49 protein-coding genes and 1 pseudogene are annotated in these 49326 nt (G+C 36.8%); 47 read left to right on the top strand and 3 right to left on the bottom strand.

From position 1 onward, the window contains the following. The 6 genes from DVW83_RS15530 to DVW83_RS09425 all read left to right on the top strand — a co-directional run. On the top strand, positions 1-225 hold a 225-nt coding region (locus tag DVW83_RS15530; RefSeq protein WP_238699399.1), incomplete at its 5' end, for a hypothetical protein. A gap of 271 nt (positions 226-496) precedes the next feature. Next, positions 497-1609 carry a DUF1430 domain-containing protein gene (locus DVW83_RS09445; protein ID WP_224784361.1) on the top strand — a complete coding sequence of 371 codons (1113 nt, stop codon included), beginning with the start codon at positions 497-499 and terminating at the stop codon, positions 1607-1609. A 7-nt stretch (positions 1610-1616) separates the two neighbouring features. Then, a complete protein-coding gene (locus DVW83_RS09440) occupies positions 1617-1865 on the top strand; it encodes a hypothetical protein (protein ID WP_224784362.1) in 249 nt (82 codons plus the stop codon). A gap of 26 nt (positions 1866-1891) precedes the next feature. Beyond that, on the top strand, positions 1892-2107 hold the full coding sequence (locus DVW83_RS09435) for a hypothetical protein (protein ID WP_224784363.1): 216 nt from the start codon (positions 1892-1894) through the stop codon (positions 2105-2107). Between the two features lie 294 nt (positions 2108-2401). Further along, the gene (gene licT / locus DVW83_RS09430) at positions 2402-3256 is read left to right on the top strand and encodes a BglG family transcription antiterminator LicT (RefSeq protein ID WP_104661753.1); all 855 of its coding nucleotides are present in this window, start codon (positions 2402-2404) and stop codon (positions 3254-3256) included. A gap of 78 nt (positions 3257-3334) precedes the next feature. Beyond that, a complete protein-coding gene (locus tag DVW83_RS09425) occupies positions 3335-5227 on the top strand; it encodes a beta-glucoside-specific PTS transporter subunit IIABC (protein WP_104661754.1) in 1893 nt (630 codons plus the stop codon). Positions 5228-5291: 64 nt separating this feature from the next. Here the strand turns inward: DVW83_RS09425 and DVW83_RS09420 are convergent, their stop codons facing one another. Next, positions 5292-6188 (bottom strand): MurR/RpiR family transcriptional regulator, encoded by an 897-nt coding sequence (locus tag DVW83_RS09420; protein ID WP_005880364.1) that lies wholly within the window; start codon positions 6186-6188, stop codon positions 5292-5294. Between the two features lie 220 nt (positions 6189-6408). On the opposite strand from DVW83_RS09420, the gene DVW83_RS09415 reads away from it, so the two are divergent. The 16 genes and pseudogenes from DVW83_RS09415 (at position 6409) to DVW83_RS09340 (ending at position 20236) form a co-directional block, all read left to right on the top strand. Further along, complete coding sequence (locus DVW83_RS09415) at positions 6409-7803, top strand: 6-phospho-beta-glucosidase (protein WP_104661755.1); 1395 nt, start codon at positions 6409-6411, stop codon at positions 7801-7803. Beyond that, the gene (locus DVW83_RS09410) at positions 7803-9233 is read left to right on the top strand and encodes a 6-phospho-beta-glucosidase (RefSeq protein WP_104661756.1); all 1431 of its coding nucleotides are present in this window, start codon (positions 7803-7805) and stop codon (positions 9231-9233) included. The genes DVW83_RS09415 and DVW83_RS09410 overlap by 1 nt, the downstream gene beginning before the upstream one ends. A 118-nt stretch (positions 9234-9351) precedes the next feature. After that, on the top strand, positions 9352-10305 hold the full coding sequence (gene trxB, locus DVW83_RS09405; RefSeq protein WP_258079036.1) for a thioredoxin-disulfide reductase: 954 nt from the start codon (positions 9352-9354) through the stop codon (positions 10303-10305). A 198-nt stretch (positions 10306-10503) separates the two neighbouring features. Next, complete coding sequence (locus DVW83_RS15525) at positions 10504-10794, top strand: hypothetical protein (RefSeq protein WP_224784365.1); 291 nt, start codon at positions 10504-10506, stop codon at positions 10792-10794. 151 nt (positions 10795-10945) lie between these two features. After that, positions 10946-11179: a nitroreductase family protein gene (locus tag DVW83_RS15520; protein ID WP_224784366.1), complete on the top strand. Its 234-nt coding sequence runs from the start codon at positions 10946-10948 to the stop codon at positions 11177-11179. Positions 11180-11744: 565 nt separating this feature from the next. Beyond that, entirely contained in the window at positions 11745-13472 is a 1728-nt protein-coding gene (locus tag DVW83_RS09395) for a phospho-sugar mutase (RefSeq protein ID WP_104661757.1), read from the top strand. Between the two features lie 69 nt (positions 13473-13541). After that, entirely contained in the window at positions 13542-13835 is a 294-nt protein-coding gene (locus DVW83_RS09390; RefSeq protein WP_005880349.1) for an ArsR/SmtB family transcription factor, read from the top strand. A gap of 288 nt (positions 13836-14123) precedes the next feature. Next, positions 14124-14465 (top strand): ArsR/SmtB family transcription factor, encoded by a 342-nt coding sequence (locus tag DVW83_RS09380; protein WP_104661759.1) that lies wholly within the window; start codon positions 14124-14126, stop codon positions 14463-14465. Then, a pseudogene (locus DVW83_RS15515) lies at positions 14462-14623 on the top strand (type 1 glutamine amidotransferase domain-containing protein); the annotation flags it as partial. The gene DVW83_RS09380 and the pseudogene DVW83_RS15515, both read left to right, overlap by 4 nt. Before the next feature lie 838 nt (positions 14624-15461). Next, positions 15462-15587 carry a hypothetical protein gene (locus DVW83_RS15830; protein ID WP_258079035.1) on the top strand — a complete coding sequence of 42 codons (126 nt, stop codon included), beginning with the start codon at positions 15462-15464 and terminating at the stop codon, positions 15585-15587. Positions 15588-15717: 130 nt separating this feature from the next. Continuing rightward, entirely contained in the window at positions 15718-15951 is a 234-nt protein-coding gene (locus DVW83_RS15510) for a hypothetical protein (protein WP_224784367.1), read from the top strand. Between the two features lie 180 nt (positions 15952-16131). After that, on the top strand, positions 16132-16629 hold the full coding sequence (locus tag DVW83_RS09360; RefSeq protein WP_161569453.1) for a helix-turn-helix transcriptional regulator: 498 nt from the start codon (positions 16132-16134) through the stop codon (positions 16627-16629). 12 nt (positions 16630-16641) lie between these two features. After that, on the top strand, positions 16642-17316 hold the full coding sequence (locus DVW83_RS09355; protein WP_137239314.1) for a hypothetical protein: 675 nt from the start codon (positions 16642-16644) through the stop codon (positions 17314-17316). 629 nt (positions 17317-17945) lie between these two features. Then, positions 17946-18335, top strand: a complete 390-nt coding sequence (locus tag DVW83_RS09350; protein WP_104661763.1) for a YbgA family protein — start codon at positions 17946-17948, stop codon at positions 18333-18335. Positions 18336-18371: 36 nt separating this feature from the next. Continuing rightward, complete coding sequence (locus DVW83_RS09345; RefSeq protein ID WP_104661764.1) at positions 18372-19310, top strand: NADP-dependent oxidoreductase; 939 nt, start codon at positions 18372-18374, stop codon at positions 19308-19310. A gap of 449 nt (positions 19311-19759) precedes the next feature. Further along, positions 19760-20236 (top strand): hypothetical protein, encoded by a 477-nt coding sequence (locus tag DVW83_RS09340; RefSeq protein WP_104661765.1) that lies wholly within the window; start codon positions 19760-19762, stop codon positions 20234-20236. 89 nt (positions 20237-20325) lie between these two features. On the opposite strand, the gene DVW83_RS09335 is transcribed toward DVW83_RS09340, so the two are convergent. Next, positions 20326-21183 (bottom strand): pyruvate, water dikinase regulatory protein, encoded by an 858-nt coding sequence (locus tag DVW83_RS09335; protein WP_104661766.1) that lies wholly within the window; start codon positions 21181-21183, stop codon positions 20326-20328. Between the two features lie 92 nt (positions 21184-21275). On the opposite strand from DVW83_RS09335, the gene DVW83_RS09330 reads away from it, so the two are divergent. The 3 genes from DVW83_RS09330 to DVW83_RS09320 all read left to right on the top strand — a co-directional run bounded on the left by DVW83_RS09330 (position 21276) and on the right by DVW83_RS09320 (position 22518). Beyond that, positions 21276-21704: a Fur family transcriptional regulator gene (locus DVW83_RS09330; protein WP_005880331.1), complete on the top strand. Its 429-nt coding sequence runs from the start codon at positions 21276-21278 to the stop codon at positions 21702-21704. 164 nt (positions 21705-21868) lie between these two features. Further along, on the top strand, positions 21869-22045 hold the full coding sequence (gene rpsU / locus DVW83_RS09325) for a 30S ribosomal protein S21 (RefSeq protein ID WP_002356740.1): 177 nt from the start codon (positions 21869-21871) through the stop codon (positions 22043-22045). Positions 22046-22071: 26 nt separating this feature from the next. Beyond that, positions 22072-22518: a GatB/YqeY domain-containing protein gene (locus DVW83_RS09320; RefSeq protein WP_005880329.1), complete on the top strand. Its 447-nt coding sequence runs from the start codon at positions 22072-22074 to the stop codon at positions 22516-22518. A gap of 380 nt (positions 22519-22898) precedes the next feature. On the opposite strand, the gene brnQ is transcribed toward DVW83_RS09320, so the two are convergent. Continuing rightward, complete coding sequence (brnQ, locus tag DVW83_RS09315; protein ID WP_104662093.1) at positions 22899-24278, bottom strand: branched-chain amino acid transport system II carrier protein; 1380 nt, start codon at positions 24276-24278, stop codon at positions 22899-22901. Between the two features lie 842 nt (positions 24279-25120). On the opposite strand from brnQ, the gene DVW83_RS09310 reads away from it, so the two are divergent. From DVW83_RS09310 to DVW83_RS09205, 22 genes are all read left to right on the top strand, one after another. Continuing rightward, on the top strand, positions 25121-26092 hold the full coding sequence (locus DVW83_RS09310) for a PhoH family protein (protein ID WP_104660117.1): 972 nt from the start codon (positions 25121-25123) through the stop codon (positions 26090-26092). Between the two features lie 19 nt (positions 26093-26111). After that, entirely contained in the window at positions 26112-28313 is a 2202-nt protein-coding gene (locus DVW83_RS09305; protein WP_104660118.1) for an HD family phosphohydrolase, read from the top strand. A gap of 21 nt (positions 28314-28334) precedes the next feature. Continuing rightward, the gene (ybeY, locus tag DVW83_RS09300; protein ID WP_104660119.1) at positions 28335-28811 is read left to right on the top strand and encodes an rRNA maturation RNase YbeY; all 477 of its coding nucleotides are present in this window, start codon (positions 28335-28337) and stop codon (positions 28809-28811) included. Then, a complete protein-coding gene (locus DVW83_RS09295; protein ID WP_005880320.1) occupies positions 28795-29202 on the top strand; it encodes a diacylglycerol kinase family protein in 408 nt (135 codons plus the stop codon). Before ybeY ends, DVW83_RS09295 begins: the two co-directional genes overlap by 17 nt. Positions 29203-29213: 11 nt before the next feature. Continuing rightward, positions 29214-30113 carry a GTPase Era gene (gene era, locus DVW83_RS09290; protein ID WP_104660120.1) on the top strand — a complete coding sequence of 300 codons (900 nt, stop codon included), beginning with the start codon at positions 29214-29216 and terminating at the stop codon, positions 30111-30113. 291 nt (positions 30114-30404) lie between these two features. Then, positions 30405-31217: a DNA repair protein RecO gene (recO, locus tag DVW83_RS09285; protein ID WP_104660121.1), complete on the top strand. Its 813-nt coding sequence runs from the start codon at positions 30405-30407 to the stop codon at positions 31215-31217. Between the two features lie 360 nt (positions 31218-31577). After that, positions 31578-32495 (top strand): glycine--tRNA ligase subunit alpha, encoded by a 918-nt coding sequence (gene glyQ / locus DVW83_RS09280; protein WP_104660122.1) that lies wholly within the window; start codon positions 31578-31580, stop codon positions 32493-32495. A gap of 1 nt (position 32496) precedes the next feature. Next, positions 32497-34572, top strand: a complete 2076-nt coding sequence (gene glyS / locus DVW83_RS09275) for a glycine--tRNA ligase subunit beta (protein WP_104660123.1) — start codon at positions 32497-32499, stop codon at positions 34570-34572. Positions 34573-35299: 727 nt separating this feature from the next. Then, the gene (locus DVW83_RS09270; RefSeq protein ID WP_104660124.1) at positions 35300-36079 is read left to right on the top strand and encodes a hypothetical protein; all 780 of its coding nucleotides are present in this window, start codon (positions 35300-35302) and stop codon (positions 36077-36079) included. A 33-nt stretch (positions 36080-36112) separates the two neighbouring features. Next, complete coding sequence (locus DVW83_RS09265; protein WP_104660125.1) at positions 36113-37057, top strand: LCP family glycopolymer transferase; 945 nt, start codon at positions 36113-36115, stop codon at positions 37055-37057. A 15-nt stretch (positions 37058-37072) separates the two neighbouring features. After that, a complete protein-coding gene (locus tag DVW83_RS09260) occupies positions 37073-37861 on the top strand; it encodes a YveK family protein (RefSeq protein WP_104660126.1) in 789 nt (262 codons plus the stop codon). Between the two features lie 11 nt (positions 37862-37872). Continuing rightward, positions 37873-38571: a CpsD/CapB family tyrosine-protein kinase gene (locus tag DVW83_RS09255; RefSeq protein ID WP_104660127.1), complete on the top strand. Its 699-nt coding sequence runs from the start codon at positions 37873-37875 to the stop codon at positions 38569-38571. Positions 38572-38598: 27 nt separating this feature from the next. Continuing rightward, positions 38599-39363 (top strand): tyrosine-protein phosphatase, encoded by a 765-nt coding sequence (locus DVW83_RS09250; protein ID WP_104660128.1) that lies wholly within the window; start codon positions 38599-38601, stop codon positions 39361-39363. Between the two features lie 13 nt (positions 39364-39376). Next, positions 39377-41194: a polysaccharide biosynthesis protein gene (locus DVW83_RS09245; protein WP_104660129.1), complete on the top strand. Its 1818-nt coding sequence runs from the start codon at positions 39377-39379 to the stop codon at positions 41192-41194. A gap of 10 nt (positions 41195-41204) precedes the next feature. Continuing rightward, positions 41205-41837: an acetyltransferase gene (locus DVW83_RS09240; protein WP_104660130.1), complete on the top strand. Its 633-nt coding sequence runs from the start codon at positions 41205-41207 to the stop codon at positions 41835-41837. 1 nt (position 41838) lies between these two features. Then, a complete protein-coding gene (locus DVW83_RS09235; RefSeq protein ID WP_104660131.1) occupies positions 41839-42957 on the top strand; it encodes a DegT/DnrJ/EryC1/StrS family aminotransferase in 1119 nt (372 codons plus the stop codon). Beyond that, positions 42947-43567 (top strand): sugar transferase, encoded by a 621-nt coding sequence (locus tag DVW83_RS09230; RefSeq protein ID WP_174784275.1) that lies wholly within the window; start codon positions 42947-42949, stop codon positions 43565-43567. Before DVW83_RS09235 ends, DVW83_RS09230 begins: the two co-directional genes overlap by 11 nt. Positions 43568-43574: 7 nt before the next feature. Continuing rightward, entirely contained in the window at positions 43575-44789 is a 1215-nt protein-coding gene (locus tag DVW83_RS09225; protein ID WP_137239312.1) for a glycosyltransferase family 4 protein, read from the top strand. Positions 44790-44804: 15 nt separating this feature from the next. Continuing rightward, positions 44805-45827 carry a polysaccharide biosynthesis protein gene (locus tag DVW83_RS09220; RefSeq protein WP_104660134.1) on the top strand — a complete coding sequence of 341 codons (1023 nt, stop codon included), beginning with the start codon at positions 44805-44807 and terminating at the stop codon, positions 45825-45827. After that, entirely contained in the window at positions 45824-46933 is a 1110-nt protein-coding gene (locus DVW83_RS09215) for a capsular polysaccharide biosynthesis protein CapF (protein WP_104660135.1), read from the top strand. The genes DVW83_RS09220 and DVW83_RS09215 overlap by 4 nt, the downstream gene beginning before the upstream one ends. A 3-nt stretch (positions 46934-46936) precedes the next feature. Next, the gene (gene wecB, locus DVW83_RS09210; protein ID WP_104660136.1) at positions 46937-48061 is read left to right on the top strand and encodes a non-hydrolyzing UDP-N-acetylglucosamine 2-epimerase; all 1125 of its coding nucleotides are present in this window, start codon (positions 46937-46939) and stop codon (positions 48059-48061) included. After that, positions 48058-49194, top strand: coding sequence for a glycosyltransferase (locus DVW83_RS09205; protein WP_104660137.1), 1137 nt, complete (start codon positions 48058-48060; stop codon positions 49192-49194). The genes wecB and DVW83_RS09205 overlap by 4 nt, the downstream gene beginning before the upstream one ends. Positions 49195-49326: the final 132 nt, after the last annotated feature.

Raw genomic sequence — 49326 nt, 5'->3', positions numbered from 1 at the left:
TTGTGGTTAAAAACATTGTACCGTAAAAGGGCTGTTACATGGCCTTTTATCTTTTACACAATTATATGGACTTTATCGAAAAAAATATTACTTTTGTTATTGATTTATAATCAAATAAAATACAGTATTAAAAAAAATACATTGCTTTTCTATGACTATCTAAGTCAGCAACAAAACAATCATCGCGCAGGTCGGGAGGAGAAGCTAGTGGAGAAAATGTTTTAGGCTGTAGCTATATCTTGAGTTTCTTAAAGGATTGAAGGAAAATGACAAAAAATAGTGAAGGTATTTTTCTGTTTTCTTTTTTAGTTTGTTAATTATCGGTATTGCTTTTTCAACGATCAATAACCAAAATCTGAATAAAACAATAGATATTTTCAATCATACGAGTAGTTATTCGCCATTACGTATACCAAAAATTTTTGTTCAGGAATCAGAATGCCGTCAAATCCTTTCTTTATTTGAGGATATTTCTTTAAAGACGAATATCCCATATATGAAGAAAGTGACAAATGAATCGCATGAGATAAATGAAAGTTTCGACTTTAAACTCAACCCCAAGCTTGAAATTATTTTCTATTATCAAGATCAAGATCAAAAAGAACCATCAAACTTCAAGTTGCCATTCTCAAATACCAATTTTCGTATCGAAAATATACAGCAATCAATCCGGAAAAAGGATTTCGAAGGAGAATTTTTTATACTGACTTCTGACAAAGAAGAGTATGAAGGGTACATAAAGGAATTTAGCAAAAAATATAACGAAATCTTTCAATCCACTCATGGAATAGAGCGTTTTGATGATTTTAACAATGAACGGAACTATTCTCCAATAGGAAATACTGATCTGTATCAGTCTTCTTTTTATATTCAAGTTGGTCTACTCTTCTTTATCGCTGTATTAGGTTCCTATTACTTGATAGCAATCAGAGAAATTGGTCTATTATCTAATTATAGTTTTTCTGTCAAACATATTGTGCATATGCTGCTTGGTAATAAGATGCTCCTTTTTTTGTTAGGTGTAGTAGTATGTGAGCTAGTTATGATGTGGATTAAGGATTATCCCTTTATAGAAGTTTTAACACTCATGAATAGTACCTTTTGGGAAAGGAATATTATTGATGGGGACAGTACACCACCTTTGAAGGTAAAAACGAATCAAAAAAATAGAGAGAAAATTTTAAACTTAGTTGAAGCAAATCAGCTGAGTGACAATTTACAGCTATTGCATCCATATACTAGAGCAGAAGAAATCGTAGTGAAAATGACAAGTAGGTCCTTGGGGCAGGTAGTGAGTATTTTCCTTGTAACCGCTAGTTCGTTTTTTTCTTTGAATTTCTTCGTATTAAGTATTTTATTCATTTATAACAAAAGAATAATTGCATTACTAAGATTAAGTGGATATTCCATGTTTTCTACCTATCGAACATTGCTTATACTAACCTTCTTTAAATGGATTTTAACAACTATCGCGATGTTTGTCTTTTGGGAGAGTGATTTAAGGATCGTTATAAATATGTTCATGCTTCTAATGATCGATTTAGGTAAGACCATTGTCTTTTTACTCTATATCGAAAAGAAAAGTAACTTAGTTATACTTTCAGGATGATGATGGGATGACAGAAATTTTTTCTATAAAAAATTGTACGAAGATAGTCAATAAACAGCGAATTGCCTCGGCTAGGACATTTTTGAAGAACGGAAGGATCATTCTTGCAGATGATCCCACAGGTTCGTTAGATGATTCGAACAAGAAAATCATTTTCAGTATTCTGCAAGAGTTAGTTGCTGAGAAACGTTTAGTTATAGTAGTAACGCATGATACCGAGTTAGCAACCTTGGGAACAAAATGTATGATGCTTTGATTTTAAAGAGAGAAGGGAAGATTAAAATGAAAATAGTAATGCAGATCGTTGTCGTCGTTGCAGTAACTATAGGATGTTTGGCTGTATCTGAAAATAGTGTTGCAAATGACATAGGTGAATTGGATTATTCTTCCACAGAACCAGTCTACATTCATTTTGATGCTGCAGGTAATATCATTGATTCATCTATACCAAAAACGGTTCACTCACGCATATGTACAATCGTCATGGTGCAAAAGTAAAAATAGGAAGTGTAGTGAAGTCAGCAAATGCTACGAATGAAAAGTGGACTTATGCAAAATCATTTCAGGATAATCAGCTATTTGATTTTCGGTGAAATTTTATAGCACGTACAAAAGAAAGCGTTGACATTTTTTTCTGCTTTCGCTAAGATAAAGAAAACAAAATAACTTGGATAGTGATTGCATCACGCAAGCTAAACCTAATGAGTCACCTTGTATCTTGAGGGGAGACTTTTTAGGTTTTTCTTTTTGCTCTGAACCAGTATTGAGTATGTCTCATAGAAAGGAGAAGCCATGCGGATCGAGAAAATATTGAATAACAATGTCGTGATCACAAGAAATGAGTTGAATCAGGAAATGATCGTGATGGGGAAGGGATTAGCTTATAAGAAAAAGACGGGGGACAAAATTGCAGAAAAATGTATTGATAAGAAATTTCAGCTGGCAGACGATCGGGTAGCGAGATATTTCCAAAAATTAGTACAAGAAATTCCGTTGAAGTATATCGAATGGTCGTATGAAATCATCGAAGATACGAAAAAAATGTTACGCGTACCATTAAATGAATCGATTTATATTTCTTTGACAGACCATCTTTATACAGCGATCAAACGCAAACAAAAGGGAATCGAGCTCCCGAATGTTTTACTTTATGACATCAAGCAATTATTTCCAAAAGAGTTTCAAATCGGCAAACGGATGATCGAAAAAATGTTGGATGATCATGGGATTGAGTTATCTGAAAATGAAGCAGGTTTTATTGCCTTACATTTGGTGAATGCTCAGACAGATCGTAACCAATTGGAGAATATGTATCTTTTTACAAAAACACTTCAAGATATTTTGAACATTGTTCGTTACTATTATCAAATGACGTTCGATGAAGAATCAGTTGCTTTTTTTCGATTTGTCACACATTTACGTTTTTTTCTGACACGTATCATGAACACGTCTAAACCAGTGGATAGCGATGTGGAAGAAGAGTTACTGCAAGTGATCCAACGAAAATACCCAGTTGCGCTTCAATGCGTGAAAAAAATTGCATTTTTTTTAGATGAGAGTCTGGATTACCAAGTTTCTCAAGATGAAATCGTGTATTTAACGATTCATGTCGCACGATTGAGGCATGAGTATCGTTTGAAAAATTAAGAAAGGAGAAAGCAAGACAAATATAAAAAGGATGGTGACATTTAGTTGGCTAAACCTTCAAATCAATGGAGGGAAAAAATGGGGAAATATCAAACATTAGCAGAAGAAATCGTTCAAGCAATTGGAGGAAAAGAAAATATTCATGGTTTGACTCATTGTATTACACGGTTACGTTTTAAATTGAAAGATGAAAATAAAGCACTAGATGAAAAGCTGAAAAAGATGTCAGGTGTAGTGACAGTCATGAAAAGTGGGGGACAGTACCAAGTGGTGATAGGAAACCATGTCCCAGATGTGTATAGCGAAGTAGTGAACGTGGCAGGTATAGGAGAAGAGGGCGGCGAGCTAACGCAAGAGGGAAATCTATTTAATCGCCTGATCGATATTTTAAGTGGCTGTTTTCAACCGTTTCTTGGAGCGATGGCTGCTGCAGGGATGGTGAAAGGGTTAAATGCCTTGTTTCTATTTTTAGGGTTTTATGCAGATAATTCTGGGACGTATACGATGCTCAATGGAATCGGCGATGCAATTTTTTACTTTATGCCGGTAATCTTAGGGTATACAGCTGCCAAGAAATTCCATTTGAACCCAATGGTAGGGATCGTGATTGGCGCAGCGCTTTGTTACCCGACTGTTCAAGGTCCCGCTTTGCAAAGTGGATTTGAAGCGGCTACACCTGGAGTAGGAGCACCGTATCATTTACTAGGATTGCCCGCTTATGAAACCTTTTTGGGGATTCCCTGGGTAGGATCTAGTTACACGAGTAGTGTGGTACCAGTAATTTTTATCATTGCATTTGCCGGACAGATCCAAAAAATCGCTAAAAAATTGATTCCAGTTGTTGTCCAAACCTTTGTTGTACCTTTTTCGGTTCTGCTGATTGCTTTACCGATCGGATTTTTAGTCATTGGACCGATCGTTAGCTTATTGACGGAACTACTAAGTACTAGCTTTCAGTCTTTGATGGCTTTTTCTCCTGCTGTGTATGGTGCGGTTCTTGGTTTCTTTTGGCAAGTTCTGGTTATTTTCGGATTGCATTGGAGTGTTATCCCTCTTGCAATCATGCAGATGGCACAAAATGGATCTAGTCAAATATTGACGGCAGTTTTCGGTGCTAGTTTTGCACAAACAGCAGTAGTGCTTGCAATGTATTTCAAGTTTAAGGATAAAAAGATGAAGGCACTGTGTATGCCGGCAGTCATATCCGGTATTTTTGGTGTAACTGAACCAGCAATCTATGGGATTACACTTCCGAATAAAAAGCCATTTATTTTTTCAATGATCGGTGGCAGTATCTCAGGGATTTATCTGATGGTTTCAGGGGCAACTGGGTATACGATGGGCGGATTAGGTATCTTCGGCGTAGTAAACTATCTAACGGGAACGGATGCAAGTGGGATGTATCACGCATTTATCGGTATAGCGATCGCTTCTGTCATTGGCTTTTTCCTTACATTCTTTTTATGGATAGATCAAACACCAGAAACAACGAGTACTATTGAGGATAAAAGAAAAGAAATTGTGCTGACACCGATTGAAGGGCGCGTCACCCCGTTAGACCAAGCAATTGATCAAGCATTTGCTAAGGGAGTAATAGGAAAAGGTAGTTTGATTTATCCAGATAAAGGGGAAGTTTTAGCACCGTTTGACGGAACAGTCTTGACTTTATTTCCAACAAAACATGCGATTGGATTAGTGTCAGAGACAGGCCTTGAATTATTGATCCATGTGGGTGTAGATACCGTTCAATTGGAAGGAAAATATTTCCAATCATTTGTTGCACAAGGGGACAAAGTGACGAAAGGCCAAGTACTTCTCAAATTTGATAAGGTAGGTATTGAAAAAGCAGGTTATAGCATCGAGACACCAGTGATCATAACCAACGCAACGGATTATGAATCAATAGCTGAAAAAACAGGAATCACCGTCAATAATGGCGATGAGCTGCTTACTGCTGTGACAAGTCTATAAATGGAAGAAAGAGTGTGCTCCGTTTATTTATTGGCAAAAAAGAACAAACGGAGCACACTTACGATTAAGAGTTGCGTAAATAAGTGGAGGGTTCTTCCATGATCGATGAACTGATTGGTCGATTATCCACTTTTTGACCAATTTTAATCAGATGATCTAAATTTCTTTGATAATCTTCTGCAAACACACATCCGTATAACACATCTAGCAAATAACAGATCGATGTGTTGATGGTAAAATTACTGATTTTTGAATATAAGCGTTCCCTTGTAGTCATGCGTAATACAGCTGTACTGAGAGAAGAAAGTGTCGAATCTCCAATACTGGTTAGAGCTAAAATGGGAACGTGGATTTCCTGTAAAATGGCTGCTGTACGTAGGATCGTTTTATTTTCTCCAGTATAGGAGATCAAGATTGCACAGGTGTCGGGGGTACAGTTATAGGCTTCGTAGTATGTTTCCCCAAAAGTTGTGACGATTGTGACATCGTGTTTGATCCGTTTCATTTTTAGCATAAAGTCTTGAGAAATCAATGTGTTGGAGTTGCTGGAAAAAAGTACGATTTTTTTTGCTCTCAATAAAAGTTGTTTTGCTTTTTGTAGTTCATCGTGATGAAGGAGAGATAACGTATCTTCAATCGTCATCCGTTCCAGAGAAGCAATTTTGTTTGCAATCGTCATGATCCCTTCGTTTTCTAAAAAGGGAAGATTGGCATCGACTTCTTGAAAATTGCCTTCAAGATATTCTGTTTCTGTAACCAAAGCTTCTTTAAAAGTCACCCACCCACTAAAGCCGAGTTTCTTTGCTATACGTATCAATGTAGAAGGATGAACGTAACATGTTTTGGCAATTTGTTGGATCGTCAATTCATTTAGCTGATGTTCATGCGTTTGAATAAATTCGATAACAACAGTTTCAGATGGTGAAAAAGAGGTTTGTTTTATTTTCTCCTGTAATAACATGTTACATCTCCTTTGCATTTTTTTAGAATTTTGTGTAAATGAATTGTAAACGTTATACACGGTAGTGTCAATTGTTACTAGCCTTATACGCAGGATTTTTACAAATAAATCTGTATATAAACGAATATCTGTAAATCAGTATTCAAAAAAGCGACAAATTATTGAGATATTTTTTACAATAAACATAATATAGTTGTAAATAAAATGAAGGAGTGAGTCTATGAAGCAAGGAGTCAAGATTGCAACGATTGGCGGAGGAAGTAGCTATACCCCTGAATTGATGGAAGGTTTTATTAAGCGATATGAAGAATTACCTATTAGAGAAATATGGTTAGTCGATGTTGAAGAAGGAAGTGAAAAACTAAGGATCGTCCGTGAAATGTCACAGCGTATGTGGGATGCTTCGCCATATGACGTTCAGATCTATGCGACATTGAACAGAAAAGAAGCATTGAAAGACGCCGATTTTGTTACCACGCAGTTTAGAGTTGGCCAGCTTGATGCACGAGTGAAAGACGAACGTATCCCTGCTTACTACGGTATGTTGGGGCAAGAAACGAATGGTGCGGGAGGAATGTTCAAGGCGTTTCGCACGATCCCAGTCGTCTTGGCTATCGTAGAAGAAATGAAAGAGCTTTGTCCGAATGCTTGGTTGATCAATTTTGCTAATCCAAGTGGGATGGTCACAGAAGCAGTTGTGCGTTACGGACACTGGGAAAAAGTCATCGGTCTGTGCAATGTTCCTGTAATGGCTATGATGACGGAACCAGGAATGTTAGGAGAGGAGAAAGAAGATCTTATCTATAAATTTGCTGGTTTGAATCATTTCCATTGGCATAAAGTAGCGGATGCGAAAGGGAATGATCGTACAAATGAGTTGATTGATCGATTGTATGCGGATGATAATGGCTTACCGAAGAATATCTTTGATGTTCCTTTCTTTAAAGAACAATTAAAACAAATGCAAATGATTCCTTGTGGATACCATCGCTATTACTATCGGGAAGAAGAGATGCTCCATCATGCGTTAGAGGAGTATCGAACGATTGGAACAAGAGCACAACAAGTGAAAGAAACAGAGGCAGAATTATTTGAATTATACAAAGACCCTAAGTTAGACCATAAGCCAGAACAATTACAAAAACGTGGAGGCGCGTATTACTCAGATGCGGCTTGCGAAACGATTGCTTCTATATATGGGAATAAAGAAACACAAATCGTGGTTTCTACGAAAAATGATGGAGCGATCCCTGATCTGCCAGCGGATTGTGTAGTTGAAGTGACAGCTTACGTGGGTGCGAATGGGACCAGAAATGTTGCCTTCGGTTCTTTACCACCTGCAGAAAGAGGCTGGCTCCAATTGATGAAGAACATGGAGTTATTGACGATCGAAGCAGCTGTAACAGGCGATTATGGTACAGCACTCCAAGCCTTTACGATCAACCCGTTGGTCCGCTCTGGCGAGACTGCCAAGCGAATCATGGATGAATTGTTTATTGCCCATGAAGCGTATTTACCACAATTCAAGCAAACAATCGACCGTTTGAAAGAAGAAGGTATTGAAGTGAAAGATGAAGTTGCACGAAATTTAATCAAAGTGATGGAGGAGATATAATGGCATTTAGAAAAGATTTTTTATGGGGCGGAGCTACAGCTGCCAATCAATGTGAAGGTGGCTATGATGAAGGTGGTCGTGGTTTAGCGAATGTCGATGTCGTTCCTATCGGTGAGGATCGATTTTCTGTGATTACTGGTCAAAAAAAGATGTTTGATTTTGATGAGGAACATTTCTATCCTGCAAAAGAAGCAATCGATATGTACCACAACTACAAAGAAGATATCGCACTATTTGCAGAAATGGGTTTCAAAACCTATCGGATGTCCATCGCTTGGAGTCGTATTTTTCCAAAAGGAGATGAAAAGGAACCAAATGAAGAAGGAGTGAAATTCTACGAAGATGTATTCAAGGAATGCCAAAAATATGGCATTGAACCCTTGGTGACCATCACACATTTCGATTGCCCAATGCACTTGGTCGAAGAATATGGTGCTTGGCGATCACGGGAACTGATCGGTTTTTATGAAAACCTTTGTCAGGTGATCTTCAATCGTTATAAAGGTTTGGTCCATTATTGGTTAACCTTCAATGAAATCAATATGATCCTCCACGCTCCATTTATGGGTGCTGGACTCTACTTTGAAGAAGGCGACAATATTGAACAAATCAAATATCAAGCTGCCCACCATGAATTAGTAGCCAGTGCGATCGCTACGAAGATTGCTCATGAAGTTGATCCAGAAAATAAAGTTGGTTGTATGCTAGCAGCGGGGACCAACTATCCGTTCACTTGTAAACCAGAAGATGTTTGGGCATCAAGACAGGCAGATCATGAGAACTATTTCTTTATCGACGTTCAATCAAGAGGAGAATATTCGGCATACGCTCTTAAGAAAATGGAACGTGATGGGATCGTGATCGATATGACATCCGAAGATTTGGCACTTTTAAAAGAACATACTGTCGATTTTATTTCATTTTCTTATTACTCTTCACGAGTAGCTACCACTGATCCAGAATTATTGGAGCAAACCGCCGGAAACATCTTTGCGTCGGCGAAAAATCCTTATTTAAAAGAAAGTGAATGGGGATGGCAAATCGATCCTTTAGGCTTGCGCATAACGATGAACGATATCTATGATCGCTATCAAAAGCCACTATTCATTGTCGAAAACGGCTTAGGCGCAATCGATACTCCAGATGAAAATGGCTATGTTGAAGACGATTATCGTATCGATTATTTGGCACAGCATATCCAAACGATGAAAGATGCAGTGGAGTTAGATGGAATTGATTTGTTAGGCTATACGACTTGGGGATGTATCGATCTAGTTTCTGCAGGAACAGGAGAAATGAAAAAACGTTATGGATTCATTTACGTGGATCGTGATAATTACGGAAATGGAACACTGAAACGTTCAAAGAAAAAATCATTTGACTGGTATCAAAAAGTGATTGCAACAAATGGAGAAGATCTAAGTAATTAAAGATAGTCTAAAAAGTCTATTGTTTTTAAGCTGAATTTTCGAGTATAATAAGTCTATTCGAAATTGTAAGCAGAACAATAGACTTTTTTTTGTATAGGCTGTAAAGTAAGCTTACTTGATTTCTAAATGGAGGAATGTACATATGTATGATGTTATCGTAATTGGTGCGGGGCCTGCTGGTATGACTGCTGCATTGTATGCTTCACGTTCAAATCTATCAGTGGCTATGATCGAACAAGGTGCTCCTGGGGGACAAATGAACAATACAGCTGAAGTAGAAAATTATCCAGGCTTCGATTCGATCATGGGACCGGATTTAGCGTATAAAATGTATGAAGGTGTGTCAAGATTTGGCACTGAAAACGTGTATGGTATCGTTCAAGATATCAAAGACCATGGCGATTATAAAGAAGTCATCTGTGAAGACAAAAGCTATGAAGCAAAAACAGTGATCATTGCTACAGGATGTATCCACCGTAAATTAGGCGTTCCAGGCGAAGAAGAATATGCTGGACGTGGCGTTTCTTATTGTGCAGTTTGTGATGGGGCGTTTTTCCGCAACAAACGTTTAGTGGTCATCGGTGGAGGAGATTCAGCAGTAGAAGAAGCAATCTACCTTACTCAATTTGCTTCCGAAGTAGTGATCGTTCACCGTAGAGATGAGTTGCGCGCACAAAAAATCATTCAAGATCGAGCTTTTGCAAATGAAAAGATTTCTTTTGTCTGGGATACGGTCACTGATGAAATCATCGGGAATGATATGGTCGTCACAGGAGTCAAAGCTCACAATGTCAAAACAAATGAAACAGTCGAATTAGCGGCTGATGGTGTTTTCATCTACGTGGGACTTGATCCATTAACTGAACCATTCAAAAAAGCAGGGTTGACGAATGCAGCAGGTTGGATTCCAACGGATCAAGACATGCGTACAACGATGCCAGGTGTCTTTGCGATCGGCGATGTCCGTGAAAAAGACCTACGTCAAATCACAACAGCTGTTGGAGACGGCGGGATTGCTGGACAACAAGTGTATAAATATCTTGAATCATTAGGCGAACCAACTGAAGCCTAGGCAAAAAGTATAGAGTTAGTTGTTAAAGATGGGCGCTTAGGCGTCATTTCCTACTTCTGTTATTGATTTCAACAATCGATAAAAAGAATGAAAACTGGATATAATCGAGATTTTGGACTACTTTCTGGCTATTTGTCGGGGGGTGGTCCATTTTAGTGAGGATAAACAGATATATCTGCACAGGAAGTTTATCGATAAATGACTATCTTAAGAAGCGATGTTCCGGCATCGTTTTTCTCTCTAAATTCTCAAAGCGAAACGACTTTTGTCTCGACCTCTTTTGATATCTACATTTACACCGTAGAAATAGGTGGAATCGTTCGATCAAATGTTTTTTTGAGTGATCAGTACAAAAATGGTAATATAGGACGTAATTTAAAGGATGAAGGGAAATTTCACATGAATGAACCAACTGAATTATTAAAAAAACATGTTTCAGTTAGACAATTTTTGGATAAAAAAATCAATGAAGAACAAGTAAAGAATTGATACTGGCTACTCAGTCCGCATCTTCTGCAAGTTTTTTACAAGCATACACGATTATTGACGTAGAGGATGATAAATTAAAAGGAAATATTGCTGAATTAGCTATCAGCCTTTTATTTTCGAAGGTAGTCACTTCTTTGTCTTTTGTGCAGATATGCAAAGATTACATCGGTTATCACAAGAAAGGAATATTGATATCCAACCAATGCTCGAAGGAGTTGACGCTATTCTAGCAGGGGCGATTGATGCGAGTTTAGCCGCACAAAATATGACTGTTGCAGCAGAATCGATGGGATTAGGAGTTTGTTATATTGGTGGTATTCGCGATGCTATCGTGGAAATATCTGACCTGTTAGAATTACCAGAATATGTTTTTCCTGTATTTTGATTAGTTGTGGGTTATCCAAGAGCTAAAAATGAATTGAAACCTAGGATTCCAATGGCGGGAATCTACCATATAGACAAATAAAACAAGGATGCAGATGAAATCATCAATGAATATGAAGAAACAACAAGACGATATTATACTAACCGTATTGTTAATTTTAGTAATAAAACGTGGGCAGATGGCACGGTAAACAGTTTCCATCGATTGTCTAGAATGGGAATGAAAGACTATCTAAACAAGCAGGGTCTTGCAAAAAAATAGAATCAGATTGTAAAAAATTGGGAGTGTTTTAACTGACTCCTATGGGCTATGAACGTTCATAGAAACAATCATTTGATTCCACCATGGCATTTGCTGGTGGATAAAGGGAATTGGAGACAAAAATAATTACTACAAAAAATGCTTGAACACATCTTTTTGAGTGTTTTTCTTTTAATCGTATCAAAACAAAAAACGGTGGTTTTGTCTGAGTATAGGATGTTGTTTTCGTGTCATGCGCTTTTCTATATAAAAAGAGAATGCTATACTAAGGAAGGAACATATTTTAGAAAGAGGTGTTAGCTTCATGTCTTGGGAACAAGTATACGAGCAATGGGCAAATGAAGAAAATTTAGAAGAAAATTTAAAACAACAATTAAATGATCTGCGTCAAGATCCTGAAAAATTGGAAGATGCTTTTTATGCACCATTAGAATTCGGGACAGCTGGCATGCGAGGAATCTTAGGTCCTGGAATCAATCGAATGAACATCTATACGGTCAGACAAGCTACAGAAGGGCTTGCACGTTTCATGGATACACAAGGAACAGAAACAAAAAAACGCGGGGTAGCAATTGCGTATGATTCACGTCATCAATCACCAGAATTTGCAATGGAAGCTGCAAAAACGTTGGCACAACATGATATTCCATCTTTTGTTTTTGAAAGTTTACGACCAACACCTGAGTTGTCTTTTGCGGTCCGTCATTTGAATACGTTTGCGGGTATCATGGTAACAGCTTCACATAACCCTGCAGCTTATAATGGTTATAAAGTATATGGAGAAGATGGTGGGCAAATGCCGCCAGCTGACGCAGACGCATTGACAAAATATGTTCGTGAAGTAAGCAATCCATTGAAAGTAGAAGTACTGGAAGACGAAAAAGCAAAGGCAAGTGATTTGATCACGATTATCGGGGAAGAAGTGGACCGTGCTTATCTTGAAGAAATCAAAGCTGTAACGATCGATCAAGAGTTAGTCGAAACAATGGGGAAAGATTTGAAATTAGTGTACACCCCATTACATGGGACAGGTAAGATGCTTGGAGAAAGAGCATTGAAACAAGCTGGTTTTGAACAATTTGTATTAGTACCAGAGCAAGCAATCCCAGATCCAGACTTTACGACAGTCAAATCACCGAATCCAGAAGAACATTCTGCTTTTGAATATGCGATGCGTCTTGGTGAAAAAGAAAACGCAGATTTATTGATCGCTACCGATCCAGATGCCGACCGTTTAGGGGCGGCTGTACGTCAGCCAGACGGTACTTATAAGGTACTGACAGGAAACCAAATCGGTGCATTGTTGATTCAATACATTCTAGAAGCACATCAATCTCGCGGTACACTTCCTGAAAATGCTGCTGTTCTTAAATCGATTGTTTCTAGCGAATTACCTGCAGCCATTGCAGAAAGCTATGGCGCAAAGATGTTGAATGTTTTAACAGGCTTCAAATTTATCGCAGAAAAAATCCACCAATTTGAAGAAGATCATTCACAAACTTTCATGTTCGGTTTTGAGGAAAGCTATGGCTATTTAGTGAAACCATTTGTACGGGACAAAGATGCGATTCAAGCATTGCTACTATTAGCAGAAGTTGCTGCTTTCTATAAGAAACAAGGAAAAACATTGTATGATGGATTACAAACGATTTTCGAAAAATATGGGTACTATGCGGAAAAAACGATTTCTGTTACTATGAGTGGTCAAGAAGGGTCAGCTAAGATCGCTGCGCTAATGAAACAGTTCCGTGATAATGCACCAACTGAATTCGCCGGTGCTAAGGTCCTTCAAACAGAAGATTTCAAAGAATTGACAAAAACAGACACTGAGGGCAACGTTGAGAAATTGACGACACCACCTTCGGATGTATTGAAATACGTATTGGAGGAAGATGGCTGGATCGCTATTCGACCTTCAGGAACAGAGCCGAAAATCAAGTTTTATATCGGAGTCAAAGGCGAATCTGCCGAGGATGCTGAAAATAAAATCAATCGGTATGAAGCAACGATCAAAGAAATGACAGAAGAATAAAAAGACTTGAGACTGACAGAAAAAGTGGTAAACTTTAGAAGTCAGTCTTTTTCGATGGAGGTGAACCGATTGTCAGACAACCAGAAAAGCGAAGTAGAAAAGGTCAGTCAGTTGTTTAAAGTATTAAGTGATCCAACCAGATTAAAAATCTTGATCTATTTAAAAGATGGTGAACAAAACGTCACAGCAATCAGCCAAGCAGTTGAAATGGAGCAGTCAGCTGTTTCCCATCAGTTACGTTTGTTAAGAGAAAATCATGTCGTTAAATCACATCGTGAAGGGAAAGCAATCTTGTATAGCTTAGATGACTTCCACGTATTAGATATTTTGGAACAAACATTGAAACACGTTGAACATCAGTGAAAATCACTTGGAAGTGTGGGACAAAACTGATTTTTAGTTTTGTCCCACACTCTTTTTTTGTATGATCAAATAAATTCCCCAAGGTTTTGCTGAATCAGCATTTTCTTTCTATGGTGACGAAAAGTCCTAAAAATGAATTGGACTCTTTTTATGATCTTGATCAGGTTATTTTTCATTTCGTATTGTTGATTTAGCTTATTTCCAAGAGTTCGAGTGTGTTTTATTGAAATACTCTTTTTTATATGGTTTAATGGTTTAAACTTTAGAACCATCAAAGGAGAGATTATTTTGGCTGATTATTCGATGTTAAAACAAGAGTTAAATGATTTGAGCGATTTTTTAATTGCCCTTGGTGATAAAAAAAGGCAAGCAATCATTATTCGCTTGCTTGAAGAAAAAGATTGTGCGGGACTACAAGTGACTTCATTACAAGAAGAAATTAATTTATCTAGACCTGCAATTTCACATCATTTAAAAATTTTAAAAGATGCAAAGATTGTGAATTTCAAGCAAGAGGGAACAAAAAATTTTTACTATCTTGACTATGAGCAAACTGAAATCAAGAAACTTCAAAACTTTTTAAATAATATTGTTAGCATCATGAATGAGACTGAGAGGAAGAATTTATGAAAAAAGTATTGATTGTTGAAACCAACAGTTATAAATATGCTGGTACAAATGAGGCAACGGGGCTTTGGTTAGGTGAAAGTGCGGAATTTGTTGATGAACTCTATAAACATAATATTGAAGTTGATTTCGTAAGCCCTTTAGGTGGATTTGTTCCTCTATGGCAATTTAAAGTAGCTAAGCTTTTCAGTAAAAAGGTACGTGAATTAGATGAGTTACTGCCTAGGTATGAGGTCGATAATATTTTTGTATCCAACAAATTCAAAAAGACATTTCCTAATTTTAAAATTACCTCTTTTGAAACAGGAATCTCTCAAATACTCACTGAAAATAGTTCAAAATGATTATAAAGGAATGTGGGACAAATCTAGAAATCAGTTTTGTTACAGATTCTCGAATAAACGACTTTTGTCTCGACCTCTTTTATAAATTTAACTAGCAGTATTAGATACTGGTGGACATGTAGCGGAAAGGGAGGACTTAAAAATGATTGAGGACGTTTAAAATGTTTGGAATCCTATCTTTTTGTTCATACAGAAGTGATCGATGAGGAGAACGAGTAACGTGTCAATAAAAAATTGACTAAGTAACAATTGACGACTGAAGAAATCTTGAATTTAAAAAATAAATCTGTATGTATTCAAAAAGAAGAACGAGATTCGGAAGTATTATCCAGATGATATTAGTGGAAAGAGTTTAAGTAGTGACGAACAAGGAAACTATGTAAAAATAAAATTGATCATGATGAAGTACGCCTTATTGTAAAAAAGTTAAAAAGTTAAAAATTATAATATGATGATAAAATAATTAAAAAATGATGCGTAGAGCTTCTGTTGAGTAGCAATTTAGTGTGTAAGCAATAGCAATACAAATCAGCACAGTTTTTCAATCAACGTAAAGAATGTTGCTTTTCTATTTTGACTGACGTTTTGACAGAAAAAATGCATAAAAACGATTGCCATGAAACTATTTTTGTAACCAAGAAATGGAGATAATTCAATGACAACCTATAAGGAAGAAATGCAATATCTATCAGAGAAACTTGGAGATAAAGATAATCTAATTGCTCTTTCAACCATCGCGCTTGAGACAACGGAGGATGGCTTACCAAAATCAGTAGTATGATCAGTCAATGCAGTCTATCTTGACGGAGTCTTCTACGTTACATCCTATGCTACTACTGACAAAGTGCGACAGCTGACGGACAATCCAGCAGTGTCGATTGTATTGTGGTTGAAAGTTTCACGCAGAGGGCATGGCCGAAAATCTCGGTTGGGTCAATGACGAAAAAAATGTCCAAATAATGAAAACCATCCGCAATATTTTTTTCGAATGTTATGAGCAAGCCAACGACGATAATGATGAAAATACTTGTTTAATCAAGATTCAGCTAATCAAAGGAGTATGGAACTTCCCTCACGAAGGTATTCGACGAGATATTGATTTTATAAATAAAACCAGCAAATTTTCAAAGAATGAGGACAAATAAGAACCAGTTAAAAATAGGATAATTAATGGTGGACTCACTGATCGATGCAAGACTAAGATCAGTGATTTTTTTGAAAACTTGATTTAATAGGATGTCGGCTCACTTTGACATGGTTTTTGACAAGATTTCCTTCCCAAAAAAAGCTATTTTGCTACAATGAAAAAGAAGGGAAGTGGGAAAATGACATTTGGTGAAGGTCTAAAAAAATTACGGGTCTCACAAGATTTGACCCAAGCGCAATTGGCGGAACGAATTTTCGTCACCCGCCAGACGATTTCGAATTGGGAGAATGATAAAGGACAACCGGAATTAGAAAATTTGATTCTCCTCAGTGAACTCTTTCACGTTTCCTTGGATGAATTGATCCAAGCGCCTAACGAAAAAAATAAGCCAGTGGATAAAAGGAAAATTGGTCGGGATTTTTTAATCATCTTCTTGATTTGGTCAGTAATCATGTTAGCGGTTCAATTAGTGTTCCATCCTTTTTCTATGAAATATGTGCTGATTTATTCTCTAGGAGGTACGTTGATCGTCTCAGAATATTTGCGTCGAACAAAACGGTTGGCAAATGTTTATGCTCAAGGAGAAATTATGTATGACTTGGGAATTTATTTGTGGATTTTTTTTATCGTCATGGATCTGATCATTATTTTGATTCAAAGTGAATATGTGCTTTAGGAGGAGAAGAAAATGAAAGGTTTGATACCAGTTACAGCAACTCAAACTGCGGATGGGATCTTTTGGTCCAGTCAAGACCAAAATTATGTCCCTCGGTTATTAAATTATCTCAAAATAGACTATTCAGACTGTGAATGGGAAACCGTGCCGGGCTATGATTTGACACCTGAAAAGATCGCTGAATATGAGGCGGTGGCAGTCACTTCCATGTCCCAACGTTATTGTCCGTTGATCAAGCAAGCTAAGCCCTCCATCAAAATAATCAAAATTGGCGCGGAAGATTTCATGCGACAAATGGCACCAAAGGGAGCCGTCGTCGGTCGAACCACTGGCTATGTATTAGTAGATAATCAAAAGATGAGTCAAAAGAATCAACCGAAAAATCCCATGACCTTCAATTATGAGAATTTGCGGCAAGTGATGCGGGATTATCCGAAGATCTATTGGGAAGTCGTGACCTTCGATGAGTTGAAGGAACGTCTGCAAAAAAATACAAAAAACGTGACAGTCGGTCTCATCCCAAAAACCTACGCCTATGAAAAATACTTACAAACGGGATCTCCTGATGTCGTAATTGTGAAGCTAACACCTAAGCAGTTGGAAAAAACACCTGTCGCCTATGAAGCAGCGATGCTCATAACCGGTGCGATAACGATGGTTTTGATGACTTTGCGGGTTTTCTTTTGAATTGTATTAAATGAAACTGTTTTTTTAGTTTGATATCAAGTGGAATTTGTCAATTGGTGGATTATGTTAAGGTAATAGTTGGTTAAAATAATATATTCAAACATGCTAAATTAAGTGTGTAGCGATGAGATTTCTAGAAACCCTCTAAAAAATTTATTAAACCCTTCTAGAAATTGGACCTTGGAATAATGGGGATTCCAAGGTCTTTTTAGGATTTAAGAAAATAAATGAGAGTGTAAATACATATAGAGAAATAGTATTCCCCCATAGTATTATTGTTCTTAAACCATAGATGAGTAACAAGACGAGCGTGGAATAAAACTAAAAATCAGGTTTGCTATAGACTCGCGAATAAACGATGTCCAAAAGTCATGTTTTTCGGAAAATTCAAAAACAAGTGTGGGACAAAAGTAAGAAACATTTTTGTCTCGACTTTATTTGGACCTCTCATGGCTTCAGTAGAGGTTCAATTATGAAATTTATTTCTATCTTTAATTGGTATCTTTCAATTCCATCGTTATTTGTTAATCCCGACTGCTATGTCCAATCAAATGTTGCATGAACTAGTGAGCCTTTTTCTTCAATAGTCAACTGGTCAGGTGTTAAGATGAAAGAAAGAGGTGTGAAAGATGCGCGAGAGCCAAGAAGAATGGGCCCGATGGAAATACTTTGTCATGGCCCGATCACAAAAAGAATATTTAGCGTTGCGCCAGCTTTTTTCTGGTAATCAGTGGTCAGAGAAGAAAAACAAGCAATTTTATCAGCACTTGGATATTGTAAAAAGAATGCCGGTTGATCTAAAAGCGAAGAGAAATACATATGAACACGTTTGGGGATATTTTAAAAAGACGGCAACAGCAGAAGAAAAACAGCACTTTTTTGTTCTGCTGGATCAATTAACAGAACGTCAGGACGAGGTACTTCCGTATCTAAAAAAGCTGGCAGAAAAATACCAAATCATGTATCTTTTAGAATCTCATCTGTTTGATGAGTGCAAATCATTTCCGGATATTCACTAGGACTTTTATAATAAGACGATATGGAGGGATGTACAAATGGAAACACGCGCAATCGTTATAGAAGAATATGGTCATGCAGACCAATTGAAAGAAAGCAGAGTGACTTTACCTGAACTAGGGGCCCATCAAGTGTTGGTCAAAGTCAAAGCTACCTCAGTCAATCCGATTGACTGGAAACTTCGTGAAGGGTATCTAGCACAAATGATGCCTTGGAAATTTCCGATTATTCTAGGTTGGGATATTGCAGGGGAGATTACGGCAATTGGTTCAGAAGTACAAGATTGGCAAGTCGGCCAAGCAGTATTTGCACGACCAGAAACAACTCGTTTCGGTACCTATGCTGATTATACGATCGTAGACGATCATTTATTAGCCAGAAAACCTGATTCTGTTTCTTTTGAAGATGCAGCGGCTGTGCCATTAGCAGGATTGACTGCTTATCAAGCGCTATTCACGCATGGAAAATTAAAAGCTGGTGAAAGAGTCTTGATCCACGCGGGTGCTGGCGGAGTCGGTATTTATGCCATTCAATTAGCTAAAAATGCGGGTGCTTTTGTCATTACGACTGCTAGTGAAAAGAACCATAAGTTACTAAAAGAACTTGGTGCGGATCAAGTGATTGATTACCATACCACTGACTTTTCAGAAGTATTAGAAGACGTGGACTTAGTTTTCGATACGATGGGTGGAGATATTCAAAAAGCCAGCTTCGAAGTATTGAATCCAAAAGGACGGTTGATCTCAGTCGTTGACCAACCTGATGAAGAATTAGCCAAGAACATTGCGGTGGCAAAAAGTATTTGGCTTCAACCAGACGGCAAACAATTACAAGAAATTGCTGATCTAATGGAAGCCGGAAAAGTTAAAAGCATCGTTGGTCATACGTATCCACTTACAGCAGAAGGTGTGAAGGCTGCCCATGAATTAAGTGCGACTCATCATGCTAAGGGGAAAATTGTTTTAGTAAATGAGTAATCGACCTATCTATGCCACCATAAGTATTCCTATCAGTAACGAATTCAATGGAGCAAAAGATAGATAGTTTCAAAGAGGTCGACATAAAAGTCGTTTAGATTTGTCCCACATTCGAGTTTCGACTTATTTTTCTGAAAAGAGTTGCCTTTACTGTTTATCTATGTTTGGTGTGTGAAACAAAAGTGTTCTTTGCTTTTGTTTCACACTTTTTTAGGGAAATCCTTCTTTGTTCTTTGAATAAGATAAAATTTTGGTGTCTCTGAGGGATGAATGCAGAAGGGGAACAGACATGTCTAGAAGAATGAAAGTTCTTTTTTTGAAGGAGTTGTTCCTTTTTTCAGAAAACTCTTTTTTTTTTAATCGGAGAATAAATCGTTCAGGTTTGCTAAATAACCTACTCTATAATAGAAAAATAGTAGTTAAATATTGCATATTAAGGGATAGATAAGATGAATGACCATGATTCTTTGCCAGCAGCGACAGTATCACTAAAGGATAAGGATTCTTTAAACAGACCCAGCATTACTGTAGAAACACATGATTTCATCAGGATAGATAAATCAGAGAAATTAGAAAAACTAGGGATCATAGACTATGCAGGTGAAATCGCTGGAGAAAAGGATAATAGCCGTGATATGTTGTTACAAAGGGAAAAAAATCCCTATGCTCCTTCCGCTCCACCAGAAGAAATAGATATGATACAAGAAGCCTACAACCCTTATTTTCGGATGCCTGAAAGGGAAATGGATAGTAATCATCACAGTTACCGCCATGAAGAAACTATGAATGAGCCTGAACCTAAAATGAAAGAAAAGCCGCAACTGCACTACCCTCAACTCAGGAAAATTCACAGTATACAGTCAAAGAACTTACTCGAAAAAGTTATCCATCAAGTAAAAAGCCAAAAAGTCAGGCAAAAGAGGTAATCAGTATATATCGATAGCTTGGAACGAGGATTGAATGCATACATATAAAAAAACTGATTCACTAAAATTAGTTGAATCAGTTTTTTTGTTCATTTCTCACCAGAGGTTTCGGTACCATAGTAACTATGGTCTTCTAAGTCTAGTGCATTTAAAATCAGTGATGCAGTTTCTTCGATTGAAAGGGAGGCGACGTTGATGACCACGCATCCTAGTTTTTTATAAAGATCATTTGCGAAATCTAGTTCAGCTCGGATTTTTTCAATATCAGAATAGGCTGTGTCAGGATTTAGTCCATAGGAACGCATCCGCTCTTTGCGAATGTTATTAAGGATATCCGGATTGTTGGTCAAGCCAACGATTTTTTTCGGATCGATTTCCCAGAGCTGTTTAGGGATATGGGCTTGAGGAATCAGTGGCAAGTTCGCAACTTTCAGGTTCTTATTTGCTAAAAACAAACTTAATGGTGTTTTTGATGTTCGTGATACCCCAAGCAGGACAACATCTGCTTCTAAAAAACCACGGGGATCTTTTCCATCATCATATTTTACAGCAAATTCCATCGCTTTGATCCGTCTAAAATAATTTTCATTCAATAAATGGAGTGCCCCAGGCTGACGTGTCGGTTTGACTCCAGTCAATTGTTCGATTTGTTGGATTGGCGGCGTCATGACGTCAAAACTAAATAGGTCATTTTTCTGGCAAAAATCTCGTGTCATTTCAATCAATTCTTGGTTGATCAAAGTATGGAGGACAAGTGCTTTTTCTTCAAGGGCATCTTCTAAGGCTTGCTGAAGTGCTTCTTTGTCTGTTACAAATGTCCGTCGGAATAAATTGAATTCGACTGATGGATATTGAGCCATAGTTGCTTGCGCTAACTTGGTTGCTGTTTCGCCAGCAGAATCAGAAATGACGAAAAAGGTAACGATCTCTGTTGTCTCAAAAGTCATAGATATAAAACCTCACTTGCAATTTTTTTATCTTTAGTATACCATACTGTGGAACATATACTTCGTAATCATTTTGATTTGGAGGGGACGCTTTGAAAAAGCAAACATTGATCGAACAATCATTAGAAACATTGAAAAATAACGGATTTAAGTATACGAAGAAGCGCGAAGCGATGTTGACTTACTTAGTAAAACGAAATCGATATGTATCGGCTAAAGAAGTTTTTGATTACATGAATCAGGAGTTCAAAGGGGTCAGTTATGATACAGTTTATCGAAACCTTCATGATTTTTCTGAACTTGATTTATTGGAAGAAACAGATTTGAATGGAGAAATGAAATTTCGCTTTCATTGTTGTCAGGGAGAGATCGGGCACCATCATCACTTTATCTGCACGGTTTGTGGAACGACCAAGGAGATCCATATGTGTCCAATGAATTATTTTCAGGACCAATTAAATGGTTGTACGATCGAAGGCCATCGTTTTGAGATCTTCGGGCGGTGTGAAAACTGTCAATAATTGTTTTAAATAAAATAACATTTGATTATTTAAAAAAATCACAAGATTCCCTTGACGGTCAAAAGAGCTTTAGATATAATATTTACAGGACATTCTTGTTTTTTGGGATTTAAATTTCAATAACAATTACGGTTACTTTTTAAGCTCGGAGGGAGGGAATTAACATGTCAAAAACAGTCGTTCGCAAAAACGAATCACTTGACGATGCTCTTCGTCGCTTCAAACGTTCCGTGTCAAAAGCGGGTACTTTACAAGAATCTCGTAAACGTGAATTCTACGAAAAACCAAGTGTAAAACGCAAGAAAAAATCTGAAGCAGCTAGAAAACGCAAAAAATTCTAGTTCTTTGATGAATTGGAGTTGGTAGTGTGTCACTACTAAGTAGATTGAACGATGACATGAAGACAGCGATGAAAGCGAAAGATAAAGAATCTTTGCAGGTGATTCGTATGATCAAGTCATCTATTCAAAACGAGCAGATCAAAGAAGGCCACGACTTGACGGAAGATGAAGAACTAACAGTGTTGTCTCGTGAAATGAAGCAACGCCGTGATTCTTTACATGAGTTTGAAGAAGCTGGGCGTGACGATTTGGCTGAAAAAGTGAAAAGTGAAATTGTGATCGTTGAGAAATACATGCCAGAGCAATTATCTGAGGATGATATTCGTCAACTTGTTCAAGAAGCGATTACGCAAACTGGTGCTTCTTCTGTAAAAGAATTTGGTAAAGTCATGGGTGTGATCATGCCTAAAGTCAAAGGAAAAGCAGATGGAAATCAGGTCAATGCAATCGTGAAAGAACTATTGCAATCCTAATCTTGTAATTTAAAACTGCGAGCAATTTGTTCGCAGTTTTTTTACTTGGACCGAAAAAGAATGTAGGACAAATCTAAAAAATGAGTTTTGCTACAGACTCTTGAATAAGCGACGTCCAAAAGTCAGGTTTTTCGGAAATATCAAAAAAGAGGCTGGGACATAAGTAAGAAACACTTTTGCCTCATTCTTTAAAAACGAATAAACGGTGGGAGCAGAAGCAACTCCTTCTTAAATAAGCTGAAATTCACAAAAATTTGAAAAACAATTTTCGTGAATTTCGGCTTATTTCTCGGAGTTAAACACTTCTGTCCCAACCTCTTTTTTCTCCAATTTTTCAAACCTAAACGACTTTTGTCTCGATCTCTTTGTAGGTAGTTCAATCAATTATTTACTTGTTCATTTTCTTTAGTCTTCATCTTTAGCGCTTGGTAACCGTAATAACCTAATAGACTGATTAGATAACCCAATAAGGTAGGAACGCCCCAACCTAATCCAAGTGAAGCTAGTGGTACATGATGATGATAGAAAGCCAGTAGAGCAGCAACAACAGATTGCTGTTTGACTAGTGCAGGAGAATTGGCGAACATATCTAGAACAGCTGGTACAGCGGTAAAGAGCATCGTCACTTGATAGATGACTGGATTTCTTTGGAAAAATCTGGCGGTCAATGATAGTAAGATCAATGCAAGAGAAAGTGGATAAAGGAGCATCAATACAGGTAAAGACCATTGGATGATATTGTCTAATCCAGCATTAGCTACAACAAAGGAAACAAATGTAGTGAGACGTAACCAAGTAAGGTAGCTGACCTTAGGAAATAGTTTATGAAAATCTTGGGCAAAAGAAACGACTAATCCCATCGCGGTAGTAAATACGCCTAAAGTGACCATGACTCCTAAAAAGACAGCACCAAAGTTTCCTAAATAGTATTGAACGATTTGTGAAAGAGCTGTACCTCCGTTTTCGGATAATGTTAACTTGTTTAAGCTCATCGCCCCTAAAAGGACAAGTCCAAAATAGATGACTACTTCAAATGCAACACTAAGAGTACCTGCTTTGGCAGTCAGCAAGGTCACCTGTCTATTTTTTAATCCTAGATCACGAACAGCGTGTACAAAGGTAACACTTAGCGCAAGTAAAGCAACAGCATCGACTGTGTTATAGCCCTCTAAGACACCATTTGTTAAAGCGTTCGATTGATAAGCAGTATCGGCAGCTTGATGGAGTCCACCCATAGGATGGATGAGGGCAACGAAAAAAATGACTGCTAATAAGACGAGAAAGATCGTGTTTAAATATTTTCCTACATATTTAACGAGGCGTGTAGGATGGACGGTCAATAAATAGGCACATAAGAAGAATAACGCAGAGAACACGAGCATGCCGATCGTAGTGAATTTTCCTGGAAGAAATGGTTTTGCGGCCATTTCAAAAGCGGTAGCGGCAGTACGAGGTGTACCAAAAAAAGGCCCAATTGTTAGATGGACAAGGACAAGAAATAAAGCAGCGTACCATTTGCCGACTGGTTTGGCTAGATCATATAAGCCATCGCTGTTCGTCACTACGACTGCCAGAATCGCTAGAAGTGGGAATAATGCACCAGAAATAGCAAAGCCGGCACTGGCATTCAACCAGTTTTGACCTGCAAGTTGACCAAGGTGGACTGGAAAAATCAGATTACCTGATCCAAAAAACATGCCGAAGATGAGAGAACTGACGACTAGAAGTTGTTTCCAAGAATAAGTTTTTGCTTTGTTCATTAATAATTCCTCCGATAATAAAAAATAGATAAATGAATGTTTGTTTTGTGCTTCGAATCTCACTAATGTCAGTTTCCATGGGAACCACCACCTTGAAAGAAAATAAAAAAGAGCCCTTTTCCACTTGGGAAAAGGGCTCTAAATAACTAGAACGGTACCACCTTTTTTAGCTTGAATAAGCTGTCTATTTTCACGGACGCTTTTTTGTAAAAGTTATCCGCTAGCCTGATAATGGTGGCAGCCACGATGCTCTACGTTTTCGACATCGACTCGGAAATGATGTTCGCTCACTCGATTTATTGTCATTTTTCACTTACATGACTCACTGGGAATAAATACTTGAGTAGCTACTGTTTTCCTCTACGTTTTATGTGTTATCTAATTTATTGAAGTTATGATACTACCACTTATTTTAAAAAGCAAGATTAAATTTACGAATAAACTAATTTTTTTGATTTTCAAAATAAGATGCTTTTGTGTGAGGAGCGTAAGAAAAAAGTAGAAACACTTTTGTCTCATTCTTTAAAAACGAATAAACGGCGGGAGCAGAAGCAACACCTTCTTAAATAAGCCGAAATTCACAAAAATTTGAACAGCAATTTTCGTTAATTTCTTCTTATTTCTCGGAGTTAAACACTTCTGTCCCAGCCTCGAATGGGAAAAGGGACAACGTAATATTTTTATGCTGAATATCCGATTAGTAGATTGTTATTTTTCCTGAGATATCCCAAGAAGTTAAGAAATATAAGGATTTGGGCAGTCTCCTTTTTATTTGCTATATAGTTTTTCTCGGATATGGTAAAATAGGAAAGAATGATTTGAAGTAAAGGAGATGTCTATTTTTGACAGAAGCGTCCAGTTCTTTAGAGATTAGATTAACTGCTGCTGACGATGTCAGTATGCTTTTAGGTGCACATGATAAACATATCAAATTGATCGAGGAAATGACCGAGACCACTATCCATACAAGAGGAGAAATGATCCAGATCATTGGAGAAGAGCCAGGTCTTTCATTAGCCGCTGAAGTGATCCGTACGTTACAAGAGTTGATCAAACGAGGGATCCATATCAGCACACCTGATGTAGTGACTGCTTTAAAAATGGGTCAAAAAGGGACATTAGGCTATTTTGTAGAAATGTATGAAGAAGAAATCGTCAAGGACCGCAATGGAAAACCGATTAGAGTGAAAAATAGTGGCCAAAAGAAATACGTTGAAGCGGTCGCTAAACATGATATCGTGTTTGGCGTAGGACCAGCCGGAACAGGGAAAACATTTCTTGCGGTCGTGCTAGCGATAGCAGCGTTGAAAAAAGGCGAGGTCCAAAAAATCATTTTGACTCGTCCAGCAGTCGAAGCAGGTGAGAATCTAGGCTTTCTACCTGGAGATTTAAAGGAAAAAGTAGATCCCTATCTGCGTCCAGTATACGATGCGCTTTATCAGATCTTTGGATTGGATCATACGAATCGGTTGATGGAGCGTGGAGTTATCGAAATAGCTCCGTTAGCCTATATGCGTGGGCGAACATTAGATGACGCATTTGTGATTTTAGATGAAGCACAGAATACGACAGTGGCGCAAATGAAGATGTTTTTGACCCGTTTAGGCTATCAGTCTAAAATGATCGTCAACGGTGACACAAGCCAAATTGATTTGCCGAGAGGTACACAAAGTGGGCTTGTTCATGCTGAACGAACATTGAAGCAAATCAAGAAAATTGCATTTGTCAATTTTGAAGCAAGTGATGTTGTTCGTCACCCTGTTGTAGCAGAAATCATCAAAGCTTATGAAAAAGCAGATCTTCATCAAAAGTAGGGCTTAGGAGGATAAGCATATGTTGAACAAGATACTACAACAATTACAAGCAAAACTGGGGAAGGCTGCAATGCCTTTCTTGTTGTTTTTGTTTTTCATCATCATCTGTGGGGTCACTTTCAGTAGTGTAAAGCAAAAGGCAAATGATTTTAAAGAAGGTCAAGTTGCCGAGGAGAGTATCCGGGCGAATAAAACTATCGAAAATACGGAAGAAACGGAACAAAAGCGAAAATTAGCAGCAGAAGCTGTTACGCCAGAGTATACGTATCAACAGGATCTAGTCGATGATCAGAATAACCGGATCAATCAACTGTTTGATTTGATCGAAAAAACGAATGATTCCATTGACAAAACATATAAAGACAACGTAGAAAAATCAAAAGATAACGAAAACGTACCAAAGCCGACGATCGATGAACGGATCGCTGCTCTAAAGAAAAATTTTGAAAGTGTGAATGCAGAAAATGTAGCATTCTTCCAGAAGCTACCGACTAATTTCTACACAAAAATATTTGGGATGACGGAGAGTCAAATCAATGAAGTTCGCGATCAAAGTTTAAAACTGATCGATGAACAAATGAGTAAACAAGTACGAGAAAGTGACTTAGAAGCCTTCAAACAAGAGGCAGAGGATCAGATCCAGTACTTGAATGTTTCTACCGATCAGCAACAAATGATCCATTATCTAGTGGATCAAGGAATCGTTGTAAATGACGTGCTGAATGAAAAGAAAACTGAAGAGTTGAAACAAGCAGCTAGAGAAGCAGTTCAGCCAGTCATGATCTACCAAGGAGAAATCATTGTCCGTGAAGGAAACCAAATCGATTCGGCGGCCATGAAAAAACTTGAACTTTTAGGTCTGACAAATCAAACGACATCGATTTTTCCATTAGTTGCGATGATTTTAGCTGTTCTTTTACAAGTTGCTGTATTATTCTATAACTCGATGCAATATCATGAAGCAGCCAAAAGAACAGAATATGTTCTTTTTTATGTGACGGTGATGTCCCTCAGTGTTCTATTAATGAAATTTTTCCAATTGTTCCAAACCGAGCAAGCAGCTTATATCCCGCTATTTTATCCTGCGGCGTTTGCACCTTTAGTGCTGAATGTTTTCTTGAATCGGCGTTCAGGGATCATTGCGGCTTTGTTCCAAACAGTTACTGCTTTGTTCATCTATTATGATTCGATCGGGACGAACTTTTTGACAGCGATATTGATGTCCTATTTGTTTAGCGGGCTATTAGCAACTGTCTTAAAACGGCAACGGGTTTCTGAACAATGGGTTTCAGCCATGATGTGGGTGATTATCTTTCCACTACTGATGGATATTGTATTGATCATTTATCAAGGTATGAGTTTTAGCGATGGTACTACATGGTTGATGCTGGTATGCGGATTTATGGGTACGTTGCTGTCCTATCTGTTGACGATGGGCTTACATCCATACATTGAATTGATGGTCAATGACGATAGCGTCATCGTACTAAATGAATTGAGTAATCCAAATCATCCGTTACTGAAGCAGTTGTTAGAAGAAGCACCAGGCACATATCATCATAGTATGATGGTCGCTAACCTAAGTGCAAATGCAGTCGCTGATATCGGTGGTCGTTCTTTATTGACGCGAGTAGCCTGCTATTATCATGATATCGGCAAAATCAAACATGCCAGTTTCTTTGTGGAAAATTTACCTTCAGGTGCAGAAAATCCTCATAATTTTCTATTACCAGAGGATAGTAAACAAATCATTTTTGGTCATGTAACTGATGGCGCTAAAATTTTAGAAGAGTATGAGATGCCACAGATGGTGATCGATATTTGTCGTCAGCATCACGGGACTACGTTAATGAAATATTTTTATATCAAAGCAAAAGAACGGAATCCAGAAGTGACGGAAGAGCAATTCCGTTACCCAGGTCCAAAACCACAAACAAGAGAAGCAGGGATCGTTAACATTGCTGATAGCTGTGAAGCAGCTGTTCGTGCGATGGATCATCCTACAGGAGAAAAAATCGAGCAGTTTGTTCATAATTTGATCGAAGAACGTATTTCTGATGGACAGCTTGATGATAGTGGATTGACACTGAAAGAAATTCGCAAAGTTGAAAAATCATTGATCAGTGGGTTGAGTAGTACCTTCCATTCAAGAATCAAGTATCCTAAAATGAAATCAGAAGCGGAAAAAATGAAAGAAGAAGTCGAAAAAACAGAAGATTAGTAAGGGAAAGAAGCGATAATAATGGACATTACATTTATGGATGAAACAGAAAAAGTTTCAGAAGAAAAAATCAAAGAAATCGAGGATCTGCTTCAATTTGCTGCCTCACACTTGAATTTGCCAGAGGAAACAGAAATGTCTGTTACTTTTATGGATAATGCTGCAATCCAAGAAATCAACCGCGTATATCGTGGGAAAGATGCACCCACAGATGTCATCAGTTTTGCGTTGGAAGAAGAAGGGAAAGATGAAATTCCTGTGATCTTTGAAGATGGGGATAATCCGATGCCACGAGTATTGGGAGATATCATGATCTCAATCGAGCGAGCAGCTGAACAAGCAGAAGAATACGGACATTCGTACGATCGGGAACTAGGATTTTTGGCGGTACATGGTTTCTTGCATATCAACGGCTATGACCATATGACGCCAGAAGATGAGAAAGAGATGTTTGGCTTACAGAAAGAGATATTGGATGCGTATGGACTTAAAAGATAAGAATATCGAAAAAAATGTTGAAAAGAATAAACACTTTTTGATGTCAGTAGAGTTTGCGCTTCAAGGTGTCAAAACAGTATTTGATGAAGAGCGCAACATGAAAAAACATGTGGTATTCGGTTTGTTCGCGTTACTTATGGGAATCGTTTTTCAGCTAAGTATCAGTGAATGGTTATGGTTACTTCTAGCCGTGTTTTTAGTGTGGATCGTTGAGATCATCAATACAGTTTTCGAAAATGTTGTCGATATGTTCACTGACTTTCATTTTCATCCCATTGGGAAAAAGATCAAGGATATGGCAGCTGGTGCGGTTCTTGTAACAGCTTGTTTTGCGGTGATCGTTGGACTTATCTTATTTGTCCCTAAGATCTATCAATTGTTTTTTAATTAAAGGAGAAAATTATGACAGAACATAAATCAGGATTCGTAGCAATCGTTGGGCGCCCAAATGTTGGGAAATCAACGTTATTAAATCGGATCGTTGGTCAAAAAATTGCGATCATGAGTGACAAAGCACAAACGACCAGAAATAAAATCCAGGGAGTCTATACGACACCAGAGGCGCAGCTGATATTTATCGACACACCTGGTATCCACAAACCAAAACACCGCTTAGGCGATTTCATGGTTGAAGCAGCTTACAGTGCGTTAAGAGAAGTAGATGCTGTGTTATTTATGATCAGTGCGGATCAGAAGCGCGGACGCGGAGATGACTTCATTATCGAACGTTTAAAAAATGTTCATTCACCAGTGTACCTAGTCATCAATAAAATCGACAAAGTTCATCCAGATGAGTTGTTAGGCATCATCGAAGACTATTCGACACAGATGGAATTTGCACAAGTGATACCAATTTCCGCTACTGAAGGAAACAACGTAGAACGTTTGATGGAGGTTCTGGTTGACGAAATACCTGAAGGTCCTCAGTACTTCCCTGATGACCAAGTAACAGATCATCCAGAATACTTTATTGTTTCAGAATTGATCCGAGAAAAAGTATTAGTCTTAACTAGAGATGAAGTCCCACATTCAGTCGCTGTTGTGATCGACTCGATGAAACGAAATGAGAATGACAAGGTACAGATTCAAGCAACGATCATTGTGGAACGTGACAGTCAAAAAGGGATCATTATCGGTAAAGGCGGCAAGATGCTGAAACAGGTCGGCACGAAAGCCAGAAAAGATATTGAAAATCTTTTAGGCGATAAAGTATACCTTGAATTGTGGGTAAAAGTCCAAAAAGATTGGCGTGACAAACAAGTCTACTTGCAAGATTTTGGGTACCGTAAGGACGAGTATTAAATCGGTTCGTTCATCAATGGATAAAGAGGAGGTCGAGAAAAAAGTCGTTTAGGTTTGAGAAATTGGAGAGAAAAACGAACAATACGCTTTTTGTATTGCTCGTTTTTTTCGAAATTTCCGAACAACCTGACTTTTGGACGCTGTTTATTCGAGAGTCTATGGAAAAACTGATTTTTAGTTTTGGCCCACACTCCTCTAAACATGATTTACTTAATGATGATCGCTAGTAATAGCTGTTCGTTCAAAAAATTGAAGATATACAAGAAACGCAGATGTGAAAGGGGTGCTACCATGAGTCAACTTGCAGAGTCAAAAGGCATCATATTATCCAATAGAAACTATAAAGAAAAAGATAAATTAGTGAAGATCTTTACGGAATCTGCTGGGAAAATGATGTTTTACGTAAAAGGGATCCATCGGCAAAATCAGCCGTTAGCTCCAGCACTTCTGCCCTTTACTGAAGCAACTTATATAGGTACCTTTAAAAATGAAGGACTTTCTTTCATTACAAGTGTCAAAGATGTTCATGCTTTTCGACATCTCCAAGAAGATATCTTTTTAAGCGGCTATGGCACGTATTTGCTGAATTTAGTCGATGCTGCAATTGAAGATCATCAATATGATCCTCATCTATTCCATTTTACCCAATTAGCATTGAATCGGATGAATCAAGGCGATGATGCGGAAATCATCACGAATATTTTTGAGGTTCAGTTGTTACAACGTTTTGGGATTGCTCCAATTTGGACACATTGTGTGGTTTGTGGAGAAACCCAAGGAAAATTTGATTACTCGTCAAAATATGGGGGCGTGATCTGTGAAAAACACTGGGATATGGATCACCATCGCTACCATGCAGATCCGAGATCTGTTTATTTTGTACGAATGTTTTCGGCAATCTCCTACGACAAGATCAATGGGATCAGATTGAAGGAAGAAACAAAACAAGCGATTCGCCAGCTGATTGATCAGTTGTATGAAGAATACGTAGGAATCCATTTGAAAAGCAAAAAATTTATTGATCAAATGAAATCTTGGGAACATGTATTGAAAGTCCCTGAAAAAGAGGATAAACCAATTGCCGAAAATGAAAAAAATGACTAGAATTTTCAAAGATGGCTCAAAACTATTTGACAAAAGGGCGGTATACCGTCTATTATTGAAGCTAGATGAATGAGAATGTGATTTAAAGCTTTTCATTATGTGAACTCTTAATAGATAAGTACGATGATCAAGCACAGTAAGAAATACGTAGCACAAGCGAGTTCGGGAGGGTGTAAGCCGAACGCTGGCGGTTTTTGAAGAGGCACTTGGGAGTACGACCAATGAAGCTGCCGATTTTTTCGGAAGTAGGGTGGAACCGCGAAACTATTCGTCCCTATGTTTGTTTAGACAAGCATAGGGGCTTTTTTTGTTATTCTGATTTTCTCATAAAACGTTTTTTAATTGGAAGGAGCAAAAGATATGAGTAAAAAATTATCAGTGCAAGACATGATCTTAACGTTGCAAAAATTTTGGTCATCAAATGGCTGTATGTTGATGCAAGCGTACGATACAGAAAAAGGGGCGGGAACGATGAGTCCCTACACCTTCTTACGTGCTATCGGACCAGAACCTTGGAACGCAGCATATGTTGAACCATCGCGTCGACCAGCAGATGGCCGTTATGGTGAAAATCCGAATCGTCTTTACCAACATCATCAATTCCAAGTAGTCATGAAACCATCACCAGAAAATATTCAGGAACTATATCTTGAAAGCTTGCGTTTATTAGGAGTCGATCCTTTAGAACACGACATCCGTTTTGTTGAAGACAACTGGGAAAACCCTTCGATGGGCTGTGCCGGTGTTGGTTGGGAAGTTTGGTTAGACGGCATGGAAATCACTCAATTCACGTATTTCCAGCAAGTCGGCGGGTTACCATGTAAACCAGTTACGTCAGAAATCACTTATGGTTTGGAACGTTTAGCATCTTACATCCAAGAAGTAGAAAGTGTCTATGATCTAGAGTGGTCTGATGGAGTAAAATACGGTGAGATCTTCAAACAACCAGAATATGAACATTCTAAATACTCATTTGAAGTGAGCGACCAAGAATTATTACTAAGTAATTTCGATCGTTTTGAAAAAGAAGCAAAACGGTGTATCGATGAAAATCTTGTTCATCCTGCCTATGATTATATCTTGAAATGCAGCCATACCTTCAACTTGTTGGATGCACGCGGCGCAGTATCTGTGACTGAACGTGCTGGCTATCTTTCTCGAATTCGCAACATGGCAAAAGCAGTAGCAAAGATTTTCGTGGCAGAACGAGAAAAACTTGGATTCCCATTATTGAATAAAAACACAGCAAATCCGGAAAACAACAAGGAGGCTGAATAAGATGGCAAAAGATCTATTATTGGAAATTGGTTTGGAAGAAATGCCTGCTCATGTAGTGACACCAAGTATGAAACAGTTGGAACAAAAAACAGCAAAATTTTTGGATGAACACCGATTAACGTATGATTCGATTGAAACATTCTCAACGCCAAGACGATTGGCAATCAAAGTAACGAATATTCCAGAACGCCAAGAAGATAGCGAAGAGGAAGTCAAAGGTCCTGCGAAAAAAATCGCTCTAGATCCTGAAGGAAATTGGTCAAAAGCAGCACAAGGGTTTGTTCGCGGACAAGGACTGACAACTGATGATATCACTTTTAGAGAACTAAAAGGTGTCGAATATGTCTATGTGAAAAAATATACGCATGGGAAACCAGCAAAAGAAGTATTGACAGGTCTTGCTGATGTAGTCAAAAGTTTGACATTCCCAGTAACGATGCACTGGGCTGATTTTGATTTTGAATATATCCGTCCGATTCATTGGATCGTTGCTTTATTAGATGATGAAGTGATCCCCTTTGAGGTTTTGGATGTACAAACTGACCGTCGCTCACGTGGACACCGTTTCCTAGGAGAAGATGTGACTTTCGTCCATGCGAAGGAATATGAAGAAAAATTACAAGAGCAGTTCGTGATTGCTGCACCGCAAAAAAGACAACAAATGATCGTTGAACAAGCAGAAGAACTTGCACAAAAAAATAACTGGGTCATTGATCTAGATGCCACTCTTTTGGAAGAAGTCAATAATCTAGTCGAATATCCAACTGTCTTTGCAGGTGATTTCGAAGAAAAATACTTGTCTGTGCCAGAAGAAGTGTTAGTGACGTCAATGAAAGAACACCAACGCTACTTTGAAGTGAGAAATGAAGAAGGTCTGCTATTGCCACACTTCATCTCAGCACGTAATGGCGATTATGTAAAATTAGACAACGTGATCCGAGGAAATCAAAAAGTGCTGACCGCTCGATTAGAAGACGCAGAATTCTTTTATAATGAAGACAAAAAAATGTCCATTGAACAGTATGTCGAAAAATTGAAATCTGTAACGTTCCATGAAAAAATCGGTAGTATCTATGAAAAAATGCAACGTGTCCAGGTAATTGCACGTATTTTAGGTGAGTCAGTTGGTCTTTCTACAGAAGAATTAGCTGATTTACAACGTGCTGCTGAGATCTACAAGTTTGACTTGGTAACCAATATGGTGGGCGAATTTCCAGAACTTCAAGGAATCATGGGTGAAAAGTATGCCCGACTAAATGGTGAAAAACCAGCAGTTGCTCGTGCTATCAAAGAACACTATATGCCGACTTCAAGTGAAGGAGAGCTTCCAGAATCAGCTATCGGTGCAGTATTAGCAATCGCTGATAAGCTAGACAGTATCTTCTCTTTCTTCACTGTTGGTATGATCCCAAGTGGTTCAAATGATCCCTATGCATTGCGTCGTCAAGCTTACGGAGTCGTTCGGATCATTGAAGCGAAAAATTGGGCATTCCCATTGGTCAACTTACAACATGCGATCAATCAAGAAATCAATCAAGACATTACTCGTTTTGGCATTGAATTATCCGAGGGTCAAAAAGAAGTCATTGATTTCGTAAAAGGACGCTTGCGTCAATTGTTGACGACGAAAAAAGTACGTCATGATATCATCGATGCTGTTTTGAACGCAGAACAGAAAGACTTGACAAAAGCTTTTGCTGCAGCTCAATTATTTAAAGAACGATTGGAAGATGAAGACTTTAAACCATCAATGGAAGCTTTGACTCGTGTGGTCAATCTAGCGAAGAAAGTCGAAGTCGACACTGCAAAAGAAATTGATCCAACCCTCTTTGAAAACGAAGCAGAAAAAGAATTATATGAAGCAGTCAATCAAGTAAAAGCGCAATTACCAGATCAAAGCCTTGATGAAAATTACAATCAGCTTGTGGCATTGCGACCATTGATCGAGGCATATTTCGATAAAACGATGGTAATGGTCGAAGATCCAGCGGTACGTAACAATCGCTTAGCACAATTACAACAAATTGCTGAGATGGCATTGTCATTAGCAAGTTTAGATCAAATCATCACGAAATAGATTTTTAGACAATGAGTTGAAGGAATCCAATCATAAGAATCAAACTGGAGCCATGGAATTTATGTTGGCTCATTGTCAAATGATGTGGTGATGAGAAATCTTAGAATAATTTGGACAGAATAGAAAGAAGAAAAATATCTTTCTGTTCTGTCTAACTTGTTGAAAGGGTTTCCTCTAGATAAAAATCTTTTTATAAATCAAGTAAAGTTGTTTCTTATATATTTCTTTGGTCAAACAATTCTCTTTGAAATAGGGACTAGGGTATCTTGAGTTAGCTGAGTACGAGACATCTTGAATCCCCTTGTGAATTGGTTCGTCAAATTAATGCTAAGGTATCTTTTCTATACTTTTGAATCATAAAAAGACATTTCTTAATGGCAGCAGCATCAAAAGGTATAGAGTATTTCTTTTCTGATTGTTAATAGATGTAATACTTTTATCATTAATAATTTTAGTTATTTTATTTTTTTACTTAATTTTTTAAAATACTTATTAAAATGGGGAAAATTTAAATGAAATCAGTTTATCATACTATTATTCATGTTTTATTTAATTTTGAATTTCCCTATTAAAAAACAAGTTGTGGTATGATTATGTAAGGGTAAATTTTTTACAAATAGTTTTATTAATATATTAGTTTATTTATGATTGTAAACAAAAAAGCTCTCATGTTGATGTGAATAAGTCACATCTTTATTTATCTATAATAATATTTAGGAGTGAATCTATGAAAGCGTCATTCATGAAGCCACTGGTTACTGTAGTGATAGGCCTAGGTGCTATTGGTATCTGCTTGGTCGGATACTATATCAATAATCAGCGCCAACATCGGCAACGGATTGATTACGCAGAAAGTTCTATCCCGATTCAAAAAGATAACGTAGAATCTTTGTCAAAAGAAATTGATAAGCTATATGATACACAAAAAAGAATTTTTCTAAGTCCAGAAATAACGGAAGAAACATTATCGAGTTTGTCAAGTAAACTGTCCTCTATAAAAATATCAGCAGATGATTATGACATCAAAGAATCAGAACTACCTAAGGAAGCTGCTACGGTAGAAGAGAAGAAGGAAGCAGCCAAGACACAGCTAGTTGATGCAGAATCAAAATTGAAAATCCAAACAGCTATCAATGGATTATTTACTAAAAATGTAACAAACTGGCAACAAGCTGAGGATGATGTCATTATAAAAGATCAGTTGACAAGTGAGGATGTTGCTCATCTACGTGAAAATATGAGCTTTTTTGAAGATACGCCTTGGAAAAAAGTAGTTATACAATATCTAAGCTTTGCTGATAGTCAGATCGTGCAAGTTACGCAATTAGATCAGTTATTCAATAAGATGATGACGGATAGTCAAGTAATCGATACCTCGACTTATAATCAATATTTGACAGCTCTCAGCCAAATACAGGAAATCCGGAATGAAAAATTAAGAGCAACGTACGCAACAAAAGCACAAACTATTGCTCAGAAAATGAACTATAGCAATATAAATTATTAATAATTATAGTAATGCTATCAAACGGAGGAAACTATGGCAAAGCGAAGAAAAAAATCAAGAGGAAAAAAAATATTTCTAATTATTTTAGCAATTCTTATCGTATTAGTATTAGCAATCGTGGGAGTAGGAGCAAAATTATACCTGGATCTCTCACACTCTATTGAGAAAACTTACGAATCAGTGGAACGAACGCAAGGTGAAAGAACAAAACCAGTTGATCTGGATAAACAAGAATCTTTTTCTGTCTTATTGATGGGGATCGACACTGGAGATCTAGGTAGGGTCGATCAAGGACGATCAGACACGATGATGGTTGCCACAGTCAGTCCTGAAGACAGAAAGACAACAATCGTCAGTATCCCTCGAGACACGTATGTCGATATCGTAGGACATGACACAAAAGACAAAATCAACCACGCTTACGCATTCGGAGGCGCTGCCATGGCAATGGATACCGTACAAAAATATGTGGGCATTCCAATCGATCATTATGTCTCTATCAATATGAAAGGTTTAAAAGAACTCGTTGATGCTGTTGGTGGTGTCGAAGTAAATAATGATTTCACTTTCTCACAAGATGGCTATGACTTTACAATTGGTAAAATCACATTGGACGGGGATCAGGCACTCTCTTATTCGCGTATGCGCTATGAAGATCCAAATGGTGATTACGGCAGACAAGGGCGCCAAAGAAAGATCGTAGAAGGTGTAGCGAAAAAAGTATTGAGTCTGAACGGTGTAAGCAACTATCAACCCATTTTGAATACTCTGGAGTCTAATATGAAAACAGACATGAGTTTTGATGAAATGAAAAAAATTGCTTTAGATTATCGGGATGCATTTAGTACGATCAAGCAAGATCAGCTACAAGGAGAAAGCTTTATGCAAAATAACATCTCTTACCAAAAAGTCAGTGATCAAGAACTTGATCGTGTAAAAAAAGAGTTGAAAGATCAAATGAATCTAGAGAATAAATAGGAAAGTGGAGAAAAAATGGAAGAAACAATCAGCTTGAAAGAAATTTATGAAACATTACGGAAACACTTGATAACAATCATCATCTCAATGTTTGCTGGCTTGGCTATCTCAGGAATCGTGACGTTTTTCATCTTGACGCCAAAATATAGCTCGCAAGCACAATTGATCGTGACATTGCCGCAATCAGACACTACAAACGTCAATGATGTCAATACGAATCTACAAATGATCAATACGTATAAAGATATGATTGTCAGTGATCTAGTGTTAAATGAAGTCAAAGATCGCTTACAAACAGAAGACAAGGTAAAAATGACTGCTGAACAAATCAAAGATGCAATTTCGGTCAATCAATCACAAAATTCACAAATGTTCTCGATCCAAGCAACAAGTACGAATGCTGTGACTGCCCAACAAATCGCTAATACAACTTCACAAGTTTTCCAAGAGAATGCAAAAGATGTGATGAATGTCGATAAAATATCAATCATTTCAGGTGCAGTTGCTAATACGACACCTGTTTCGCCAAATAATAAATTGAATCTAGTGATTGGTTTAGTATTGGGAATGATGGTAGGTGTAGGCCTTGCATTCTTATTCGAATTACTCGACCGGACAGTAAAAGATGAAAAATACGTAATGGATACATTAGGCTTCCCAATCTTAGGGACAGTTCCTGAAATGTCAGCAAAAGAATTGAACGCTAGTATTCGTAAAAAGAAATCAAATCCTACACGACCAAAAGACACAAACGATAAAAACGATAAAAACGTTCCATCACGCAGAAGCCGATCAAGAGTCTAGGAGGAAGAAAAATGGCACGAACACAGAAACAAAAAACAACTCAAAATCATGCAGTCAGTTTGATTACATTGACAAACCCATCTTCACCAATCGCTGAACAATATCGGACGATTCGGACGAATATCCAGTTTGCCTCCGCTGCTGGTCAGCAAATTAAGACGATTGTCGTGACTTCATCAGGTCCTGGAGAAGGAAAATCAACTACTGCAGCAAATATTGCAGTCGTTTTTGCTAAATCTGGTCAACGAGTACTGCTAGTAGATGCAGACTTACGTAAGCCTGTTATCCATAAAACATTTCAACTGGATAATGCAAGCGGCCTAAGTACAGTCCTTAGTTCATCAGAAAGTTTAGTAGAATTGATCCAATGGACACCAGTCGAGAACTTGTCGATTTTGACTAGTGGACCTAAGCCACCCAATCCATCAGAAATGTTAACTTCGCCAAGAATGGATCAGATCCTAGCAGAAGCAAGACAGTTATTTGACGTGGTGATATTCGATATGCCACCAGTAGTAGCCGTGACTGATGCACAGATCATGTCTTCAAAAACGGATGGTACCTTATTGGTTGTACGTGAAAATACGTCACGTAAAGAATCCTTGACTAAAGCAAAAGAACTGTTAGAGATGGTACAAGCACGCGTCCTAGGTGTTGTATACAACGGAGCAGAACACAGCAAAGATGCTGGCTATTACTACGGTAATTAAGAAATAATAAGGGAGGAGACAGGAGAAATGATTGACCTTCATTGCCATATTTTACCAGGAATCGATGACGGAGCAGAAAATCTAGATGCAAGTATCGCAATGGCTGAAAAAGCGATTCAGCAAGGTATTACGCATATTTTATGCACGCCACACCACAATAATGGAAAATATAGCAATGAAAAATCACAAGTCATTTCTCTAGTCACTTCACTACAAGCAGAATTAGAGAAAAGACAGTTGCCTTTGACGTTATTGGAAGGACAAGAAGTACGTATTTCCGGAACGCTCATCGAAGATATCCACCGAGATGAAATTTTATTTACAGATTTAGACGATACATATCTTTTGATCGAATTTCCGACACTGGAAGTACCTTTATATGCAGAACAAATCTTTTTTGAGCTGTTGCAACTAGGAAAGATCCCAGTAATCGTCCATCCAGAACGAAATGCGTATTTTCGTAAAGATCCAAATCATTTGTTGCCATTCCTAGATATGGGATGTTTGGCCCAACTTACTGCGCCGAGTTATGTTGGTGTGTTTGGTAAAGATATCCAGAAAACAGCCAAAACGATGGTCAAACATAATCTCGTGCAGATGGCTGCTTCTGATGCCCACGGGGTCTCTAAGCGCACCTTTTACTTAAAAGAGTGCTATGAGCAGATTGCTAAGGACTTTGGTAAGGAAAAAGTAGAACAGATGAAACAAGTCGCAAAGGACCTGGTCAACGGGGATATGATCAGTTATCCAGTCTATGAAGAGGTAAAAAAGAAGAAGTTTGGTTTATTTTAGGGGGAGTTAAAAAGTGTTTGTGCTAACGAGAAGAAGAAAAATCGCCATCTTGATTTTCGTAGACAGCTTGTTGTTGATTGTAGCAAATAGCGCAGCTGTTAATTTTATGGAGCCGTTTGTAGCTATACCGGTGGATCTTCTTTTAATCTACAATGGTTTATCAATAGGGTTCTATTTGTTTTATGGTGTTTTTTTCAAAGTGTTCACTCGGATCAATCGCTATACCAGTTTAAAAGAAATGATCGCAATTTTTGGTTCGCTATCTGCAAGTGCTATCTCAAGTATTATCGTCTTGCTTTTTATAAACGAACAGTATAGTTTGCGTTTAGTCATCTTTGCTTATCTACTTTCACTATTATTAATCATAGGTAGCCGATTGATCTGGCGTATCTATGTCGAAACAAAAAATACGAGATATATATCAGCAGACTCTGCTAAAAATACATTGATCATTGGTGCTGGCGAAGGTGGGCGTATTTTATACAACAGCTTTGTTGGATCCAAAACGGCTCAAGATATCCACGTGGTCGGGTTTGTGGATGATGATCCGAATAAAAGAAATACGTATCTTTCAGGAAAAAAAGTACTAGGTGCATTAAAAGATATTCCAGAATTGATCGAAAAATATGACATACAAATGGTAACGATCGCTATTCCTTCCTTATCAAGAAAAAAATTACGAAGAATCTTCAAGTTAGTCGAATCCTCTCATGTGAAAGTCAACACGATGCCTTCTATGGAAGAACTTGCATCAGGAAAAGTAAGCGTATCAAAATTAAAAACAATTGATGTAGTAGATTTACTTGGAAGAGATGAGGTAGAGTTGGATATTGAATCCATCAAAGATCAGATCGCAGACAAAGCCATTCTTGTAACTGGCGCAGGAGGATCAATCGGTTCAGAAATCTGTCGGCAAATCATCCAATTCAATCCTGCTAAGCTATTGCTTTTAGGACATGGGGAGAACTCGATCTACTTGATTGATCGTGAATTGCGTACGCACAATCAAATGTGCCCTACAGAAATCGTACCGATCATCGCGGATATCCAAGATCGAACGAAAATCAATGAAATCATGGAACAATACCGCCCAGATATCGTCTACCATGCAGCTGCCCATAAACATGTACCGCTAATGGAATGTAATCCAAAAGAAGCAGTCAAAAATAATATTTTCGGTACAAAAAATGTAGCGGAAGCAGCCAAAGCAGCAAAAGTGAAAAAATTTGTCATGGTCTCTACAGATAAAGCTAACAATCCGCCAAACGTCATGGGTTCAACGAAACGTATTGCTGAAATGATCGTGACTGGATTGAATGAAGAAGGCTGTACGAAATTTTCAGCTGTTAGATTTGGGAATGTCCTTGGCTCTCGCGGCAGCGTGATCCCAGTATTTAGAGAACAAATTGCTCAAGGTGGTCCAATCACGGTAACAGATTTTCGTATGACCCGATATTTCATGACAATTCCCGAAGCAAGTCGTTTAGTTATTCAATCTGGCGCATTAGCAAAAGGCGGCGAAATCTTTATTCTAGATATGAGCGAACCAGTGAAAATCGTGGATCTAGCCAAAAACATGATCCGATTGAGCGGGTATAGCGAAGACGAAATAGAAATCATTGAAACAGGTATCCGTCCAGGGGAAAAACTATATGAAGAACTATTGTTGGATAAGGAAAGAAATGATGAAGCAGTTTATGAGAAAATCTTTGTAGGAAACATCAAAGGATACTCGATACAAACAGTGATGGACTTCGTCAAGAGCCTGCCGCAAGACGATGAACAATTGGCTAAAGACATCGTCAATTTTGCGAATGCTTCGAATAAGTAGGGGGAGTAAAGTGAAAGCAATTATTGTAGGAGCTGGTGGATTTGGCAAAGAGATTGCTTTTCTATTACAAAGTTTCTCTAGATATGAATTGATTGGTTTTGTCGATGATTCGTTAAAAATGCAAAATCAAGAATTAGTGGGAAAAACTGTATTGGGAACAATAGACTCGTTATTAGAATTAGAAGAAGAAACTGCTATTTTTCTAGGAATCACTTCGCCAGATATCAAAGAGAAAATATATCAAAAGATAAATAAAAATAATAAATTGTTTTTCCCTAATTTAGTTGCACCAAGTGCGCTAGTGGGCATAAATGTTCAGTTAGGAATTGGCAATATTTTGATGCCCTATACGACTTACACTGCCGACATAGTTTTAGGAAATTTCAATATGATCAATATCGGCTCTACTATTGGACATGATACTCAAATCGGTAATTATAATTCCATTTTTCCAAGCGTAAATATTTCAGGACATGTTCTATTAGGAGATAAAAATGTAATTGGAGTAGGCTCTAAAATAATACAAAATCTAAGAATTGGAAATACGAACATTATAGGTGCGGGAAGTGTAGTAATAAAAAATATTAATAATAATACTAAAAATGTTGGCGTACCTTCCAAAGTAATAGAAAGATGGGATTAAGTTGGAAAATAAACGAATATTATTAGCATCTCCTCATATGAGTGAGGAAGGATATGAACAAGCGTATGTAAAAGAAGCATTTGATACAAATTGGGTTGCGCCTTTAGGTATGAATGTCAATGGTTTTGAAGAGGAATTAGCAGAATATGTGGGAGCTAGTTATGCAGCTGCATTATCTTCTGGAACGGCAGCTATACATTTAGCTTTAAAAGCGGCTGGGGTCGGTAAAGATGATATAGTGATTTGTCAGTCTTTGACGTTCTCGGCTACTGCCAATCCAATCATCTATCAAGGAGCTATACCAGTATTTGTTGATAGTGATTACGAAACTTGGAATATGAAACCAGAACATTTGCGAACAGCACTAGAAAAATATCCTAACGCAAAGGCTGTATTAGTAGTGCATTTGTACGGTTTATCAGCTGAACTAGATGAAATTACTAAAATATGCAAAGAACATAATGTTGTTTTAATTGAAGATGCTGCAGAATCATTAGGAACAACCTATAAAGGAAAATATACTGGTACATTCGGCGACTATGGAATTTATTCTTTTAATGGAAACAAAATAATCACAACTTCAGGCGGTGGGATGCTTGTATCTGATGACAAAAAAAAGGTGGAAAAAGTGAGATTTTGGGCTACACAATCTCGTGAGAAGGCGCGCCATTATCAACACAATGAAATTGGCTATAATTATCGAATGAGCAATATCGTTGCAGGTATCGGTCGAGGACAATTGAAAGTTTTAAATGAAAGAATTGAAAAAAAACGATATATTCATAGTTTCTATAAAAAAGAATTGTCTACATTATCAAATATACAATTCATGCCAGAAAATAATTGGAATGAACCGAACTATTGGTTAAGTGTCATAACAGTAAAGGGAATAAATACGAATCATCTTATTGATGAGTTAGATAAAAATAATATAGAAGCTCGCCCAGTTTGGAAACCAATGCATTTACAACCTGTTTTCAAAAATTATGATTATATTGGCGATGATGTAGCAGAAACTTTATTTGACTTAGGAGTATGTTTACCATCAGATACCAAGATGACAGATGAAGATTTAAAATATGTAGTATCTATTATTAAAAGAGTGATCAATGATGCGTAAAAAAACTTTCTATCAGCTTTTTGGAAAAAGAATTTTAGATATCTTATTGTCAGGCATCACTCTCATTGTTTTATCGCCGATAATCTTAATTGTAGGTGTTTTAGTAAGAATTAAACTTGGTTCTCCAATTATCTTCAAGCAAGAGCGACCAGGAAAAAGTGAAAAAATTTTTTCTATGTATAAATTTCGTACAATGACTGACGAAAGAGACCACAATGGAGAATATTTACCCGATGAAATTCGACTAACTAAATTTGGGAAAATGCTTAGAGCAACAAGTCTAGATGAGCTACCAGAACTTTGGAATATTTTGAAGGGTGATATGTCGATTGTAGGACCTCGTCCATTATTAGTGGAATATTTGCCACTATATAGCGAGAAACAACGGAAAAGACACAACGTAAGACCAGGATTAACTGGACTAGCTCAGGTCAATGGAAGAAATGCGATTAGTTGGGAAGAAAAGTTTGATTTAGATGTTTATTATGTTGATAAAATTAGTTTCTTTAATGATATTATTATTATAATTCAGACATATAAAAAAGTAATCAAGAAAGAGAATATTAATACAATCAATAACAATATACCAGAAAAATTTAAAGGGAGTTAAATATAGTATGCCATTAAATATTTTATTTCTTACACTTTTAGATTTTCAAAGTTTAGAAGAAAGCAATATCTATACTGATTTAATGTCTGAATTTGTAAAAAATAATCACAATGTGTCCATTATATCTCCAGTAGAAAGAAAAAAAAGAATAAAAACTCATTTGGTCAAGATAAATGATAAATGTGAAATCTTAAAATTAAGAATAAGGAATATTCAAAAGACTAATTTAATTGAAAAAGGTTTTTCTACTATACAAATAGAGAGAAAGTTTATATCAGGCATTAATCAATATTTTTCAGATAAAAAGTTTGATTTGGTTATTTATTCTACTCCGCCAGTAACTTTTGCTAAAGTGGTGAAGTTTATAAAAAAAAGAGATAATTGCAAAAGTTATCTTTTATTAAAAGACATATTTCCACAAAATGCAGTTGATTTAAATCAACTCTCTAAAAAAAGTTATATATATAAGTATTTTAGAAAAAAAGAAGTTTCTCTATATGAAGTATCTGATTATATAGGAACAATGTCAGAAAAAAATTCTCAATATATAAGAAATCATAATAAAATTGATAAGCAGATTTTAGAAGTAAATCCTAATTCAATTAGAATAAACGAAGATAAAATTGACTACCATTTAGACAAAGAGGAAATAAGAGATTTATATAAGATCCCTAAAGAAAAAAAAATAATGTTATATGGAGGGAATCTAGGAAAACCTCAAGGTATTGATTTTCTTTTAGACATTATAAATAGTCTAGAAAAAGACAACAACTTTTTGTTGCTGGTTATTGGATCAGGAACAGAACATGGACGTATAAGAAAACATTTAAATACCAATAACATAAAAAATACAATTCTACTTAACAGTTTATCTAAAAATGAGTATAAGAAAGTTGAATCTATTGCGGATATAGGATTGGTTTTCTTAGATAGAAAATTTACTATTCCTAATATACCTTCTAGAATATTAGGATATATGGAGTCTAAAAAACCTATTTTAGCCGCTGTAGACAAATATACTGATTTAAATGAAATGATAAAAACTGGGAAATTTGGTTATTGTTCTGAACACGGTGATTTAAACGCTTTTCTGAGTAATATGGAGAAACTAAAGGATGAAAATATCAGGAATGAATTGGGTAGAAATGCTTTTATTTATTTGAAAAATAATTTTGATGTAAAAAGAAGTTATTCTATAATTATGAATCATTTTGGATCATAAAAAGGAGCTATTTAAATGTTCAAAGATACAATTTTATTAATCACAGGCGGTACTGGTTCTTTTGGGAATGCAGTAATGAAACGTTTTTTAGATTCTGATATCAAAGAAATACGGATTTTTTCTCGTGACGAGAAAAAACAAGATGACATGCGTAAGAAATACAACAATGACAAATTGAAATTTTATATCGGGGATGTCCGAGACATCAATAGTGTCAAAAATGCGATGCATGGCGTTGATTATGTTTTCCATGCAGCAGCACTTAAACAAGTACCTTCTTGCGAGTTTTTCCCAATGGAAGCTGTGAAAACAAATATCATGGGAACGGATAATGTCGTAACTGCAGCAATCGAAATGGGGATTCAAAAAGTTATTTGCTTGTCCACTGATAAAGCTGCGTATCCAATCAATGCTATGGGGATTTCTAAGGCTATGATGGAAAAAGTATTTGTTGCTAAAGCAAGAACCGTTACTGACGAACGCACGATGATTTGTGGCACACGTTATGGAAATGTAATGGCTTCTAGAGGATCAGTTATTCCATTATTCATTGACCAAATAAAAAGTGGTAAACCATTAACAGTAACAGATCCTGGCATGACAAGATTTTTGATGAGTTTGGAAGAAGCTGTAGAGTTGGTTGTTTTTGCCTTCCAAAACGCAAAAGCAGGGGACATCATGGTTCAAAAATCACCAGCCTCCACTGTTGGCGACCTAGCACAAGCAATCAAAGAATTATTCCATGCAGACAATGAAATTCATATTATCGGAACACGACATGGCGAAAAGCGTTATGAAACACTACTGACAAAAGAAGAATACTTAGTTGCTCAAGATATGGGTGATTTCTATCGTGTCCCTGCAGATACACGTGATTTGAATTATGATAAGTATTTCGTTGAAGGAAACAAAGAGCTGACACAAGAAGGAGAATATAATTCAGATAATACACAACGATTATCTGTAGAACAAATCAAAGAAAGACTTCTTGAACTAAAATATGTAAAAAAAGAATTGAAAGAGTGGCAAAATCAATGAATATTTTAGTAACTGGGTCAAATGGTTTTATTGGAAAAAATTTAGTTACTGAATTAAAAAATGAAGGATTCACAGATATTCTTAGTTTTGATAGAGACACGCCTGTACATTTATTAGATGAATATTGTAAAAAAGCAGACTTTGTTTTTCATTTAGCTGGAGTAAACAGACCAAAAGATGATGCAGAATTCATGAAAGGAAATTTTGGATTTACTTCAGAATTGCTTGAAAAACTAAAAGCACATGGCAATACATGTCCAGTAATGCTTTCTTCCTCTATCCAAGCAGAACTTGATAATTCTTATGGCAAGAGCAAAAAAGCCGGAGAAGAGTTATTAAAGAAATACCAAAAAGAAACAGGAGCACCTGTATATATTTATCGTTTCTCAAACTTATACGGTAAGTGGTCGCAACCAAATTATAATACAGTTGTAGCCACATTTTGTTATAAAATCGCAAGGGACGAAGAAGTGACAGTAAATGATCCATCTGCTGTCATTGAACTTTGTTATATTGATGATGTCGTGAAGGAATTACTTTATTGTCTGAACAGACAACCTTATATGGAAAAGGGGTATTGTGCTGTTCGTGAAACGGATGAAGTAACGGTCGGCGAATTAAAAGAACTGATTACATCTTTCAAAAATAGTCGAACGAACTTGAGTGTTCCTAACCTTGCAAGAAGAGTAGAAAAAAATCTGTACAGTACGTACTTAAGCTTCTTACAAGAAGACGATTTTGCTTATTTTCTAAAAATGAATGTAGATGATCGCGGATCGTTTACTGAATTTTTAAGAACAAAAGACCGAGGTCAAGTATCTGTCAATATTTCCAAACCGGGAATCACGAAAGGAAACCATTGGCATCATACAAAAAATGAAAAATTCTTAGTAGTAAGCGGAGAAGGTGTAATCCGTTTTAGAAAAGTAAACTCAAATGAAATAATCGAGTATTTTGTTTCAGGAGAAAAATTGGAAGTAGTTGATATTCCAGTAGGTTATACACACAATATCGAAAATCTGGGATCAACGGATATGGTGACGGTGATGTGGGTAAATGAGCCATTTGATCCAGAGAATCCTGATACTTATTATGTGGAGGTTTAATCAATGAAAAAATTAAAAGTGATGACAGTAGTAGGAACTCGACCAGAAATCATTCGTTTGTCTGCTGTTATCAATCGTTTGGATCAATCAGAAGCAATCGAACATATTTTAATACACACTGGTCAAAACTATGACTATGAGCTAAATGAAGTATTTTTCGAAGACTTCAAGCTAAAAAAACCCGATTATTTTCTAAATGCAGCAACTGGGACAGCGATTGAAACGGTTGGAAATATTTTGATCAAGATCGATCCAATTTTGCAAGAAGTAAAACCAGATGCATTCTTAGTATTAGGAGATACAAATAGCTGTTTATGTGCAATTGCAGCCAAACGTCGCCATATTCCTATTTTCCATATGGAGGCAGGAAATCGCTGTTTCGACCAAAGAGTACCGGAAGAAACAAATCGTAAAATTGTTGATCATACAGCTGATATCAATTTAACCTATAGCGATATCGCGAGAGAATATCTCTTACGTGAAGGATTACCAGCTGATCGTGTGATCAAAACAGGAAGTCCGATGTTTGAAGTTCTCAATTCAAGAAAAGATGATATTCAACAGTCCGATGTTCTTAATCGTTTAGGGTTAAAAGAAGGAAAATATTTTGTCGTTTCTGCTCATCGCGAAGAAAATATCAGCTCAGAAACAAATTTCTTGCACTTGGTAGATAGCTTGAATACGATCGCTGAAACTTACCAACTGCCAATCATCATTAGTACACATCCGCGGACAATGAAGATGATCGAAGCAAAAGGAATCAAATTCCACGAGATGATCCAAACAATGAAACCGATGGGATTCAATGATTACAATAAATTACAAATCAATGCTAAAGCTGTACTAAGCGATAGCGGAACGATCAGCGAAGAATCTTCCATTTTGAACTTCAAAGCATTGAATATCCGTCAAGCACATGAACGACCAGAAGCAATGGAAGAAGCAAGTGTCATGATGGTAGGATTAGAAAAAGAAAGAATTATGCAAGGATTGGAAGTATTGGAAACACAGAAAAAAGATACTTTGCGACACGTCGCAGATTATTCAATGCCAAATGTTTCGGAAAAAGTATTGCGTATCATTCTTTCTTATACAGACTATGTGAACAGAGTGGTGTGGGGAAGATGAAGAAAAAAATATTGATATTAGCCGAGGGATACTTTCCAGCACAAAAATACGGTGGGCCACCAGTTAGTATATTAAACTTTTGTAATTTATTAAAAGATAAGTATAACTTTTATATCGTCACGCGTGACAATGATATTAATGAAAATGAACGGTTGGAAGGTATTACAGAAGGATGGAATAATAGAGAAGAAGCACAAGTTATATATTTAAATAGAAAAAAGAAGTTTAAAAAAAATATAGAAGATATAATTAAAGAAATAAATCCTGATTTAATATATATAAATAGTTTTTTCGATTACAACTTAATGAGTGCAGTTTTTTCAAAAAAAAATAATATACCCTTGTTAATTGCCCCTAGAGGACAGTTATTAGAGGGTGCTAGGAGTAATAAACCAATTAGAAAAAAAGTTTATATAGAACTTTTTAAATTAAAAAGTATATTCCATAAACATATATATTTTCAATCAACAAGTGACGAAGAAGAGTCAATTCTAAAAAAAATATTTGCGTCAAAAAATATAATATCTTTTACGAATATTCCAAGTATAAGTAAGATGGGTAACAAGAAAAACAAACAAGAAGAAAGTTTGAATTTAGTTTTTTTATCTAGAATTGTTCCAAAAAAAAACTTAGACTATGCAATTGAAATTTTAAAAACACTTGATGAAGAAGTATCTTTAGATATTTTTGGACCGATAGAAGATAAGAATTATTGGGAGTTTTGTCAAAAAAAGATAGCAAATCTACCAGCTAATGTTACAGTTAGTTATAAAGGAAGTCTAAAGCATGAAGATATTGATACGGTATTTAGGAATTACGATGCCTTTTTATTCCCAACTAAAAGTGAAAATTATGGACATGTTATTTCAGAATCGTTAACAAATGGATGCCCAGTCATAATTAGTGATCGAACTCCTTGGAACGACATAGAAAACGGTAAAGAAGGTTATGTCTGTACTTTAGAGAATATTGAAGAATTTAGAAAAGCGATAAAATTATTATATAAATTATCTAGTAAAGAATATCAAGAAATGCAAAAAAATATAAAAAAATTTATAGATTCTAGGGTTGATTTTTCAATATTAAAAGAAGATATTTCTTCTAAACTAGAAAAAACTATGAATAATAATTAGAAGTTACTTTATATGTCGATAATGCAATAAAAAAGATAATATTTTAACTATTTAAAGTCAAGTCCATAATCCTGTGTAAAATACTATACAATGTTTTACCGGTCTCTCATTGATCAAACTTAATATATTTTC

This window comes from Enterococcus sp. VV15 (genome assembly GCF_005236045.1).
GTDB lineage: Bacteria > Bacillota > Bacilli > Lactobacillales > Enterococcaceae > Enterococcus_B > Enterococcus_B durans.
This window is presented reverse-complemented; position numbering and strand designations above follow the sequence as displayed.

Coding starts and splice junctions, on each gene's coding strand:
- DVW83_RS09350 (WP_104661763.1), top strand. CDS start 17,946: ATGCGCGAGAGCCAAGAAGAATGGGCCCGATGGAAATACTTTGTCATG.
- DVW83_RS09445 (WP_224784361.1), top strand. CDS start 497: ATGAAGAAAGTGACAAATGAATCGCATGAGATAAATGAAAGTTTCGAC.
- DVW83_RS09270 (WP_104660124.1), top strand. CDS start 35,300: ATGAAAGCGTCATTCATGAAGCCACTGGTTACTGTAGTGATAGGCCTA.
- DVW83_RS09265 (WP_104660125.1), top strand. CDS start 36,113: ATGGCAAAGCGAAGAAAAAAATCAAGAGGAAAAAAAATATTTCTAATT.
- recO (WP_104660121.1), top strand. CDS start 30,405: ATGAGTCAACTTGCAGAGTCAAAAGGCATCATATTATCCAATAGAAAC.
- brnQ (WP_104662093.1), bottom strand. CDS start 24,278: ATGAACAAAGCAAAAACTTATTCTTGGAAACAACTTCTAGTCGTCAGT.
- DVW83_RS09230 (WP_174784275.1), top strand. CDS start 42,947: ATGATGCGTAAAAAAACTTTCTATCAGCTTTTTGGAAAAAGAATTTTA.
- rpsU (WP_002356740.1), top strand. CDS start 21,869: ATGTCAAAAACAGTCGTTCGCAAAAACGAATCACTTGACGATGCTCTT.
- glyS (WP_104660123.1), top strand. CDS start 32,497: ATGGCAAAAGATCTATTATTGGAAATTGGTTTGGAAGAAATGCCTGCT.
- DVW83_RS09250 (WP_104660128.1), top strand. CDS start 38,599: ATGATTGACCTTCATTGCCATATTTTACCAGGAATCGATGACGGAGCA.
- era (WP_104660120.1), top strand. CDS start 29,214: ATGACAGAACATAAATCAGGATTCGTAGCAATCGTTGGGCGCCCAAAT.
- DVW83_RS09410 (WP_104661756.1), top strand. CDS start 7,803: ATGGCATTTAGAAAAGATTTTTTATGGGGCGGAGCTACAGCTGCCAAT.
- DVW83_RS09295 (WP_005880320.1), top strand. CDS start 28,795: ATGGACTTAAAAGATAAGAATATCGAAAAAAATGTTGAAAAGAATAAA.
- wecB (WP_104660136.1), top strand. CDS start 46,937: ATGAAAAAATTAAAAGTGATGACAGTAGTAGGAACTCGACCAGAAATC.
- glyQ (WP_104660122.1), top strand. CDS start 31,578: ATGAGTAAAAAATTATCAGTGCAAGACATGATCTTAACGTTGCAAAAA.
- DVW83_RS09215 (WP_104660135.1), top strand. CDS start 45,824: ATGAATATTTTAGTAACTGGGTCAAATGGTTTTATTGGAAAAAATTTA.
- DVW83_RS09425 (WP_104661754.1), top strand. CDS start 3,335: ATGGGGAAATATCAAACATTAGCAGAAGAAATCGTTCAAGCAATTGGA.
- DVW83_RS15510 (WP_224784367.1), top strand. CDS start 15,718: ATGGCCGAAAATCTCGGTTGGGTCAATGACGAAAAAAATGTCCAAATA.
- DVW83_RS09255 (WP_104660127.1), top strand. CDS start 37,873: ATGGCACGAACACAGAAACAAAAAACAACTCAAAATCATGCAGTCAGT.
- ybeY (WP_104660119.1), top strand. CDS start 28,335: ATGGACATTACATTTATGGATGAAACAGAAAAAGTTTCAGAAGAAAAA.
- DVW83_RS09335 (WP_104661766.1), bottom strand. CDS start 21,183: ATGACTTTTGAGACAACAGAGATCGTTACCTTTTTCGTCATTTCTGAT.
- DVW83_RS09420 (WP_005880364.1), bottom strand. CDS start 6,188: ATGTTATTACAGGAGAAAATAAAACAAACCTCTTTTTCACCATCTGAA.
- DVW83_RS09415 (WP_104661755.1), top strand. CDS start 6,409: ATGAAGCAAGGAGTCAAGATTGCAACGATTGGCGGAGGAAGTAGCTAT.
- DVW83_RS09305 (WP_104660118.1), top strand. CDS start 26,112: ATGTTGAACAAGATACTACAACAATTACAAGCAAAACTGGGGAAGGCT.
- DVW83_RS15525 (WP_224784365.1), top strand. CDS start 10,504: ATGACTATCTTAAGAAGCGATGTTCCGGCATCGTTTTTCTCTCTAAAT.
- DVW83_RS09225 (WP_137239312.1), top strand. CDS start 43,575: ATGCCATTAAATATTTTATTTCTTACACTTTTAGATTTTCAAAGTTTA.
- DVW83_RS15520 (WP_224784366.1), top strand. CDS start 10,946: ATGCAAAGATTACATCGGTTATCACAAGAAAGGAATATTGATATCCAA.
- DVW83_RS09355 (WP_137239314.1), top strand. CDS start 16,642: ATGAAAGGTTTGATACCAGTTACAGCAACTCAAACTGCGGATGGGATC.
- DVW83_RS09220 (WP_104660134.1), top strand. CDS start 44,805: ATGTTCAAAGATACAATTTTATTAATCACAGGCGGTACTGGTTCTTTT.
- DVW83_RS09360 (WP_161569453.1), top strand. CDS start 16,132: ATGACATTTGGTGAAGGTCTAAAAAAATTACGGGTCTCACAAGATTTG.
- DVW83_RS09395 (WP_104661757.1), top strand. CDS start 11,745: ATGTCTTGGGAACAAGTATACGAGCAATGGGCAAATGAAGAAAATTTA.
- DVW83_RS15830 (WP_258079035.1), top strand. CDS start 15,462: ATGACAACCTATAAGGAAGAAATGCAATATCTATCAGAGAAACTTGGA.
- DVW83_RS09340 (WP_104661765.1), top strand. CDS start 19,760: ATGAATGACCATGATTCTTTGCCAGCAGCGACAGTATCACTAAAGGAT.
- DVW83_RS09345 (WP_104661764.1), top strand. CDS start 18,372: ATGGAAACACGCGCAATCGTTATAGAAGAATATGGTCATGCAGACCAA.
- DVW83_RS09440 (WP_224784362.1), top strand. CDS start 1,617: ATGACAGAAATTTTTTCTATAAAAAATTGTACGAAGATAGTCAATAAA.
- DVW83_RS09435 (WP_224784363.1), top strand. CDS start 1,892: ATGAAAATAGTAATGCAGATCGTTGTCGTCGTTGCAGTAACTATAGGA.
- DVW83_RS09260 (WP_104660126.1), top strand. CDS start 37,073: ATGGAAGAAACAATCAGCTTGAAAGAAATTTATGAAACATTACGGAAA.
- licT (WP_104661753.1), top strand. CDS start 2,402: ATGCGGATCGAGAAAATATTGAATAACAATGTCGTGATCACAAGAAAT.
- DVW83_RS09205 (WP_104660137.1), top strand. CDS start 48,058: ATGAAGAAAAAAATATTGATATTAGCCGAGGGATACTTTCCAGCACAA.